We start from the raw sequence: 57671 nt of genomic DNA on the forward strand, positions 1-57671 counted from the left end.
CAGCATGGCCGCGGGCTATGCGGGGCTGGACAACGAGCTGTTCTACATGGACAAGACCATGATGGTCTTCGGGGATGCCAAGAAGGTCGTGGAGGACATGGCCAAGGCGATTGAGTGACCCCCAGCCTCGCCCACTTCGTGTCGCTCTGACACCCCCTTCCAGGGGCGCACCCGGCGGCCCGGCTGAGCCGGTTCCGCGAGTGCCTTGGGCTTGGCCGCGCGGTTTCATTGACACGGGTCGCACACATGGCGCGGCCCGTGCCGCTTGGGTACGTCAAGTTACGATAGCGGCAATTTTTCGTATCGAGATTCTGGAGACTTCAACGTGACCGATCGCCCCTGGCTTTCAAGCTATCCGCAAGGCGTGCCTGCCGACATCGACGCCTCGCACTATCCGTCGCTCGTCGGTCTGATGGAGGAAAGCTTCACCAAGTTTGCCGATCGCACGGCCTACAGCTTCATGGGCAAGGATGTGAGCTATGCGGAGGTCGATCGCCAGAGTCGCGCGTTCGCGGCGTATCTGCAGGGACTCGGACTCGCCAAGGGCGACCGGGTCGCGGTGATGATGCCCAACTGCCCGCAGTACCCCATCGCGGTCGCGGGCCTGCTGCGTGCCGGGCTCATCCTGGTCAACGTCAACCCGCTCTACACGCCGCGCGAACTGGAGCATCAGCTCAAGGACTCGGGCTCGAAGGCCATCGTGCTGATGGAGAACTTCGGCACCACGCTGCAGCAGTGCCTGGCGCATACGCAGGTCAAGCACATCGTGCTGGCCTCGATGGGCGATCGGCTCGGCATGCTGAAAGGCGCGATCGTCAACTACGTCGTGCGCAACGTGAAGAAGATGGTGCCCGCCTACAGTCTGCCGGGCGCGGTGCGCTTCAACGATGCGCTCGAGAAGGGCGCGACGCGCAAGCTGCAGGCGCCGGCGATCGGCCCTGACGACGTCGCGGTGCTGCAGTACACCGGAGGCACGACCGGCGTCTCGAAGGGGGCGGTGCTGCTGCATCGCAATGTGATCGCGAACGTGCTGCAGTCCGAGGCGTGGAACGACCCGGTGATGCAGAAGGTGCCGCAAGGCGAGCAGCCGACGAGCGTCTGCGCGCTGCCGCTCTATCACATCTTCGCGTTCACGGTCGGCATGATGCTCTCCATGCGCACGGGCGGGAAGCTGATCCTCATCCCCAATCCCCGCGACCTCGCGGCGGTGCTCAAGGAGCTGTCGAAGCACACGTTCCACAGCTTCCCGGCCGTCAACACGCTGTTCAACGGCCTGGCGAACCATCCGGACTTCAACACCGTCAACTGGAAGAACCTGAAGGTCTCGGTCGGCGGCGGCATGGCGGTGCAGGGCGCGGTGGCCAAGCTCTGGCTCGAGAAGACCGGCTGCCCGATCTGCGAAGGCTACGGCCTCTCGGAAACCTCGCCTTCGGTGACCTGCAACCCGACGACCAGCATCGCCTACACCGGCACCATCGGCGTTCCTCTGCCGAGCACCTACGTGAAGCTGATCGACGACGACGGCCACGAAGTCGCGCCCGGCCAGTCCGGCGAACTGGCTGTGATGGGCCCGCAGGTAATGGCAGGCTACTGGCAGCGGCCCGACGAGACCGCCAAGGTCATGACCGCCGACGGTTACTTCAAGACCGGCGACATCGCGATCGTCGACGAGCGCGGCTACTTCAAGATCGTCGATCGCAAGAAGGACATGATCCTGGTGTCGGGCTTCAATGTGTATCCGAACGAGGTCGAGGACGTGGTCGCGCAGATCCCGGGTGTGCTCGAATGCGCGGCGGTCGGTATTCCCGACGAGAAGACCGGGGAGGCGGTGAAACTGGTCATCGTCAAGAAGAACCCGGACCTCACCGAAGCCGAGGTGCGCGCGTTCTGCCATGACAACCTCACCGGCTACAAGCGGCCGCGCGTCATCGAATTCCGCACCGACCTGCCCAAGACGCCTGTCGGCAAGATCCTGCGTCGAGAACTGCGCGACAAGAAATAAGGGTTCCGCCGAGGACCGAACCCGGCATCGGTCTTGCATATTGGGGATGAATGTTCCGCTTCATCGTCACGCGTGCGAGCCTGCTCGTGCCGACCTTCATCGGCATGACCCTGCTCGCCTTTTTTCTGATCCGGCTGGTCCCCGGCGACCCCATTGAAACGCTTGCGGGCGAGCGCGGCATCGACCCCGCGCGCCACGCCGTCCTGCTGAAGGAATACGGGCTCGACAAGCCGCTCTTCACGCAATACGGCATCTACATCGAGCGCGTGCTGCACGGCGATCTGGGCAAGTCGGTGATCACGCAGGAGCCCGTGATGAGCGAGTTCCTCGCGCTGTTCCCGGCCACGGTCGAGCTGGCGATCTGCGCGGTGCTGTTCGCGCTGCTGCTGGGCATTCCGGCGGGCATCATTGCGGCGGTGAAGCGCAATTCGCTGTTCGATCACGGCGTGATGGCGACATCGCTCACCGGCTATTCGATGCCGATCTTCTGGTGGGGCCTGCTGCTGATCCTGTTCTTCTCGGTGCAACTCGGCTGGACGCCGGTGTCGGGCCGCATCGCGGTGCAGTACTACATCGAGCCGGTCACCGGCTTCCTGCTCATCGACTCGCTGCTGTCGGACGACAAGGGCGCCTTCCTCTCGGCGGTGCAGCACCTGATCCTGCCGGCGATCGTGCTGGGCACCAACACGCTCGCGGTGATCGCGCGCATGACGCGCTCGGCCATGCTCGAAGTACTGGGCGAGGACTACATCCGCACCGCCCGCGCGAAAGGCCTGGCACCGATCCGGGTGGTCGGCGTGCACGCGCTGCGCAACGCGCTGATCCCGGTGGTGACGGTGATCGGCTTGCAGGTCGGCGTGCTGTTCACCGGCGCGATCCTGACCGAGACCATCTTCTCGTGGCCGGGCGTGGGCAAGTGGCTGATCGAGGCCATCGCGCGCCGCGACTATCCGGTGTTGCAGGGGGGCATGCTGCTGCTCGGCGTGATCGTGATGCTGGTCAACGTGATCGTGGACCTCGCGTATGGCTTGATCAACCCGCGTATCAGGCAGGCCCGATGAGTGCAGTGGCTGTTGCTTCCAAGAAGAGCGCGCCGCCCGGACCGTGGCGTGAGTTCTGGACGTCTTTCTCCGCCAACCGCGGCGCAGTGATCGGGCTCGCGGTCATCGTGCTCCTGTTGCTGGTGGCGCTTCTCGCGCCGTGGATCGCGCCGCATGCGCCCAATCAGACCGACAGCAGTGCCTTTCTGCGGCCTCCGGCCTGGCAGGCCGGCGGTTCCGTGACGCATCTGCTCGGCACCGACGCCATCGGCCGCGACATCCTCTCGCGGCTGATGTACGGCGCGCGGTTGTCGTTGTCGATCGGTGTGGCCGTGGTCGCGATCTCGGTCGCCGTCGGCATTGCACTCGGCATGGTCGCGGGATTCTTCCGCGGCGTGCTCGAGATCGCGATCATGCGGTCCATGGACGTGATCCTCACGCTGCCGAGCCTGCTGCTCGCGATCGTGATCGTCGCGATCCTGGGGCCGGGACTCATCAATGCGATGCTGGCGGTGGCCATCGTGGTGCTGCCGCACTACGTGCGCATCACGCGGGCGGCTGTCATCTCCGAAGTCTCGCGCGACTACGTGACCGCGGCGCGCGTGAGCGGCGCGGGCACGCTGCGCCTGATGTTCAGCGAAGTGCTGCCCAACTGCGCCGCGCCGCTGATCGTGCAGGCCTCGCTCGGCGTCTCGACCGCGATCCTGGATGCGGCGGCGCTGGGCTTCCTCGGCCTCGGCGCGCAGCCGCCTTCGCCCGAGTGGGGAACCATGCTCGCCGATGCGCGCGAATTCGTGCTGCGCGCTTGGTGGGTCGTCACCTTCCCGGGGCTCGCGATCCTTGCGGCCGTGCTCGCGTTCAACCTGCTGGGCGACGGCCTGCGCGACGCGCTCGATCCCAAATTGAAAAGGTGAACTTCATGATCCGAGCACCCGAGCCTGCGCCTGATCCGGAACTGCCGCGGAACCGGGTTTGCCGGGCCGCTGGCAGCGCCCCCGAGGCGGCTACGCGAAGCGAGCAAGCAACGGGGGTGGGCTGATGCTTCTCGATATCCGCGATCTCCACGTGGAGTTCCCATCGCAAGGGGGCACGCTGCACGCGGTCGACGGCGTGAGCCTGCGGCTCGAAGAGGGCGAAGTCCTCGGCATCGTCGGCGAGTCGGGATCGGGCAAGAGCGTCACGATGATGGCGCTGATGGGCCTCATCGGCTGGCCCGGCCGCGTGCGCGCGGAGCATCTGCGCTTCGCGGGGCGCGACCTGCTCGGGATCTCGGACCGGGCGCGGCGCGGCCTCGTCGGCAAGGACATCGCGATGATCTTCCAGGAGCCGACGACCAGCCTCAACCCCTGCTTCACCATTGGCTGGCAGTTGATGGAGACGCTCCGGCTGCATCTGCGCCTCGACAAGCGCGCAGCGAAGAAGCGCGCGATCGATTTGCTGGAGCAGGTCGGTATCCCGGCAGCGTCGACGCGGCTCTCCAGCTATCCGCATCAGCTCTCGGGCGGCATGAACCAGCGCGTGATGATCGCGATGGCGATCGCATGCAACCCGCGCCTGCTGATCGCGGACGAGCCGACTACCGCGCTCGACGTGACGATCCAGGCGCAGATCCTCGACCTGCTGCGCACGTTGCAGAAGGAGCGCGGCATGGGCCTCGTGCTGATCACGCACAACATGGGCGTGGTCAGCGAAATGGCGCAGCGCGTGGCCGTGATGTATGCCGGCCAGTTGATGGAAGAGCGTGGCGTCGACGAGCTCTTCGCGATGCCGCAGCACCCCTATACCGCCGCGCTGCTCGCCGCATTGCCCGAGCGTTCGACCGGCGAGCAGCGCCTCGCCACCATCGCCGGCGTGGTCCCGGGCGTGCACGACCGGCCCGCCGGCTGCCTCTTCGCGCCGCGCTGCGCCTATGCCACGCCGCATTCGCATGCGGTGCGGCCCGAGTTGCGCGAATGGCTCGGCGGGCAGGTGCGCTGCCACTATCCGCTCGGCGACCGCGAACGGGATGCGCACCGCATGCGCGACGGCGGGCAAGTCGTGGAGTTCGTTCGATGAGCGAAGTGGTGGTCGAGGCGAAGGATCTGCAGCGCGTCTACACCGTGCGGCGCGGACTGTTCCGCGCGCCGGCGCATCTGCAGGCGGTCGGCAACATCTCGTTCCAGCTCGAAAAGGGCCGCACGCTCGCGGTGGTCGGTGAATCCGGCTGCGGCAAGTCCACGCTCGCGCGCATGGTCTCGCTGATCGAGAAGCCCACTGCCGGTTCGCTGACATTGGTGGGCACCGATGCGGTCCATCCGCCGGCGGACCGCAAGCGCGAGCTTCGGCGGGCGGTGCAACTCGTGTTCCAGAACCCTTACGGCTCGCTCAATCCGCGCAAGAAGATCGCGACGGTGCTTGAAGACCCGCTCGCGATCAACACCACGCTCGGCAAGTCGGAGCGGGCCGCGAAGGCGCGCGAGATGCTCGCCCGCGTCGGCCTCAGGCCCGAATACGCGAACCGCTATCCGCACATGTTCTCCGGTGGCCAGCGGCAGCGCATCGCGATCGCGCGCGCACTCATGCTCGGGCCGCAGCTCCTGGTGGCCGACGAGCCGGTGTCGGCGCTCGACGTGTCGATCCAGGCGCAGGTGCTCAACCTGCTCGCCGATTTGCAGGCGGAGTTGGGCCTGTCGTACCTCTTCATCTCGCACGACCTCGGCGTGGTGCGGCACATCGCGCACGACGTGCTCGTGATGTATCTCGGCCATGCGGTCGAGCAGGGGCCCAAGGCGCGCATCTTCGCGCGGCCGCTGCATCCCTACACGCAGGCCTTGCTCGCTTCGACGCCGGGGCTGGCCGAGCAGCGCATCGTGCTCAAGGGCGAACTGCCGTCGCCGCTTGCGCCGCCGCCGGGCTGCGTGTTCAACACACGCTGCGCGCATGCCACCGAGCGTTGCCGCGCCGAGCGCCCGCTGCCGCGCCTGCTCGACGAGCGGCTGGTGGCGTGTCATCACGCCGAAAAGTTTCTGGATGGCGCGGCCGAAGGTCGCGTCGACGATGCCCCGTCCGCCGTCGTGCGGGCCCAACCCTGAAGGAGCCGAGCCTCATGTCCCACACCTCCAAACTCTCGCGCCGTCTGCGCGCTGCCTCGCTGCTGGCGCCGACCGCGCTCGCGCTGGCTTGCGGCGCCGCGTCGGCGAAGACGCTGGTCTTTTGCTCCGAGGGCAGTCCCGAGAACTTCTACGCGGCGGTGAACACGACGGGCACCTCGTTCGACGTCACCACGCAGGTCTACAACAACCTCGTCGAGTTCGAGCGGGGCGGCACCAAGGTCGTCCCGGGCCTGGCCGAAAGCTGGACCATCTCGCCCGACGGCACCGAATACACCTTCAAGCTGCGCAAGGGCGTGAAGTGGCACAACACGTCCAAGAGCTTCAAGCCCACGCGCGACTTCAACGCCGACGACGTGGTCTTCATGATGGAGCGGCAGTGGAAGGACAGCGACCCCTACTACAAGGTCACGAGCACGAACCACTCCTACTTCAACGACATGGGGATGCCCAAGCTCTTGAAGTCGGTCGATCGCGTCGACGACTACACGGTGAAGATCGTGCTGAACAAGCCGGAGGCGCCTTTCCTCGCGAACCTCGCGATGCCCTATGCGGGCATCCAGTCGAAGGAATACGCGATCGCGATGCTCAAGGCCGGCACGCCCGAGAAGATCGACCAGGACCCGATCGGCACCGGCCCGTTCTACCTCGTGCAGTACCAGAAGGACGCGATCGTGCGCTTCAAGGCCTTCCCGCAGTACTGGGGCGGCAAGGCGAAGATCGATGACCTCGTCTTCGCGATCACGCCCGATGCCTCGGTGCGCTGGGCCAAGCTGCAGAAGGGCGAGTGCCATGTGATGCCGTACCCGAACCCGGCGGACCTGGACACGATCCGCAAGGACCCGAACGTGCAGGTGCTGGAGCAGCCGGGCCTGAACATCGGCTATCTCGCCTACAACACCCAGAAGAAGCCCTTCGACGACGTGCGGGTGCGCAAGGCGCTCAACATGGCGATCAACAAGAAGGCGATCATCGACGGCGTGTACCTGACCACCGGCGTCGCGGCGAAGAATCCGATCCCGCCGACGATGTGGTCGTACAACGACGCGGTCAAGGACGACCCGTACGACCCCGAAGCCGCGAAGAAGCTGCTCGCACAGGCTGGCTACGCGGACGGCTTCACCACCGACCTCTGGGCCATGCCGGTGCAGCGTCCGTACAACCCGAACGCCAAGCGCATCGCCGAACTGATGCAGGCGGACCTCGCGAAGATCGGCGTCAAGGCCGAGATCAAGTCCTTCGAGTGGGGCGAGTACCGCAAGCGCATGCAGGCCGGCGAACACCAGATGGGGATGCTCGGCTGGACGGGCGACAACGGCGATCCGGACAACTTCCTCTACACGCTGCTCGGTTGCGCATCGGCGCAGTCGAACGGCAGCAACGTCGCGAAGTTCTGCTACCAGCCGTACGAAGACCTGGTGGTGAAGGCAAAGAACGTGCCGAAGCAGGCCGAGCGCGAAGAGCTCTACAAGAAAGCGGAGGTGATCTTCAAGGAGCAGGCGCCGTGGTTCACGATTGCGCATGCGGTGCAGCTCAAGCCGGTGCGCAAGGAAGTGGTCGACTTCAAGCTCAGCCCGTTCGGGCGCCACACCTTCTACGGGGTGGATATCAAGTAAACCCCCAGCCTCGCCCACTTCGTGTGGCTCTGCACCCCCTTGCAGGGGGCCATCCCGGCGGACCGGCGAAGCCGGTTCCGCGGGATTCCTGGCCCCGGGTGTGGGGGCGCTAAGCTTGCGTCCGATGAACGAAGCCACGAACCTTCCGATCGCCATCGTGTCCGCGATGCACGAGGAACTGGGCGCGCTGCTCGCGCAGATGCCGGACGAGCAGCGCATCACGGTCGGCGGACGCGACTTCTGGGTGGGGCACCTGCAGGGGCAGCTCATCGTCGCGGTGCTGTCGCGCATCGGCAAGGTGGCGGCGGCGACGACTGCGACGGTGCTGCTGGAGCGCTTCGGCGCGCGGGCGATCGTCTTCACGGGCGTGGCGGGCGGGCTGGCGCCGGATGTGCGGGTCGGTGACGTGGTCGTGGCGACCAGGCTGCTTCAGCACGACCTCGACGCATCGCCCATCTTCCCCAAGTACGAGGTGCCGCTGACAGGCCACGCCCGCTTCGCTGCCGATACCGAGATCAGCGATGCGCTCGCCGCGGTGGCTGCCGACGTCCTGTCCGATCCGGTGACGCTGCTCGGCGAGAAGGTGGCCGACGACTTTGCATTGGATGCGCCACGGGTTCATCGCGGCCTGCTGATCAGCGGCGATCGGTTCGTGTCGACCGCAGCCGAGAGCGAAGCACTGCGCCACGCGTTGCCAGATGCGCTCGCGGTGGAGATGGAAGGCGCGGCCGTAGCGCAGGTGTGCCACGACTTCGGCGTGCCCTTCGCCGCCGTGCGGACCATCTCGGACCGCGCCGACGACGCCGCCCATGGCGACTTCACGCGTTTCGTCTCGTCGGTCGCGAGCCGCTACAGCCTGGCCTTGGTCAGCGCCTGGCTCGCGATGCTGTCGCAGCAATAGAGAACAGCTGCCCGGCCCCGCTTCGTTCAGGGCACCCGTGGAACCGGCTTCGCCGGGCCACCGGGTGCGCCCCCTTGAGGGGGGAGGCGGCTACACGAAGTGAGCAAGCAACGCGGGTGGTCTACTTCAACCAGCCGCGCCGCCGGAAATACCACATCGGCACGAGCGCGCTCGCGGCCATCAGCACGATTGCGTAGGCGTAGCCGTACGTGAGGTCGAGCTCCGGCATGAACTTGAAGTTCATCCCGTAGACGCTGGCGATCAGCGTCGGCGGCAGGAGCGCCACGCTCGCGACCGAGAAGATCTTGATCGTCTTGTTCTGGTTGATGTTGATGAAACCGACGGTCGCATCCATCAGGAAGTTGATCTTGTCGAAGAGGAAAGCGGTGTGGTTGTCGAGCGATTCGATGTCGCGCAGGATCTGCCGCGCCTCCTCGAACTGCTCGGCATTGAGCATGCGGCTGCGCATCATGAAGCTGACCGCGCGGCGCGTGTCCATCACGTTGCGGCGGATGCGGCCGTTCAGGTCTTCCTGCCGGGCAATGAGGCCGAGCACCTCGCCGGCCAGTTCGTCGCTGACGTTGCCCGAGAGCACCTTCTTGCCCGCGTTCTCGAGTTCGTCGTAGATGTTCTCCAGCGTGTCGGCGGAGTACTCGGCGTCGGCATCGAAGAGCTTCAGCAGCACTTCCTTGGCGTCCTCGATCAGGCCCGGGGCGCGGCGCGCGCGCATGCGCACCAGCCGGAACACCGGCACGTCCTCGTCGTGGATGGAGAACAGCACGCCGCGGCTGCGCAGTTCGGTGTTGTGCTGGTTGAGGATGAAGGCGACGCGGACCGAACGCGGGTTCTCGGCATCGTCGATCAGGAAGTCGCTGCGGATGTGGAGCTCGCCGTTGTCTTCCTCATAGAAGCGCGCGGACTCCTCGATGTCCTCGTCCATCGCGTCTTCGGGAATGGACAGGCCGTAGTACTGCTTGATCCAGCGCTTTTCCTCCAGGGTCGGCGATTCGAGATCGACCCAGATCGGCTGAAACTTGGACAACTCCTCCAGCGCTTCGATCTCTTCCTGGACGAGGCGGCCATTGGCGAGCGTGAAGATGTTGAGCATGGCTCACTCCCTGTGAAAGTCTGGCGGTATGGCGAGTGGTGGGGCGCTTTCAATCCCCTCGCCGGCAGTGCGTCAGAAGAGGAGTGAAAGCTGCCGAGACGGGACGATTTCCATCGAGAAACTCCGGTTTTGCAGCGAGGCGCGATTATGTCATCGGCGGTTGCCGGCGCCCCGTGGCTTCTGGATAAACATCCAGTACAGTTGTGCTCGATGCCGAGCGTTGCGACCTCCCTCCTCAACACCCCCGAAGAGCGGCTTGCCGAGGCGCTCGCGCAACTCAACGACGCGCAGCGCGCGGCGGTGCAGCACGGGCGGGTCGCCGTCGTCGGCAATACCACGCGGGACGAGCGCCCGCTGCTCGTGATCGCCGGCGCCGGTTCGGGCAAGACCAGTACCCTGGCGCACCGGGTCGCCGCGCTGATCGCCCGGGGCGCCGATCCGCAGCGCGTTCTTCTGCTCACCTTCTCCCGCCGCGCGGCGCAGGAAATGGAGCGCCGCGCCGGTCAGGTGCTGGTGCGAGTCCTGGGCCTGTCCTCGCAATCGCCGCCGGCGCTGCCCTGGGCCGGCACCTTCCATGGCGTGGGCGCACGGCTCTTGCGTGAGTACGCCGCGCAGATCGGTCTGGACGAGAACTTCACCATCCACGACCGGGGGGACGCCGAAGACCTGATGGGGCTCGTCCGCAACGACCTGGGGCTGTCGACCTCCGCCCGGCGATTCCCGCTGAAGGGAACCTGCGTCTCGATCTATTCGCGCACCGTGAACACGCGCGCGCCGCTGGCCGGTGTGCTCAAGCACGCATTCCCGTGGTGCGCCGACTGGGAGGCCGAGTTGAAAAGGCTCTTCGGCGCGTATGTGGAGGCCAAGCAGCAGCAGCATGTGCTCGACTACGACGACCTGTTGCTGTACTGGACCGAGATGATGGCCGAGCCGACCCTCGCGCGGCAGGTCGGCGAGCGTTTCGACCATGTGCTGGTCGACGAATACCAGGACACCAACCTCCTGCAGGCGGCCATCCTGCGTTCGCTCAAGCCCGACGGACGCGGCGTCACGGTGGTAGGCGACGATGCGCAGTCGATCTACTCGTTCCGGGGGGCGACGGTGCGGAACATCCTCGATTTTCCGGCGCACTTCAGTCAACCGGCGCGCATTGTCACGCTCGAGCGCAACTACCGGTCGACGCAGCCGATCCTCGACGTGTCGAATGCGGTCATCGCCGCGGCGGCGGAGCGGCACGCCAAGACGCTGTGGACCGACAAGCCGTCGGCGGGGCAACCCCAGCTCGTGCTGGTGGCGGACGAGGCGGCGCAGGCGACGTGGGTCGCCGATCGGGTGCTGGCGCACCGGGAGGGCGGGTTGGCGTTGAAGTCGCAGGCGGTGCTGTTCCGCACCTCGACCCACAGCGCGGCGCTGGAGCTGGAACTGGCCCGGCGCAACATCCCGTTCGTCAAGTACGGCGGCCTCAAATTCCTCGAGGCAGCACATGTGAAGGACATGCTCGCGGTGCTGCGCTTCGCGCAAAACCCGCGGGGGCGCATGGCCGGTTTCCGGGTGACTCAGCTGATTCCAGGCATCGGCCCCGTCACGTCCGCGCGGCTGCTCGACGCGATGGACACCGCGGTCGACCCAGGAGCGGTGGTGCGCTCCTTCGTGCCGCCTTCCCAGGCGCAGGCCGAATGGGCGCGCTTTGCCGATGCCTACGCCGCGCTGCGCCAGCCCTCACTGTCGTGGCCGGCCGACATGGACATCGTGCTGTCGTGGTATCTGCCGCACCTGGAGCGGCTCTACGACGATTCGGGCGTCCGGCGCGGCGATGTGGAGCAGCTCGCCCGCCTGGCGGCCGGGTACGGCTCGCGCGAGCGTTTCCTGACCGAGCTGACGCTCGACCCGCCCGAGGCCACCAGCGACCGGCCTGGCCCGCCGCTGCTCGACGAGGACTACCTGATCCTCTCCACCATCCATTCCGCCAAAGGGCAGGAGTGGACCTCGGTGCACGTGCTGAACGTGGTCGACGGATGCATACCGGCCGACGTGGCGCAGGGCGCGCAAGAGCTCGAAGAAGAGCGGCGGCTCCTGTATGTGGCGATGACGCGGGCGCGCGATCACCTGCATCTCCTGGTGCCGCAACGCTTTTACGTCACGCAACAGGCCGTTCGCGGCGATCGCCACCTGTACGCCGGGCGCACGCGCTTCATCACGGCGGCCGACGCGCAGCGCTTCGAGCAGCAGACCTGGCCGCCGCCGCCGCCGCGCGCGCCGCACGTTCCGCCGCCCGCGGCAACGATCGATCTCCTGAGCCGCATGCGCGCCGCCTGGCGCTGAGGCAGAGTGCCCCGGCCCTTGGGCCGGCGTGGTCGTATTTCCCCCGTCTTGACACCTTTGCAGGCCTTTCGGATGAGTTGCGGCTGCCTGTGCCGCCGCCATCTGTTGCTATCGATTTCATAGCGATTTCATGCCGTGAATTCGATCTGGATCAAGGCTATGTGTCGAAGGCATTGCAATTCGATGACACCCTGTGCATAGTGAACCGACCTTCCCGCATTTCCTTGTCTTCCCTCTCTCCTCTCCCCGAACTCCCCTTGAATTTCCCCGGTCGCGTCTCCCAACTGGAGGCACGGCCATTTCACCAACCGTCAATTTCCAGGAGGTCATTCATGAATTTGACGATCAGCGGTCATCACCTCGACGTCACCCCCGCGCTGGACAACTACGTTAGGAGCAAGCTGAGCCGGATCAACCGCCATTTCGACCAGGTCGTCGACGTGAAGGTGATCCTTACGGTGGAAAAGCAAAAGGAAAAGGAACGCCGGCAACGTGCCGAATGCAATATTCACGTCAAGGGCAATGACATGTTCGCGGAAGCGAGCCACGCTGATCTCTACGCTGCCGTCGACGAACTGGTCGACAAGCTCGACAGACAGGTCGTCCGTCACAAGGATCGCCTGCAGGATCACCACCACGCCGCACCCAAGCGCGTGATGTAGTTGCACTCTTCGGGCAAATACTCTTGCGGGCCGCTTTCGAGCGGCCCTTTGCTTTTTGCGGGGTGGGTGCATAATCGCCCCCGCCCCGCATCAACATGAACCGACTCGCGTCCATCCTGCCACCCGCTCAAGTGCTTGTGAGCGTCGACGCCACCAGCAAGAAGCGTGCTTTTGAAGAAGCCGGCCTGCTGTTCGAAAACCTGCATGGCCTCGGCCGCGCCCTCATCACCGACAGCCTGTTCGCGCGCGAACGCCTGGGCTCCACCGGTCTGGGCCACGGCGTTGCCATCCCGCACGGCCGCATCAAGGGGCTCAAGTCGCCGATGGCGGCCGTGTTCCAGCTCGCCAACCCCATCGGGTTCGACGCGCCGGACGAGCAGCCCGTCGTCCTGCTCATCTTTCTGCTGGTGCCGGAAGCGGCCACGCAGAAACATCTTGAAATACTCTCCGAGATTGCCGAGCTGCTCAGCGACGCGAACCTGCGCGAGCAGATCAAGTCGAGCAACGACGCGGCGGCGCTGCATGCGCTGATCGCCGGCTGGCAATCCGCCCAGGTCGCCTGAAGCGGTGATGCCTCGCCGGCTCGCCGCTTCGTCCTCCTCGCTCCACCGGCATCCGGCGCCCTGGCGGGCAAGCCCGGATGTTCCGCCGCTCGCCCGCGCGCGCTAGTGGCCCATACTCTGCGCCATCATGAAGCCCACCGTCATCAGCGCCGACGCCATGTTCGAGGAGTTCCGCGGTTCGCTCCGCTGGGAATGGCTGGCGGGCCTGGGGGCCTCGGAGCGCCAGTTCGATCCCGACGTGATCAGCCGGGCCCAGTCCGCGGCGGATCTGGTGGGGTATCTCAATTACATCCATCCCTACCGGGTACAGATCCTCGGTGCCCGCGAGGTGGCCTATCTCACGCGCGGCACGCACGAGGATTGCGTGCGGCGCATTGCCCGCATCGTCACGCTCGAACCGCCGATGCTGGTGCTGGCCGACGGTCAGCCGGCGCCTGACGAGCTGCTCTCGATCTGCGAACGGGCCCAGTTGCCGCTCTTCGCGACGCGCGAGTCGTCGGCCTTCGTGATCGACCTGCTGCGCGCCTACCTGTCGAAGCACTTCGCCGAGCGCACGTCGATGCACGGCGTGTTCATGGACATCCTGGGCCTGGGCGTGATGATCACGGGCGAATCCGGCCTCGGAAAGAGCGAACTCGGCCTGGAGCTGATTTCACGCGGCAACGGCCTCGTGGCCGACGACGCGGTCGACCTCTACCGCATCAATCAGACCACGCTGGAAGGCCGCTGCCCTGAACTGCTGCAGAACCTGCTCGAGGTGCGCGGCATCGGTCTCCTGGACATCCGCGCGATCTTCGGCGAGACGGCGGTGCGCCGGAAGATGCGGCTCAAGCTCATCGTGCACCTGGTGCGCCGCGACAGCTTCGAGCGCGACTACGAGCGCATGCCCTCTGCGCCGCTCACGCAGGACGTGCTGGGCATTCCCGTGCGGAAGGTGATCATCCAGGTGGTGGCCGGTCGCAACATCGCCGTGCTGGTCGAGGCGGCAGTGCGCAATTCGATCCTGCAACTGCGCGGCATCGACACCTACGCGGACTTCGTCGCCCGCCATCACAAGGCGATGGAAGCGGCCCGCGACGACGACTAGCCCGGAATCAGCGCTTGCTGACGCAGTCGGCGCACAGGCCGTAGAGGGACATCGCGTGGTCCTGAAGGATCCAGCCCTTGTCTTTCGCGATCATTTGCTGGCGACGCTCGATCTCGGCGTCGTAGAACTCCTCCACCTTGCCGCAGGACGTGCAGATCAGGTGGTCGTGGTGCTTGCCCTCGTTCAGTTCGTAGACGGCCTTGCCGCTCTCGAAATGGCTGCGCTCCAGGATGCCGGCCTGTTCGAACTGCGTGAGGACGCGGTAGACGGTGGCCAGGCCGATGTCGGAGTGGTCGTTGAGCAGCACGCGGAACACGTCTTCGGCCGTCATGTGCCGTTGGCCGCCGTTCTGGAATATCTCGAGGATCTTGAGGCGCGGCAGCGTGGCCTTGAGGCCAGTGTTCTTGAGTTCGTCGATGTTGCTCATGGGTCTTCCCTGCGGGCAGCGCGGAAAAGGGCTCCAGAGGGCCAACCGCTACAATGACTTGATCATATCGTCCAACCCGTTTCCCATGCCTGCCATTCCCCAACGCCGTCACTGGCTGCTTGCTGCAGCCGTTGCGGCAAGCCTGGGCCTCGGCGCTTGCAGCAGTGTCAACGACAGCGCTCGCAACGCCCTGTACGCGGTCACTCCCTACAAGATCGAAGTGGTCCAGGGCAACTTCGTGTCCAAGGAGCAGGTCGAGGCGCTCAAGCCCGGCATGACGCGCCAGCAGGTGCGCGAGATCCTCGGTACCTCGCTGCTGACCGACGTCTTCCATTCCAATCGCTGGGACTACGTTTTCACGATCCGTCGCCAGGGCGTCGAGCCGCAGCAACGCCGGCTGACGCTGTACTTCAACGGCGACGTCCTCGACCGCTTCGAGGGCGATGCGATGCCGAGCGAAGAAGAGTTCGTCGCCACGCTCGACACCCGCCGCCGCAGCGGCAAGGTGCCCCAGCTCGAAGCATCGGAAGACCAGCTCAAGAAATTCGAGCCCAAGGACAGCGACAAGGCAAAGGACAAACCGACCGAAGGCGAGCCCGCCTCGTCTACCGCGCCGCTGCCGGCTGCGTATCCTCCGCTCGAATCGCGCTGATGAGCGCACGCCGGTCCAGCGGCTGGCGTGATTCCTTCCCGAATCTGCATTTCCGAGGACGAGACTCGTGACTGCCCATCCCACTTCCTCTTCCTCCCTCCGCCGCGTCGCCGTTGCCGGCGCCTCCGGGCGCATGGGCCATATGCTGATCGAAGCCGTCCGGCAATCCGGCGACTGCCAACTGGCGGGCGCGCTCGACATGGCGGGCAGCAGCGCAATCGGCGCCGACGCCAGCGCGTTCCTGGGCGCCCCGAGCGGCGTTCCGATCGTTTCCGACCTGCGCGAGGGCCTCAAGAACGCGCAGGTCCTGATCGACTTCACCCGCCCCGAAGGGACGATGGCGCACCTCGCCGTCTGCCGCGAGCTGGGCGTGCAGCTCGTGATCGGCACGACCGGCTTCAGCGATGCGCAAAAGGCCGAGATCGCCGCCGCCGCCAAGGACGTCGCGATCCTGTTCGCGCCCAACATGAGCGTCGGCGTCAACGTGACCCTGAAGCTGCTCGAAATGGCTGCCAAGGCGATGTCGACCGGCTACGACATCGAGATCATCGAAGCGCACCACCGACACAAGGTCGATGCGCCTTCGGGCACCGCGCTGAAGATGGGCGAGGTGATCGCCGACGCGCTCGGCCGCGACCTCAAGCAATGCGCGGTGTACGGCCGCGAGGGCGTGACCGGCGAGCGAGATCCCTCGACGATCGGCTTCGCGACCATCCGCGGCGGCGACATCGTGGGCGACCATACCGTGCTGTTCGCCGGCACCGGCGAGCGCATCGAGATCTCGCACAAGTCCTCCAGCCGCGCCGGCTACGCGCAGGGCAGCCTGCGGGCGGTGCGGTTCCTGGCCGACAAGCGCGCGGGTCTCTTCGACATGTTCGACGTGCTCGACCTGCGCTGACCGAGAACGCCTGATGAGCGTCATCGAACTGCTCGCGCATGGCGATGGCGTCAGCCGTTCGGTGGCGATCCTCCTGGTGCTCATGTCCGTATCGAGCTGGGTCGTGATCCTCTGGAAGGCCTGGCTGCTGCGCGGCGGTACGCGCGATGTCGCGCGCAGCATCGCGGCCTTCTGGCAGTCGCCGTCGCTCGGCGAGGCCGAATCCAGTCTCAAGTCCTTCGATCGCGCGGAGCTGGTGCTGCCGGCGGTGAGCGCGGTTCGCCACCTCGCAGTGGAGGCCGACGGTGCAACGCTCGGCGGCGCGGTAAACCGCACCCAGCGCGTGACGCGCGTTCTGCGCGATGCACTGCACGCGGCGCTGCGGCGCCTGCAATCCGGGCAGATCCTGCTCGCGACCGTGGGCGCCACCGCGCCGTTCGTCGGCCTCCTGGGCACGGTCTGGGGCATCTACCGTGCGCTGGTCGGCATTGCCGGCGAAACCGGTGGCTTCACCATCGACAAGGTCGCGGGCCCGGTCGGCGAGGCGCTGATCATGACCGCCTTCGGCCTCGCGGTCGCGATTCCCGCCGTGCTGGCCTACAACGTGTTCGGCCGCGTCGTCGGCCGCATCGAAGCCGAGCTCGAAGGCTTTGCGCACGACCTGCTCGGCATGCTGGGCGAGCCGGTGCCCCGCGAAACGCCGCCGCCTCCAGCGCGGGCGATGCCGGTCTGAGGCCGGTCTGAGGCATGGCCTTCGGTCGCACCTCGCTCGGCAGCACGCCCACGGGCGGGCGCTCGATCGGCGCGGGCGGCCAGCGTCCGCTGTCGGACATCAACGTCACGCCGCTGGTGGACGTGATGCTGGTGCTGCTGGTGATCTTCATCATCACCGCGCCGCTGATGGCCAGCTCGATCAAGCTCGACCTGCCGCGCACCGATGCCGGCAAGCCCAACGAGACGCCGAAGTTCGTCAGCCTCGTCGTCGACGCGTCGGGCAAGGTGTTCCTCAACGACCGGGCGGTCACGAGCGATGAACTCGCGGCCGGGCTCGCCAAGGCGGCAGCCGACAGCCGCGATACCGAAGTCCAGCTTCGCGCCGACCAGGCCGTGCCCTACGGCAAGGTCGTTGAATTGATGGGCATCGCGAACAAGGCGGGCCTGAGCCGCATCGGCTTCGTCACCGAAGCGCCCCCGCCCCAGCCGCCCAAGTGAGCGCGGGGTCAGATCAAGGCCACCGGCCTTGTCTTCCAGATCTGGTGGGCGTACTCGGCGATGGTCCGGTCCGATGAAAACGCCCCCATACCCGCCACGTTGAGGATCGCCATGCGCGTCCACGCATCCGCATCGCGGTAGAGCGCATCGACCCGGCCCTGCGCCTCGATATAGCTCGCGTAGTCCGCCAGCAGCAGGTAGTGGTCGCCCCAGCTCACCAGCGCGTCGAAGATCTCGTGGTAGCGCGACGGCTCGCTGGGCGAGAACATGCCGTCGCGAATGCTGTCCAGCACGCGCTGCAACTCCGGATTGGATTCGTAGTAGTCGCGCGGCTGATAGCCGCTCGCGCGGATCGCGGCCACCTGTGGCGTGGTGTTGCCGAAGATGAAGAAGTTGTCCGCGCCGACGTTGTCGCGCATCTCGACATTGGCGCCGTCGAGCGTGCCGATGGTCAGCGCGCCGTTGAGCGCGAATTTCATGTTGCCGGTACCCGACGCTTCGGTGCCGGCCGTCGAAATCTGCTCCGACAGATCGGCGGCCGGCATGATCATCTCGGCCAGGCTCACGCTGTAGTTGGGAATGAACACCACCTTCAGCAGCCGGCCGACGCGCTCGTCGTTGTTGATCGTGTGGGCCACGTCGTTGATGAGCCGGATCACCAGCTTGGCCATGTGATACGCCGACGCCGCCTTGCCCGCGAACACCACCACGCGCGGCACATGGTTGGCTTCGGGCGCTTCGAGGATGCGGTGATAGCGCGTCACGACGTGCAGCACGTTGAGGAGCTGCCGCTTGTACTCGTGAATGCGCTTGACCTGCACGTCGAACATCGCATCGGTGTCGATGTCGATGCGCAGGTGCTCGTCGATCCAGTTGGCCAGGCGCAGCTTGTTCTCGCGCTTGGCGTGCCGAAAGGCGCGCACGAAGGCCGGCTGCTGCGCCATCGGCCGCAGCACTTCGAGCTGCGTCAGATCGCGCCGCCAGCCGCGGCCGATGCGCGTGTCGAGCAGCCCCGCGAGCGGCGGGTTGGCCTGCGCCAGCCAGCGCCGAGGCGTGACGCCGTTGGTCTTGTTGTTGAAGCGCTGCGGAAACAGCTTCGCGAAGTCGGCGAAGATCGACTGCTTCATCAGCTCGGAATGCAAGCCCGACACGCCGTTGACCGAATGGCTCGCGAGCACCGCCACGTAGGCCATGCGCACGCGCCGCTCGCCGGCCTCGTCGATGAGCGAGAGCCGACGCATCAGCTCGACGTCGTGGCCATGGGTCTGCGTCACGCGCGCGAGGAAGCGCGCGTTGATGTCGAAGAGGATCTGCAGGTGCCGCGGCAGCACGCGGCCGAACATCTCGACGGGCCAGGTTTCCAGCGCCTCGTGCATCAGCGTGTGATTGGTGTAGCTGAACACTTTCTGCGTGTGGTCCCAGGCGACATCCCACGGCAGGTCGTGTTCGTCGATCAGGAGGCGCATCAGCTCCGGCACTGCGAGTACCGGGTGCGTGTCGTTGAGGTGGATGCTGACCTGGTCCGGCAGGTCGTCGAAGTTCGTGTGGTTGCGCAGATAGCGGCGCACGAGGTCCTGCACGCTCGCGCTCACGAAGAAGTACTCCTGGTGCAGCCGCAGTTCGCGGCCCGACGGCGTGGAGTCGTCGGGGTAGAGCACGCGCGAGACGTTCTCCGAGTGGTTCTTGCTCTCCACCGCCTCCATGTAGTTGCCGCGGTTGAAGGCCGAGAGATCGATCTCTTCCGTGGCGCGTGCCGACCACAGCCGCAGCGTGTTGGTCGCCTGCGTGCCGTAGCCGGGGATGATGGTGTCGTAGGCCACGGCCAGCACGTCATGGGTGTCGACCCACCTCGCCGCGCCGCCTTCGCCGCGTTGCACATGGCCGCCGAAGCGCACGCGGTAGGTCACTTCCGGCCGCTGGAACTCCCAGGGGTTTCCGCGCGTGAGCCAGTAGTCGGGCGTCTCGATCTGCTGGCCGTCGACGATACGCTGGCGGAACATGCCGTATTCGTAGCGGATGCCATAGCCGATGCCTGGCACGCCGAGCGTGGCCATCGAGTCGAGGAAGCACGCGGCGAGCCGCCCCAGGCCGCCGTTGCCGAGCGCCGCATCGGGCTCGCGCTCCGCGATGGCCTGGATGTCGACGCCGAAATCGGCCAGCGCCTGCTTGACCGTACCCTGTAGTTCCAGCGCGAGCAGCGCGTTGGTGAAGGTGCGGCCGATCAGGAATTCCATCGACAGGTAGTAGACGCGCTTGAGGCGCTGCGCATAGATCTGGCGCGTGGTGGTCATCCAGCGCTCGACGATCTGGTCGCGCACCGCGAGCGCGGTGGCGTGCAGCCAGTCGTCCTGGCTCGCGGCGACCGGGTCCTTGCCGACCGCATAGATGAGCTTGTTGGCGACCGCGCGCTTGAAGGCCGCGACGTCGCGGTCGGGATGGTCGTACTTGAAGTCTTCGATGGTCATGGTGGGGAGGTTTGAATTCGCCGGCGGGGCTCAGCTCAAGGCTTCGGCGTAGACATCGAGATAGCGTGCGGCGGCCGTGCCCCAGTCCGCGGGGCGGCGCATTGCATTGGCGCGCACCGCCCGCCAGTCGGTGGAGCGCCGGTAGAGCGCGAAGGCGCGGCGGACCGCGCGGGCGTAGCCGGCGGCGTCGAAGGCATCGAAGCTCAAGCCGGTGGCGTCGCCGCTCGCCATGTCTTCGAGCGTGGCGTCGACCACCGTGTCGGCCAGTCCGCCAACGCGATGCACCAGCGGCAGGCTGCCGTACTTGAGCCCGTACATCTGCGTGAGACCGCAGGGTTCGAACAGCGATGGCACCAGCGTCACGTCGCCCGCGCCGAACAGGCGATGCGCGAGCGGCTCGCTGTAGCCGAGCGTGACGCTGACCGAGCGCGGCGCATCGGTGGCGCGCTGGCGGAACGCGGCTTCGAGGTCGGCATCACCACTGCCCAGCAGCGCGAGCTGACCCCCCTGGGCGACGAGCGCGTCGAGCCCTTCGAGGACGAGGTGCAGGCCCTTCTGCTCGGTCAGGCGGCTCACCACCACGAAGAGCGGGGCGTCGGCCTGCGGCGCAAGGCCCAATTCATCCTGCAGCGCGGCCTTGCAGCGCGCCTTGCCGGGCATGCGCCGGCTGTCGTAGCGATGCGGGATCAGCGTATCGGTCGCCGGATTCCAGACCTGGTCGTCGACCGCATTCAGGATGCCGCTGAGCACATGCGAGCGGCTGCGCAGCAGGCCGTCCAGTCCGAAGCCCTGCTCGGGCGTCTGGATCTCGTGCGCGTAGGTCGGGCTCACCGTGGTGATGCGGTCGGCGAAGCAGAGACCGCCTTTCATGAACGACAACTGCCCATGGAACTCGAGCCCGTTGACGCTGAAGGCGGCCGGCGGCAGCCCCAGTTCGGAGAAGTGCCACGGCGCGAACAGGCCCTGGTAGGCCAAGTTGTGCACGGTGAACACGCTGCCCACGCGCGGACGGCCGTCGGGTTGCGCGAAAGCCAGATAGGCCGGCGCAAGCCCGGCATGCCAGTCGTGGGCATGGACGATTTCGGGGCGCCAATCGGGGTCGAGGTCGCGCGCCAGTTGCGCGGCAGCCCAGCCCAGCAGGGCGAAGCGCCGGTGGTTGTCGCCATAGGGCTGGCGGCTCGGGTCTTCGTAGGGATTGCCGGGCCGGTCGTAGAGCCACGGCGCATCGATCACATAGGCCGGAATGGCTGGCGCGCCGCCGATCGGAATGCGGCCGAAGCGCAGCCGGACCCGCTCGCCCCAAGGCGCGGCGAACTCGGCGACAGGCTCGGAATCGGCGACCCCCGCGACGATCGCCGGAAAGCCCGGAAGCAACACGCGCACGTCCTGCCCGGCCGCCAGCAGCGCGAGCGGCAGTGCGCCTGCGACGTCGGCCAGCCCTCCGGTCTTCAGCAGGGGAAAGAGTTCGGCGCTGACCTGAAGGATCCGCATGCGTCGTTACTGGGGAAAGCCGAGACGCTTGAGCATCTCGCGCGTGACGAGCACCACGCCGCCCTCGGTGCGCTCGAAGCGCGCCGCGTCGGCCTCGGCGTCTTCGCCGACCACGGTGTTGTCGGGCAGGATGCAGGCGCGGTCGATCACCACCTTGTTGAGCCGGCAGCCTTGGCCGATCTGCACGTCCGGCAGCAGCACCGCCTCGTTGATGGTGCAGAAGGAATGCACGCGCACGCCCGAGAACAGCACCGAGCTGCTCAGCTGCGAGCCCGAGACGATGCATCCGCCGGAGACGATGGTGTTGACGGTCATGCCGTGCTTGCCTTCGCGGTCGAGCACGAACTTGGCCGGCGGAAGCTGCCGCTGGTAGGTCCAGATGGGCCAGTCGGTGTCATAGATGTCCAACTCGGGGGTGATCGAGGCCAGGTCCAGGTTGGCTGCCCAGAATGCATCGATCGTGCCAACGTCGCGCCAGTAGGCCTGGGCGTTGCCGCCGCGCTGGGCGCGGGTCACGCACGACATGCCGAAAGGATGTGCCACCGCGCGTCCTTCCGCCACGGCGCGGGGAATGATGTCCTTGCCGAAGTCATGGTCCGAATCGGGGTCTTCGCTGTCTTCTTCGAGCATCCGGTAGAGGTACTCGGCGTCGAAGATGTAAATGCCCATGCTCGCGAGCGCCACCTCGGGCTTGCCGGGCATGGGGGGCGGATCGGCGGGTTTTTCGAGGAAGTCGGTGATGTTGCGATCCTTGTCCACGTCCATCACGCCGAAGGCCACCGCCTCCGCGCGCGGCACTTCGATGCAGCCGACCGTGCAGCCGCGGCCGTGTGCGACATGGTCGGTGAGCATGATCGAGTAGTCCATCTTGTAGACGTGGTCGCCGGCCAGCACCACCACGTAATCGTGCGGCGTGGAGCGTGTCCGGAAGATGTCGAGGTTCTGGTAGACCGCATCGGCCGTGCCGCGATACCAGTGCTCGTCGCCGACGCGCTGCTGGGCGGGCAGCACGTCGACCATCTCGTTGAGCTCCGCGCGCAGGAAGCTCCAGCCGCGCTGCAGGTGGCGCATCAGCGAGTGCGACTTGTACTGCGTGACCACCGCCATGCGCCGGATGCCCGAGTTGAGGCAGTTCGACAGCGCGAAATCGATGATGCGGAACTTGCCGCCGAAGTACACCGCCGGCTTGGCCCGCCGGTCGGTCAACTGCTTGAGCCGGGACCCCCGGCCGCCGGCCAGCACCAGCGCGATGGTGCGGCGAACGAGTTGATGGGCCTGCAGGTTCGGTTGCTCGATGTCGTTCATCTGTTGCCTCCGTTTGTTGTTTCCCGGTGATTCCAGCCTAGCATTCCCGCGGACGCTTGGCTCCTATGTTTTTGCGACCCAGAGGCTGCCGGGCTCGAGCGTGACGGTCGAGCCGAGCGGCCATGCCTCGGCGCTGTCCTTGTCGCTGGCGAGCCGGCGGACCCAGGGGCCGCCATCCAGGTGGAAGGCGACTTCCGCAGCCTCCGCGTTCACGAGGATCAGCCAGTTCGTTGCAGGCGATGGGGCTGCGAACAGGATCGCGAGCGCATGGCGGTCGCGGCGCTCCCAGTCGGCGGGGGTCATCGCCTGGCCTTCGGGCGTGCGCCAACGCAGCGCCGTGGTGTCGGGCATGGCGTACGCGGGCCACCACTGCGTGCTGCGCAGGGGCGCGGCCTCGCGGCGCAGTGCCAGCAGGCGCGACACGTAGTCGACAAGGCTGGCGTCGGCCCGGTCCCAGTGGAGCCAGGTCGTCTCGTTGTCCTGGCAATAGGCGTTGTTGTTGCCGCGTTGCGTGTGGCCGAGTTCGTCGCCGGCCAGCATCATCGGCGTGCCTTGCGAAAGCAGCAGCACCGCCAGCAGCACCCGGGCGAGGCGCTTGCGCTCGGCCAGCACCAGCGGATCGTCCGTCTCGCCCTCCACGCCGCAGTTGCGGCTCAGGTTGTGCGCATGGCCGTCGCGGTTGTGCTCGCCGTTGGCGAGGTTGTGGCGCTCGCTGTAGCTCAGCAGGTCGCGCAGGGTGAAGCCGTCGTGCGCGGTGATGAAATTGACGCTCGCGGTGGGCGCGCGGCCGTCGTGCCTGAAGGCATCGCTCGATGCGGTGAAGCGCTGCGCGAACTCTCCGAGCCCGACGCCGCGGTGCAGCCAGAAGCCGCGCTGCGTGTCTCGGAAGCGGTCGTTCCATTCGAGCCAGCCCGGGGGGAACTGGCCGAGGCCATAGCCGCCCGGCCCGATGTCCCAGGGCTCGGCGATGAGCAGCGTGCGGGCGAGCACCGGGTCCTGCGCTGCGGCGGCGAGGAACGGGGCGCGCGGATCGAAATCGCCACCCTCGCGGCGCGCGAGGATCGGCGCGAGATCGAAGCGGAAACCGTCGACGCCGAGTTGAGTGACCCAGTGGCGCAGCGCGTCCATCACCAGTTGCACCACGCGCGGCTCCGAGAGGTGCAGGCAGTTGCCGCAGCCGGTCCAGTTCTGGTAGAGCGCCCGGTCGTCCGGGCGCAGGTGGTAGTACAGCAGGTTGTCGATGCCGCGCAGGCTCAGCGTCGGGCCGAGCTCGTCGGTCTCGGCGCTGTGGTTGAACACCACGTCGATCACCACTTCCATGCCGCGCGCATGGATCGCATCGGTCATCACGCGGAACTCGCTCGCCGGCGAGGTGCCGGGGCGGCCGGTCCAGTAGCGTGCCTCGGGCGCGAACCAGCCGATCGGGCTGTAGCCCCAGTAGTTGCTGAGGCCGAGCTTGAACAGACGCTCCTCGTCGGCACGGAACTGCACCGGCATGAGGTTCAGCGTGGTGACGCCGAGGCGCTGCAGATGGTCGAGCACCGCCGGTTCCGCGAGGCCCGCATAGGTGCCGCGCAGATCGGGCGGAACCCCGGGATGCAGCCGCGTCTGGCCGCGAACGTGGAGCTCGTAGATGACGCGGTCGCCGTCGGCGATGCGCGGCGCGGGTCCCGCAGGCGGCAACGGATCGACCACGCGCGCCTTGAGCGCGATCGATGCGTTGTCGCGCGCGTCGCGCCGGTTCGGATCGGCCGGGTGGTGTCCGAGGAACAGGTCCTCGCCGCCGTAGTTGCCCACCACCTCGCGCGCGTAGGGGTCGAGCAGCACCTTGGCCGGATTGAAGCGCAAGCCCTCGTGCGGTACCCATGGCCCGTGAACGCGCCAGCCATAGACCAACCCCGTGCGCGCATGCGGCAGCGCGGCGTGCCAGACGCCGTTGGTCTGGGCGGTGACCTTCAGGCGCTGCTGCTCATGGCGGCCCGTGGCATCGAAGAGGCACAGCTCCACCACCGTCGCGCGGGGCGCGGCCAACGCGAAGTTGACGCCGTGCGGCCCCGGCGTCGCGCCGAGCGGATAGGGCGTGCCCGGGTGCAAGCCGGTCACGCCAGCACCCACATCAAGGTGCACAGCGCAGGCAGCGTCAGCGTCATGGACTGCGGCCTTCCATGCCAGGGCGTCGCCTGCGTTTCGATGACGCCGTTGCCGAGTCCGCTTCCACCGTAGATCTGGTTGTCCGTATTGATGATCTCGCGGTACCTGCCAGCAAGCGGCATGCCCAGCCGATAGCCATCCCGCACCATCGGCGTGAAGTTGCACACCGCGACGACGAAGCTGCCGTCGCCGGCGCGGCGCACGAAGGCGAACACCGACTGGTCCGCGTCGTCATGGCAGATCCACTCGAAGCCCTGAGGCTCGCAGTCCAGCGCGTGCAGCGCGGGGAAATGCCGGTAGACGTTGTTCAGGTCGCGCACGAGCCTGCGGATGCCCTGGTGCGAGGGCTGTTCGAGCAGATGCCAGTCGAGGCTGCGGTCCGCGCTCCATTCGGCCCACTGCGCGAATTCGCCGCCCATGAAGAGCAGCTTCTTTCCGGGGTAGGCCCAGAGGTAGCCGTACAGGTTGCGCAAGCCCGCGAACTGCTGCCAGTGATCGCCCGGCATGCGGCCGATCATCGATCCCTTGCCGTGCACCACCTCGTCGTGCGACAGGGGCAGCACGAAGTTCTCGCTGTGCGCGTACATCAGCCCGAAGGTGATCTGCCGGTGGTGGTGCTTGCGGTAGACCGGATCGATGCCCGCATAGCGCAGCGTGTCGTTCATCCAGCCCATGTTCCACTTGAAGTGGAAGCCCAGGCCGCCCTGCTCCGGCGGGCGGGTCACGCCGGGGAAGCTGGTCGATTCCTCGGCGATCGTGACGGCACCGGGCCGCTCGACGCCGACGACGTGGTTCATCCGGCGCAGGAAGTCGATCGCTTCGAGGTTCTCGCGGCCGCCGTGCGCGTTGGGAATCCACTCGCCCGGCTGGCGGCTGTAGTCGCGGTAGAGCATCGAGGCCACCGCATCGACCCGCAGGCCGTCGACGCCGTAGCGCTCCAGCCAGTACAGCGCATTGCCGACGAGGTAGTTGCGCACCTCGGTGCGGGCGTAGTTGAAGATCAGCGTCTGCCAGTCGTTGTGGAAGCCTTCGCGCGGATCGGCGTACTCGTAGAGCGCGGTGCCGTCGAAGTCCGCGAGCCCGTGCGCATCGGTCGGGAAATGCGCGGGCACCCAGTCGAGGATCACGCCGAGCCCGGCCGCGTGCGCCGCTTCGACGAAGGCGCGGAAATCGCCCGGCGTGCCGAAGCGCGAGGTGGGCGCGTAGAGGCCGATCGGCTGGTAGCCCCACGAGCCGTCGAAGGGGTGCTCGCTGATCGGCAGCAGCTCGATGTGCGTGAAGCCCATGTCGCGCGCGTAGGGCACCAGCGTGTCGGCGAGCTCGCGGTAGTCGAGCCACTCGTGGCCGTTCTTGCGCCGCCAGGAGCCCAGGTGCACTTCGTAGATGCTGAGGGGCGCGCCGCGGGCGTTGGCCTGCGCGCGGCCGGGCGGCATCTTGCTCGGGGGCGGCAGGGGCTGGACGACGCAGGCAGTGTCCGGCCGCAGCCGCGCCGAGAAGCCGAAGGGGTCCGCCTTGCGCAGCACATGGCCCTCTGCCGAGAGGATCTCGAATTCGTAGCTGTCGCCCGGCGCGACGTGCGGCGCGAAGATCTCCCACACGCCGCACTCGCGGCGCAGCCGCATCATGTGGCGGCGGCCGTCCCACTGGTTGAAGTCGCCGACCACCGAGACGCGGCGCGCATTGGGCGCCCACACCGCGAAGGCGCATCCGCGCACGCCGTCGATCTCGCGCAGGTGCGCGCCCAGTTGCTCGAAGGGCCGCAGGTGCGTGCCCTCGGCCAGCAGCCAGACGTCGGTGGCGCCGAGCACCAGAGGGAAGCGGTACGGATCGTCGAGCTGCGAGGTGTGCGTGCCCCAGTCGACATGAAAGTGGTAGCCGAGCCGGGCTTCCGATGCCGGGACGAGTCCGGCGAAGAGGTCGCTGTCGCCCTGCCGGTCGAGTTCCGCCAGCGGCCAGCCCGAGCCCGATTGCATGACCGTCACCGCTTTCGCGCCCGGCAGCAGGGCGCGGACATGAAGGCCTTCGTCCGTCTCGTGCGGGCCGAGCACGGCGAAAGGATCGCCATGTTCTGCGCGCATCAGGGCACGTATTTCGGCCTCAGGCAGCATCGAGCGGTACTCCGAAGAAAACGCCGTATGGCGGCAGGACGAGCCTGCCGCCTTCGATGCCAGTGTCCGCGAAAGGCGCGCCTTCTGCCGGCGCGAGCGCCCGGGGCAGTTCGAGGGATACCGGCTCGTCTGCGAGATTGAACACGCCGTGCAGCGAGCGTTCGGCGTCGTGGCGCTCGAACCAGAGCACCGTGTCCGGCACGCCGGGCGCGTCGATGAAGCGCATCTCGCCGCTGCGAAGCAGCGGCTGGCGGCGTCGCCAGCGCAGCAGCGCGCGACTGAAATTCAGCATCGAGGCCGGGTCGTCCGTCTGGCGGTCGATGGCCAGCGGCAGGTGCATCTCCGACACCGGCAGCCAGGGAGTTCCGCTGGTGAAGCCGGCGTGGTGTGCATCCGTGACCCACGGGATCGGCGTGCGGGCGCCGTCGCGGCCCTTGAATTCGGGCCAGAAGGCGCGCCCGTAGGGGTCCTGGAGCAACTCGAACGGCACCTCGGCCTCGGGCAGGCCGAGTTCCTCGCCCTGGTAGACGCTGGCGCTTCCGCGCAGCGAAAGCAGCAGCGCGAGCCACATCCTGTCTCGGCGGGTGTCCTCGGTGCCATTGGCGTTCCAGCGGGAGGCGACCCGCGGCACGTCGTGGTTCGACACCGCCCAGCAGCCCCAGCCGCCGGTCTTCGCGAGTTCGCGGTCGAGCGCCTCGACCTGCGTGCGCAGGTGGGCCGCGCTGTGCTCGCTGGTCAGCAGGCTGAAGCTGTAGGCGAGGTGCAGGCGCTTGCCGCGCTCGGTGTACCGGGCCATCACGGGGGGCGCGTTTTCGTCGCCGACTTCGCCGAGGCCCACCGCGCCGTAGTCGTCGAGCAGGGCGCGCAGTCGTTCGAGGAAGCGCAGGTTCTCCGGCTGGCTCTTGTCGTGCAGATGCTTCTGCATCGCGTACGGGTTGTCGGCCCGCACCGTGCTGACCATGCCGCCGTCGGCCGGCGGGTTGTCGCGAAGCCGCGCGTCGTGGAACTGGTGGTTGCAGGCGTCGAAGCGGAAGCCATCCACCCCGCGCTCGCACCAGAAGCGGACTTCGTCCAGAAGCGTGTCCTGAACCGCCGGGCAATGGAAGTTCAGGTCCGGCTGCTCGACCAGGAAGCTGTGCAGGTAGTACTGGCGCCGGCGCGAATCCCACTGCCACGCGGATCCGCCGAAGACCGACAGCCAGTTGGTGGGCGGCGTGCCGTCCGGCCGTGGGTCGGCCCAGACGTACCAGTCGGCCTGCGGGTTGTCGCGGCTGGCGCGGCTCGCGGCGAACCACGCGTGCTGGTCGGAGGTGTGGGAGAGCACCTGGTCGATGATGACCTTGATGCCCAGCGCGTGGGCGCGGGCCAGCATCGCGTCGAAGTCTTCCAGGGTGCCGAACATCGGGTCGACCGCCCGGTAGTCGGCCACGTCGTAGCCGAAGTCCTTCATCGGCGAGCGGAAGAAGGGCGACACCCAGATCGCATCCACCCCCAGCGCGGCGACGTGATCGAGCCGGGCCGTGATGCCCGGCAGGTCGCCGATGCCGTCGCCGTTGCTGTCCATGAAGCTGCGCGGGTAGATCTGGTAGATCACCGCGCCGCGCCACCAGTCCTTGTCCATGCAGGAGCCCCCCAGGTCCAAAAATCATTGTGCATGCAAAAAGCCGGCCTCCGGGGATCGCGCACCATCGAGGTGCTTCGGGGCGTCGTCCCCTCGGAAGACGAGTCCGAACGCCATGAAAGGGACGGGGCGGGGGGTGATAATCACGATCCCCCGGCCGCCTGGCGCCGGGCCGTTGCCGAAGCCGAGCCCGAATGAATCCCAGCTACAAACCCGCCGACGTCGAGTCCGCCGCCCAGGCCTATTGGACGGCCGCCGACGCCTACCGCGTGACCGAGGACGCGCGCAAGAAGAAGTACTACGCCTGCTCGATGCTGCCGTACCCCAGCGGCAAGCTGCACATGGGCCACGTGCGCAACTACACGATCAACGACATGCTCACGCGCTACCTGCGCATGAGCGGCTACAACGTGCTGATGCCCATGGGCTGGGACGCCTTCGGCCTGCCGGCCGAGAACGCGGCGCTCAAGAACGGCGTGCCGCCGGCCGCGTGGACCTACGAGAACATCAGCTACATGAAGGGCCAGCTCCAGGCGATGGGCCTGGCCATCGACTGGAGCCGCGAGATCGCGACCTGCGATCCGGGCTACTACAAGTGGAACCAGTGGCTGTTCCTCAAGATGCTCGAGAAGGGCATCGCCTACCGCAAGACGCAGGTGGTCAACTGGGACCCGGTCGACCAGACCGTGCTCGCCAACGAGCAGGTGATCGACGGCAAGGGATGGCGCACCGGCGCGCCTGTGGAGCGCCGCGAGATCCCGGGCTACTACCTCAAGATCAGCGACTACGCCGAGGAACTCCTCGAGCACACCCAGCACAAGCTGCCGGGCTGGCCCGAGCGCGTGAAGCTGATGCAGGAGAACTGGATCGGCAGGAGCGAAGGCGTTCGCTTCGCCTTCACCCACAACATCCGGGACGACAAGGGCGCGCTGATCCAGGGCGGCCGCATGTACGTCTTCACGACGCGCGCCGACACGATCATGGGCGTGACCTTCTGCGCCGTGGCGCCGGAGCACCCGCTGGCGCTGCATGCCGCGAAGTCCGACCCGAAGGTCGCGGCCTTCATCGAGGAATGCAAGAGCGGCGGGACCACCGAGGCCGAGCTCGCCACGCAGGAGAAGAAGGGCCTGCGCACCAGCCTGACGGTAACGCACCCGATCACCGAGGAACAGGTGCCGGTCTGGGTCGGCAACTATGTGCTCATGAGCTACGGCGACGGCGCCGTGATGGGCGTGCCGGCGCACGACGAGCGCGACTTCGCGTTCGCGAACAAGTACGGCATCGAGATCATCCAGGTGGTGCTGGTCGATGACGAGCCGCATTTCAACTACCACCGCTGGCAGGACTGGTACGCCGACAAGGAGCGCGGCGTCACCATCAACTCCGACAACTTCAGCGGCATGTCGTACGCCGAGGCGGTCAAGGCGGTGGCCCACGCGCTGGAGCAGAAGGGCCTGGGCGAGATGAAGACCACCTGGCGCCTGCGCGACTGGGGCATCAGCCGCCAGCGCTACTGGGGAACGCCGATCCCGATCATCCATTGCGAGCAGCACGGCGCGGTGCCGGTGCCCGAGAAGGACCTCCCGGTGGTGCTGCCCACCGATTGCGTGCCCGACGGGTCCGGCAATCCGCTGCACAAGCACGAAGGCTTCCATGCCGGCGTCGTCTGCCCGGTTTGCGGCAAGCCGGCCCGCCGCGAGACCGACACCATGGACACCTTCGTGGACAGCTCGTGGTACTTCATGCGCTATTGCGACCCGAAGAACGACGAGGCGATGGTCGCGGGCGGCGCGGACTACTGGATGCCGATGGACCAGTACATCGGCGGCATCGAGCACGCGATCCTGCACCTGCTCTATGCGCGCTTCTGGACCAAGGTGATGCGCGACCTGGGCCTCGTGAAGTGCGACGAGCCCTTCAGCAAGCTGCTCACGCAGGGCATGGTGCTCAACCACATCTTCTATACGCGCAACGAGAAGGGCGGCAAGGACTACCACCCACCGTCGGAAGTCACGCAGGTGCTCGATACGCAGGGCCGCATCACCGGCGGCACGCTGGCGGACGGCACGAAGGTCGAGTACGGCGGTGTCGGCAAGATGGGCAAGAGCGAGCGCAACGGCGTCGACCCGCAGGACCTGATCGAGAAGTACGGCGCGGACACCGCGCGTCTCTACACCATGTTCACCGCGCCGCCCGAAGCCACGCTCGAGTGGAACGATGCGGCGGTCGAGGGCAGCTATCGCTTCCTGCGCCGGGTCTGGAATTTCGGCGTGGCGCTCGACGGCGCCGGCGCCAACTCCGCCGTCGAAGGCAAGCCCGTCTTCGGCAAGGAGGCCAAGGCCCTGCGCCGCGAAGTGCACACCGTGCTGCGCCAGATCGACTACGACTACCAGCGCATGCAATACAACACGGTGGTGTCGGGCGCGATGAAGCTGCTCAACGCGCTGGAAGGCTTCAAGCCGGCCGAGCCGGACGGCGGCGACCGCGCGGCGGTGCGCGAGGCGATGGGCATCCTGCTGCGCTGCCTGTATCCGGCGACGCCGCACATCGCGCACCAGCTCTGGCATCAGCTCGGCTACGACAAGGAGATCGGCGAACTGCTCGACGCGCCCTGGCCCGTGGTCGACGTCGGTGCGCTGGAGCAGGACGAGATCGAATTGATGCTGCAGATCAACGGCAAGCTGCGCGGCTCGTTGCATGTGCCGGCGACCGCTTCCAAGCAGGAAATCGAGAAGATCGCCCTCGCCAGCGAGGCGTTCGTCAAGCACGCGGAAGGCGTGACGGCAAAGCGCGTCATCGTGGTGCCCGGGCGTCTCGTCAACGTGGTGGTTTGAAGGCGATGGCGGTGAGTTCGCTTCGGTCGCGGCGCGGCCTTCTCATCGGCTTGTCCGGTGCGCTCGTGCTCTCGGGCTGCGGCTTCCAGTTGCGCAAGGCGCCGGAGTTCCAGTTCAAGAGCATCGCGGTCCCGGCCACTTCGTCGTTCGCGAACCAGGTCAAGCGCAATCTGCGCGCCGCCGGAACGGTCGAGGTGGTGCCCACGGAGCAGGTGGCGAACGCCGAGGCGGTGCTCGAGATCCTTGCCGAGAAACGCGACGCCGTGGTGATCTCGACCAATGCCGCCGGACAGGTGCGAGAGCTTCAGCTGCGGCTGACGGTGCGTTTCCGGGTCCGCAGCAAGGATGGCAGGGAATTGCTGGCGCCGACCGAGATCAGCCAGTCGCGCGACATCACCTACAACGAAACGGCCGCCCTCGCGAAGGAAGGCGAAACCGCGCTGCTGTACCGCGACATGGAAAGCGACATCGCGCAGCAGATCCTTCGTCGCCTGGCGGCGGCAAAACCGGCGTGACCCCCAGCCTCGCCCACTGCGTGTGGCTCTGCACCCCCTTACAGGGGGCGCACCCGGCGGCCCGGCAGAGCCGGTTCCGCGGGTGCCCGCGATCTGGGTCGGCGGGGCGGTGAACCACTGATGCAACTGGCGTCCAATCAATTGGCTGCGCACCTCGCCAAGCGGGTGGCGCCGCTGTACGTCATCCACGGCGACGAAGCGTTGCTGGCGCAGGAGGCGGCGGATGCGATCCGTGCTGCGGCGCGTGCGCAGGGCTACACCGAGCGCAGCGCCTACACGGTGGCCGGCGCGCACTTTGACTGGAGCGCGGTGCTCGCGGCGGGCGGGTCGCTGAGCCTCTTCGCCGACCGCCAGATCGTGGAAATCCGCATCCCGTCCGGCAAGCCGGGCAAGGATGGCAGCGTGGCGCTCCAGCAGATAGCCGAAGCCGCGCAGGGCAACGACAGCACGCTCACGCTGGTGATGCTGCCGCGCCTGGACAAGGCCACGCGCACCGGCGCGTGGTTCGGCGCGCTCGAAGGCAACGGCGTGAGCATCCAGGTCGACACGGTCGAGCGTGCCGCCCTGCCGCCATGGATCGCCCAGCGGCTCGCGCAGCAGGGCCAGCGCGTGAAGCCCGGCGAGGAGGGCCAGCGCACGCTGCAGTTCTTTGCCGACCGGGTCGAGGGCAACTTGCTCGCGGCGCATCAGGAGATCCAGAAGCTCGCGCTGCTGCACCCCGAGGGCGAACTGAGCTGGGAGCAGGTCGAGGCCGCAGTGAACAACGTCGCGCGCTACGACGTCTTCAAGCTGTCCGAGGCCATCCTTGCGGGCAATCCGCAGCGGGTCTCGCGCATGCTCGACGGCCTGCAGGCGGAGGGCGAAGCCGAGGTGCTCGTGCACTACACGATCGCCGAGGACATCCGCGCCCTGAAGCGGGTCAAGGACGCGATGGCGGCCGGCCGGCCGCTGCCGATGGCACTGCGCGAGAACCGGATCTGGGGCCCGCGCGAACGGGCTTTCGAACGGGTACTGCCCCGGCTCGACGACCGTGCGCTGGCCCGCATGCTGCGCGCCGCGCATGTGGTCGACGGCATCGTCAAGGGCCTGAAGCAGCCCGACTGGCCGGCCGACAGTTGGCAGGCGCTGCAGCGGTTGGCGCTGATGCTTTGCAGAAGTTGTAGATAACCCCAGGCTCGGCCTCACCCCCAGCCTCGCCCACTTCGTGTGGCTCTGCACCCCCTTCCAGGGGATTCTTGGCCTCACCCCCAGGCTCGCGCACTTCGTGTCGCTCTCCACCCCCTTCCAGGGGGCAATCCCAGCGGCCCGGCCAAGCCGGCTCCGCGGGATTTCTGGGCTTTCGCTGTGCCAGATTTGGGGGCGGGTGACAATCGGGGGTTATGAACATGTTCAATGTCTCCGAATACATGCAGACGCTCGGTCTGCAGGCCAAGACGGCGTCGGCCCTGATGGCCCGGGCGGATGCGGCCACCAAGAACAAGGCGCTGAAGGCGCTCGCGCGCCGGTTGCGCGAGGCGGGCAGCACGCTGGCTGACGCCAATGCACAGGATTTGGCCCGCGCGACCGCCGCCGGGCTGTCGGCGCCGATGGTCGACCGACTCAAGCTCACCCCCAAGGTCATCGAAACCGTCGCCCAGGGCTGCGAGCAGCTCGCCGCCATGCCGGACGTCATCGGCGAAGTCATCGGCATGAAGCAGCAGCCCAGCGGCATCCGGGTCGGCCAGATGCGGGTGCCGATCGGCGTCTTCGGCATGATCTACGAGAGCCGGCCCAACGTCACGATCGAGGCGGCGAGCCTGGCGATCAAGAGCGGCAATGCCGCGATTCTGCGCGGCGGCTCGGAAGCCATCGAGTCGAACAAGGCGCTCGCCCAGCTGGTGGCGGATTCGCTTTCCGAAGCCGGGCTGCCGGCCGCAGCCGTCCAGCTCGTCCAGACGACCGACCGCGAAGCCGTGGGCCAGCTCATCGCGATGCCGGCCTTCGTCGACGTCATCATTCCGCGCGGCGGCAAGGGGCTGATCGAGCGCATCAGCCGCGAAGCCAAGGTGCCGGTCATCAAGCACCTCGACGGCAACTGCCACGTCTACGTGGACGACACGGCGGAGCTGGACATGGCGCTGCGCATCGTCGACAACGCCAAGACCCAGAAATACAGCCCCTGCAATGCCGCCGAAGGGCTGCTGGTGGCGGCATCGATCGCCGAGACCTTCCTGCCCGAGATCGGCGCGATCTTCGCGGGCAAGGGCGTGGAGATGCGCTGCGATCCGGCGGCCGGGCGCATCCTGCGCGAAGCGCTGCACGGCAGCGGCCGGGTGGTGGACGCGGTCGAGTCCGACTGGTCGGAGGAGTACCTCGCCGCGGTCATCAGCATCAAGGTGGTCGAAGGCGTGGACGAGGCCATCACGCACATCAACCACTATTCGAGCCATCACACCGACGCGATCGTCACGCGCGATCACATGAACGCCCAGCGCTTCCTGCGCGAGGTGGACTCGGCCAGCGTGATGGTCAACGCGAGCACGCGTTTTGCGGATGGGTTCGAGTTCGGGCTGGGCGCCGAGATCGGCATCAGCACGGACAAGTTCCATGCGCGTGGGCCGGTCGGCATCGAAGGTCTGACTTCGTTGAAGTACGTGGTCCTCGGTCAGGGCGAAGTCAGGACCTGAGCGCGCTGGGGCGTCTTGCCCCTAGCACGTCTTCTCCGGCGCGCATCGGAGCGCAGTGTTTCCATTTGAAGAACAAAACTGCGTCTACAGTGGCTTGTCATCAGGGGCGGTACCCCAAAATCTACAATTCCGCCTTAGCACAAGCCACAAATCCAAGAAGGCCGCCGCATGGTCCCGCATCTCGTCACCGCCCTCACCGGCCCGATCAATGAGCTCGAGCAGCGCGTGCTCGACTCCACGCCGGCCATCGAGCGCTGGTTCCGGCTCGAATGGATGGAGCACACGCCGCCGTTCTACAGCTCGGCGGACATCCGGAATGCGGGCTTCAAGCTGGCCCCGGTCGACACCAACCTCTATCCCCGCGGCTGGAATCACCTCACCCACGAGATGCTGCCGCTGGCGGTGCAGGCCGCACAAGCCGCGATCGAGAAGATCTGCCCCGAGGCGCGCAACCTGCTGGTGATCCCCGAGAACCATTCGCGCAACACCTTCTACCTGGCCAACGTCGCTCAGCTGGTGCGCATCTTCCACATGGCCGGGCTCAACGTGCGGGTGGGGTCCATCGATCCGGCGATCAAGTCCCCCAAGAAGATCGAGCTGCCCAACGGCGACACCGTGTGTCTGGAGCCGGTGGTGCGCAGCAAGCGCCGGCTGGGGCTCAAGCATTTCGACCCGTGCACCATCCTGCTCAACACCGACCTCTCGGCCGGCGTGCCGGGCATCCTGGAAGAGCTGTACGAGCAGTATCTGCTGCCGCCCCTGCATGCGGGCTGGCCGATGCGGCGCAAGAGCAACCACCTGCACAGCTACGAGGAAGTCTCCAAGCGCTTCGGCAAGCTGCTGGGCATCGATCCTTGGCTCATCAATCCCATGTATGCCAAGGTCGGCGAGGTCAACTTCGGGAGCGGCGACGGCGTCGACGTGCTGACCAGCCATGCGGACGCACTGCTGACCAGGATCCGCCGCAAGTACAAGGAATACGGCATCAACGAGAAGCCGTTCGTGGTGGTCAAGTCCGACAACGGCCGCAGCGAGATGGGTGTGGTCACCGTGCGCGACGCCAAGGAGATCGAGGCGCTGGCCCGCAAGCACAAGCCGCGCTCGGGCGCCGCCAAGAGCCCTGCCGAGCGGCTTGAACTCATCGTGCAGGAAGGCGTGCTCACCAAGGAGAGGGTGCACGACGGCGTTGCAGAGCCGGTGGTCTACATGATGGACCGCTACGTGGTGGGCGGCTTCTATCGGGTGCATGCCGATCGCAACCCGGACGAAGACCTCAAGATCCCCGGCGCGAGCTTCGTGCCGCTGGCTTTTTCCGAGAGTGCGCACTTGCCCCAGCCGGGCGCCAAGCCGGGCGCGAGCGCCCCGAACCGGTTCTACATGTACGGCGTGATCGGCCGTCTTGCCATGGTCGCGGCCAGCTACGAGCTGGAGGCGACCAACCCCGACGCCGAAATCTACGAATGATTGGCCCGGCCATCTTGCTTGCCGTGCCGGCGGCGGCAAAATAGCGACCCCATACCAACGCAAATCAACCAGGGCGGAGGCGATGCGGCGGCTGCGAGGCTGGCGACGCGCCGGAACGTGCCGCACGTTCCAGGGCCCTTTGCATCGACCCCGTGTCAGCCCCTAAATCCTTCTCCCCTGCGTTGATCCTCGCGGCGATCGGCGTCGTCTATGGCGACATCGGCACCAGCGTGCTGTATGCGGTCAAGGAAGTGTTCGGGCACGGCCACGTGCCTTTCACGATCGAGAACGTCTACGGCATCCTGTCGATGTTCTTCTGGACGCTCACGATCATCGTGTCGATCAAGTACGTCGTGCTGGTGCTGCGGGCCGACAACGAAGGCGAAGGCGGGCTGGTCGCCATGCTCGCGCTGGCTTCGCAGGCGGTCGTCGACAAGCCGCGGCTGCGCCACGTGCTGCTGGTGGTCGGTGTCTTCGGCACCTCGCTCTTCTATGGTGACGGCGTCATCACGCCGGCGATCTCGGTGCTCTCTGCCGTCGAAGGTCTCGAGGTGGTTTCGCCCCACTTCGGGCACTACGTCATTCCGATCACGCTGGTCGTCCTGTTCTGCCTGTTCGCGCTCCAGAAGCATGGCACCGCCGGGATCGGCCGCTTCTTCGGCCCGATCACGCTGACCTGGTTCCTGGTCATCGCGCTGCTGGGCGTCTCGCAGATCCTGACGCATCCCGAGATCCTGAAGGCGGTCAGCCCGTACTACGCGCTGCGGTTCATCTGGCTCAATCCGGGCACCAGCTTCATCATCCTCGGCGCCACCGTGCTGTGCGTGACCGGCGCCGAGGCGCTTTACGCCGACCTCGGGCATTTCGGCAAGAGGCCGATCCGGGTCGCATGGTTCTCGGTCGTGATGCCGGCGCTGACGCTCAACTACTTCGGGCAGGGCGCGCTGCTGCTGGAGAACCCCGAGGCCGTGAAGAACCCGTTCTTCATGATGGCGCCGGACTGGGCGCTGCTGCCGCTGGTGTTCCTCGCGACCGCCGCGACGGTGATCGCCTCGCAGGCCCTGATCACCGGTGCGTTCAGCGTGACGCGGCAGGTCATCCAACTGGGCTACCTGCCTCGCCTGAACATCGAGCACACCAGCGTGCGCACTGCCGGCCAGATCTACATTCCCTTCGTCAACTGGGGCCTGTTCGTCGCGATCGTGCTCGCGGTGGTGATGTTCCGCTCGTCGAGCAACCTGGCCGCGGCCTATGGCATCGCGGTCACCACCGACATGCTGATCACCACGGTGCTGACCTTCTTCGTGATCCGCTATGCCTGGAAGTACCCGCTGGCGCTGTGCATCGCCGCCACCGGTGCGTTCTTCATCGTCGACTTCATGTTCTTCGCGTCGAACCTGCTGAAGCTCTTCGAAGGCGGTTGGTTCCCGCTGCTGATCGGCGGCTCCGTCTTCCTGCTCATGCTGACCTGGAAAGAGGGGCGCCGCCTCATGGGCGAGGCCCAGTTGGCGGAGGCCATCGACCTGCGCAGCTTCCTGGACTCCGTCTTCGTCAACCCGCCGGCCCGCGTCGACGGCACCGCAGTCTTCATGACGGCCGAGCCGGGCATGGTGCCCAATGCGCTGCTGCACAACCTCAAGCACAACAAGGTGATGCACGACCAGAACCTGTTCGTCACCGTGCGCAATCACGAGGTGCCCTGGATCCCGATGGACAAGCGCATCGAGATGGAGCCGCTGGGCCACCATTGCTGGCAGGTCGTGGTGCACTACGGCTTCAAGAACGACGTCGACATCCCCCGTGCGCTCGAGAATGCACGGCTGCGCGGCTGCCAGCTCGAGACGATGACGACCAGCTACTTCCTGTCGCGCGACGTCGTGATCCCGACGCTCGGCAGCGGCATGGCGCCCTGGCGCGAGAAGCTCTTCGCGCAGATGCACCATAGCGCGAGCGGCGCGGCGGACTTCCTCGGGCTGCCCAACAACGCGGTAGTGGAGCTCGGCTCGAAGATAGAGATTTAGCTCGCCCCCCAGCCTTGCCCACCCCGTGTGGCTCGGGCACCCCCCTGCCGGGGGGCAACATCGGCGGCCCGGCGGAGCCGGTTCCGCGGTGTTCCTGGAAGGGGTCCGACACGCCGGCACAATCCGGGGATGCGGTTCTTCAAGGATTTGAGTCTGTCGGCGTTCACCGCCGGTTTCGTGGCGGTGCTCGTGGGCTTCACGAGTTCGGTGGCGATCGTGTTCCAGGCCGCACAGGCCTTCGGGGCCACGCCGGAGCTGATTTCCTCGTGGATGTGGGCGCTGGGCCTCGGCATGGGGCTCGCGTCGGCGCTGCCTTCCCTGTGGTGGCGCAAGCCGGTGATGATCGCCTGGAGCACGCCGGGCGCGGCGGTGCTCGCGGTCGCCGGCGCGGGCTATTCGATGCACGAGGCGGTGGGCGCCTTCATCGTCTGCGCGCTGCTCATGACGATCGCGGGCGCCACCGGCTGGTTCGAGCGCGTGATGAACCGGATTCCGATGGCGCTGGCGTCGGCGCTCCTGGCGGGCGTGCTGGCGCGCTTCGGCCTGCAGGCGTTCATCGCGGCCCAGACGGCGCTGCCGCTGGTGCTGTTGATGCTCGGCACCTACCTGGTCGGCAAGCGTGCCCTGCCGCGCTATGCGGTGCCGCTGACCTTGCTGGTGGCGATCGCCTTCGTGGCGGCGCGCGGCGAACTCGCCTGGAGTGCGGTGCATTTCAGCGTCGCGATGCCTGTGTTCACGATGCCTGTGTTCAGCTGGCAGGCCGTGGTGAGCCTCGCATTGCCGCTTTTCGTGGTGACCATGGCTTCGCAGAATCTCCCCGGCGTCGCGGCCATCCGCGCGGCGGGCTACGAGCTGCCGGTGTCGAAGCTCATCACGGTCAGCGGGCTGGCCACGCTGGTGCTCGCGCCTTTCGGCGCCTTCGCGCTCAACCTCAGCGCGATCACCGCCGCGATCTGCATGGGCCGCGAGGCGCACGAAGATCCGGGGCGCCGCTATACCGCGGCGGTGAGCTGCGGCGCGATCTACGTGGTGATCGGCCTGTTCGGCGCGGCGGTCACGGGGCTGCTGACGGCCTTCCCCAAGGAACTGGTCGCCGCGATCGCCGGGCTGGCCCTGCTCGGCACCATCGGCGGCGGGCTGGCTGCGGCGGTGCGCGACGAATCGCATCGCGAGGCCGCGCTCATCACCTTCCTGGTCACGCTCTCGGGCGTGACGCTGCTGGGCATTGGCTCCGCTTTCTGGGGCGTGGTGGCGGGCGCCGCCGCGCTGGGCATCCAGCAGATCGGGCGCAGACCCTTCGCCGGCAAGGACATCGCGGCTGCCTGCAAGATCAGAAAATGAAGCTCACCCCCAGCCTCGCCCACTGCGTGTGGCTCGGACACCCCCTTCCAGGGGGCAACCCCGGTGGCCCGGCCAAGCCGGTTCCACGGGGTTCCTGGTTCGAGATGCGTTTGATTCATACGCCCGTGGCGGCGTGCAACACCATAGACAACTGACATGCACTTCCTCTTCGTCGCCGATCCGATCGAGCACTTCAAGATCTACAAGGACACCACCTTCTCGATGATGCGGGAGGCCCAGCGGCGCGGCCATGCGATCTCGGTGTGCGAGCCGCGCCACATGGGCTGGCAGCGCGGCCGGCCGGTCACCGCCAAGGTCCGCAGGATCACGCTGACCGGTTCGGCGGACGCATGGTTCCGCGAAGAGGCCGCCGAAGAGCTTCCGTTGCATTCGTTCGACGCGGTGCTGATGCGCAAGGACCCGCCCTTCGACGCCGAATACATCTACGCCACGCATCTTCTCGAGCAGGCCGAGCGTGAAGGCGCCCGCGTCGTCAACAAGCCGGGCGCGCTGCGAGACCATCCCGAGAAGCTCGCGATCATGGAGTTCTCGGAGTTCACCACGCCGACGCTGGTCACACGTGATCCGGCCGCGGTGCGCGCCTTTCATGCCGAGCACCAGGACATCATCCTCAAGCCGCTCGATGGGATGGGCGGCATGGGCATCTTCCGCGTCAAGGCCGACGGGCTGAACCTCGGCTCGATCACCGAGACCCTCAACAAGGACGGCGTGCAGACAATCATGGTGCAGCGCTTCGTGCCCGAGATCGTGCAGGGCGACAAGCGGGTGCTGGTGATCGGCGGCAAGCCGGTGCCCTACAGCCTGGCGCGCATTCCGCAGGGGTCGGAGGTGCGAGGCAACCTCGCTGCCGGCGGCAAGGGCGTGGCGCAGCCGCTGACCGAGGACGATCGCCGCATCGCCGAAGCGATCGGCCCGGTGCTCGCCCAGCGCGGGCTGCTGCTGATCGGGCTCGACGTGATCGGCGGCTCGCTGACCGAGATCAACGTGACCAGCCCGACCTGCTTCCAGGAAATCACCGAGCAGACCGGCTTCGACGTGCCGGCGATGTTCATCGACGCTCTCGAAGCGGCCGTGAAGAAGGCCTGAAGGCACCCGCGACGGGAAGCCCGTGCCAGGGCACCCACGGAACCGGCTATGCCGGGCTGCCGGACGCGCCCCCTCGAGGGAATGCAGAGCCACACGCAGTGGACGAGGCGGGGGGTGGGTCAGCCACCCTCCGGCCGTCCACGAACACCATCAGCTCCTGCGGCGCGAAGGCCGTCCAGGTCTCGTTGGTGGTCAGCGGAGAGGTCACGACGACCGCGACCCGATCGGTCGGCGTGGTGTGGTGGGCGAAATCGATGCTCAGGTCTTCGTCGGCCAGCTGCGCGGTGAGGAAGGGATGCTTGCGCTCGATGTACCAGAGGTTCGTCGAGGCGTGCGCCCACAGTGCCTGCCCGTTCGACAGCATGAAGTTGAAGGTGCCGTGCGCGGCCAGACGGGGCGCCAGTTCGCGCAGCGTGAGCGTGAGCTCCTCGACGCTCGGGACGTCCGCGTGCGACTTGGCCAGCTCCTGCATGATCCAGCAGAAGGCGTGCTCGCTGTCGGTGTTGCCCACCGGGTGGAAATTGCCGTGCAGGCGCGGCCGGAAATCCTTCAGGTCCCCGTTGTGGGCGAACACCCAGTAGCGCCCCCACAGCTCACGCACGAAGGGATGGCAGTTCTGCAGGTTCACCGCACCCTGCGTCGCCTTGCGGATGTGGGCGATGACGTTGCGGCTCTGGATGGGGTAGCGGCGGATCAGCTCCGCCACCGGCGATTCGCAGGCGGGCTGGTGGTCGACGAAATGCCTGAGCCCGCGGTCCTCGAAGAAAGCGATGCCCCAGCCGTCGGCGTGGTGGTCGGTGCGCCCGCCGCGCTGCGCGAACCCCGTGAAGCTGAAGGTCACGTCGGTTGGCGTGTTGCAGTTCATCCCAAGTAGCTGGCACATCTGGATAGCTTACCCCCAGGCTCGCGCACTTCGTGTCGCTCTCCACCCCCTTTCAGGGGGCGCTCCCGGCAGCCCGGCGAAGCCGGTTCCGCGGGAGCCCGCGAACGCGGCGCGCCGAGCGCGGCCGTCGGATCAGCTGGCGGCTTGCTCGTCAAGTTTGCGCGGCGACTTTTCGCGCAACTGCCAGGCGGCGCAGATCGCGAGCGCGCAGAGCGCGGCGAGCAAGACGAAGACCTCGTCGAAAGCCGCGAGCCGTGCCGGGCTGCTGGCGGCGGCGGCCAGCGAATCGCCATGCGCGGCCAGACGCCATTCGAGAATGACCGCACAGAGGCTGACGCCTGCCGCCCCGCCGAGCATGCGCAGGAAATTGATGGAGCTCGCGCCCTGCGGAATCATGGGCTTCGGGAGCGGCCGCATCGCGCCGAGATTGAGCGACGGCAGGATGAAGCCGAGTCCGATGCGGCCGATGACCGCAAAGGCGACCAGGAGCCAGATCCCGCTGTCCAGGTGGAGCACGATCATCAGCGCGAAGGATGCGGCGAGCAGCAGCAGGCCGGTGCACACCAGCAGATAGGTCGGGTGCCTGTCCGCGAGCCGCCCGACACCCGCAATGGTGAAGGCCAGGACGATCCCCGCCGGCAGCAGGATGGTGCCCACGTGCGACGCCGAAAGCTGGAGCCCGACTTGCATGTACACCGGCAGCAGGTAGGTCGAGCCGAACAGCGCGGTGCCGTAGATGAAGGCCACGATGCTGCCCATGGCGAATTGACGGTGCTTGAAGAGCGCGAGATTCATCAGCGGCTCGCCGCCGGCCGCCGCGAACCGCCGCTCCCAGGCCAGGAAGGCGCCGAACGCCACGCCGGCCGCGGCGAGCAGGACGGTGGATTCCGCCGCCGAGTCGCCCCGCAGTTCGACCAGCCCGTTCAGCAGGCAGAGCGTGCCGATGGTGCCGAGCGTCAGCCCGCGCCAGTCGAGTCCGCTGCTGCGCGAAGCCGCGACACCGCCCGGCGCGGTGGTCGGAACGAACTTGTAGGCCAGCCAGATCGAGGTGACGCAGAACGGCACCACCATGAAGAAGATCGAGCGCCAGCCGAACAGATCGACCAGCACGCCCCCGATGCTCGGCCCCACCGCCGGCGCGAGCACCACGCCCATGCCGAAGATGCCGCTCGCACGCCCCTGCTCGTGCGGCTCGAAGGCGCGCAGGATGATGATCGCCGGGATCGGCTGCACCACCCCGGCGGCGAGCCCCTCCGCCACGCGCGCGATCAGCACCAGCGAGAAATTCGTCGCCAGCCCGCCGCTCAGGCCGCCGGCCAGCAGCAGCACCATCGTTCCCACATAGGTGCGCCGGTATCCGTATCGGGCGAGCAGCCACGGCGTGGTGAGCATCGACACCGTCATCGCCACCATGAAGCCCGAACTGACCCACTGTGCGCGCTCCTGGCCGAGCGAGAAATGGTGGCTCATGCCCGGTATCGCCACATTGACGATGGTGGAAGACATGATCGAAGCCATCACCCCCACCATGACCGAAAACAGCAGAAGCCAGCGGTAGCGCTCGCCGTAGCGGGCGCTCAGGGATTGCACGGAAGGATTGTTCATGAGGGCGAAGCCGGGTCGGGCCGTCCTACAAGCATATCGGCGTTTGGGCCGCGGCCGCCGTAAGTCGACGGCCCACAATGGGCCCGCTCCGATCGCGACGAAAGATCACGCCATGGAAGCCCTGAACGACAACAGCAACGAACGCAACGACGACGTCACGCAGTCGCTCGCCGCCGAATTCAAGGCGCCGACCGTCACGCGCGCCTACCAGTGCCAGTGCGGACGGCCGGTCTTCCTCGCCAACAGCCGCTGCCTCGCCTGCCAGACGCCGCTCGGCTATGTCATCGAGCAACTCGGCGTCGTGCCGCTCGCGCCGGCCAGGCACGAGGGCGCGGAGCCCGACACCTTCACCGTATTCGGCGACGCGGGCGGCAGGGCCTACCGGCACTGCGCGAACCTGATGTCGCCTTCGGCCTGCAACTGGATGGTGCCGGCGCCGCGCGAGGGCGACGATCCTTCGTTCAACACCGACGGGCTGACCGCTGGCATGTGCCTCGCGTGCAGCGTGACGCGCACCATTCCGGACCTTGCCGTCGAAGGCAACGGCGACCGCTGGCGGAGCCTGGAGCTGGCGAAGCGGCGGCTGCTGTCGCAGCTTCTTGCGCTGGAGCTGCCGGTGGTCACGCGGCTGAGCGATCCGGCGCATGGCCTTGTTTTCGACTTCCTGAGCAGCACGCCCGGCGCGCCGCATGTGCTGACCGGCCACGACACGGGCATCATCACGCTCAACGCCGAAGAGGCGCAGGACGATGTGCGCGAACGCATCCGAGCCGAGATGCGCGAACCCTATCGCACGCTACTCGGCCACTTCCGCCACGAGATCGGCCACTACTACTGGGATCTGCTGGTGCATCCGACGCCATGGATCGACGCCTTCCGGACGCTCTTCGGCGATGAACGCGAGGACTATGCCGCCGCGCTGCGCAAGCACTACGACACCGGGGCGCCGGCGGACTGGGCCGATCGCTTCGTCACCAGCTATGCCAGCGCGCATCCATGGGAAGACTGGGCAGAAACCTGGGCGCACTACCTGCACATGGCCGATACGGCAGACACGGCGATGAGCTTCGGCGTCGACGCGCGGAACGTCGAATTGGCGAGCGACCTCTTCGAGGCGGCGGATCTCTGGCAGCCGGACCATCCGGAGGCGGGGCAGTTCCTCGACTTCATCAATGGCTGGGTGCGCCTCACGAACGTGCTCAACGAGCTGTCGCGCAGCATGGGTCAGCCGGACTACTACCCGTTCGTGCTGCCGCGCGCGGCGGTGGGCAAGCTGCAATTCATCCACCAGGTGATCGCGCAGCAGCGCGAGCGGGGAGCGCAGCCTGCCGCGCCGGCGCCCCAGGACAACCCCGAGCCCCAGCCCGAACCTCAGGCCTGAACCACCGCCAGCGCCGCGCATCGCGCGCAGATGCACGCGATGCCCCGCTTCTCCTGCGGCACCTTCGCCAGCAGTTCGGGGCTGAAGCTGAACTCGGCAGCCATGCACCAGCACGGCGGCTGCTTCTGGCCGGTTTCGCGCTCGACCTCCATCGCGCAGCGATTGGCTTCGCCGCACAGCGGGCAGCGCGATGCGTCGACGCTTGGAGATTCGCTCATCACGCCGTCTCGAAAGCAGGCAGCTTCTTCGGCACCGGATGGTTCTCGAGCGTCACGTAGACCGGCAGGCCGTTGCTGTAGGCCGGATAGTCCTCGCCCTGGATCAAGGGCAGCAGATAGCGCCGGCACTTGTCGGTGATGCTCCATCCGTCCTCGGAGATGAAATCGCGCGGCATGAACTTCTCGGTGTTCGCGACCGCGTCGAGCGGCGCGGTGCCGATGCGGTACTGGTATGGCTCATCGGCGATGCGCTCGATGGTCGGCATCACCGCGTTCCTGCCTTCGAGCGCCAGCTCGACCGCGCGCTGGCCGAGTTCATAAGCCTGCTTCACGTCGGTGGCCGAGGCGATGTGCCTCGCCGCGCGTTGCAGGTAGTCGGCCACGGCCCAGTGGAACTTGTGGCCCAGCGCTTCCTTGACCATCTGCGCGACCACCGGCGCCGCACCGCCGAGCTGCGCGTGGCCGAAGGCGTCCTTCGTGCCCTGCTCGGCGATGAAGGTGCCGTCGGGGTGATGGCAGCCTTCGGACACCACCACGGTGCAATAGCCGTGGTACTTCACGAGCGCGTCCACGCGCGCGAGGAACGCCGGGGGGTCGAAGGGGATTTCCGGAAACAGGATCACGACAGGAATGCCCTGGTCGGCGACCAATCCACCGGCCGCCGCGATCCATCCCGCATGCCGGCCCATCACCTCGATCACGAACACCTTGGTCGACGTGGCCGCCATCGAGCGCACGTCCATCGATGCTTCGAGCGTCGACACCGCCACGTACTTCGCGACCGAGCCGAAGCCCGGGCAGCAGTCGGTGATCGGCAGGTCGTTGTCGATGGTCTTCGGCACGTGGATCGCCTGCAGCGGGTAGCCCATCGATTGCGACAGCTGGCTCATCTTGAAGCAGGTGTCGGCCGAGTCGCCGCCGCCGTTGTAGAAGAAGTAGCCGATGTCGTGCGCCTTGAAGACCTCGATCAGGCGCTCGTACTCGCGCCGGTTCTTCTCGAGCGACTTGAGCTTGTAGCGGCACGAGCCGAACGCACCGGAAGGCGTCGTCCGCAGCGCGGCGATCGCTTCCGCCGATTCGCGGCCTGTGTCGATGAGATCCTCCGCAAGCGCGCCGAGGATGCCGTTGCGGCCCGCATAGACGGTGCCGATGCGGTCGGGGTGCCGGCGTGCCGTTTCGATCACGCCGCAGGCCGACGCATTGATCACGGACGTCACGCCGCCGGACTGGGCGTAGAAGGCGTTGAGGGTGGGCATGCGGCATTCTCCCGCGTCGCCCAAGGCAACGCCAGTACCGGATTCGCGCCGGCTCAGCGTCCGGGCAGGCCCATTGCGCGCGTGATCACTTCTTTCATGATCTCGTTCGTGCCGCCGTAGATCCGCTGCACCCGCGCATCGGCGTAGGCGCGCGTCACGGGGTACTCCCACATGAAGCCGTAGCCGCCGTGCAGCTGCACGCACTCGTCCATGACCTTGCATTGCAGGTCGCTGGTCCAGTACTTGGCCATGCTCGCGGTCGCGGTGTCGAGCTTCTCCTGCATGAGCAGTTCGATGCACTTGTCGACGAACACCCGTGCGACCTGCACTTCCGTCTGCAATTCGGCGAGCGTGTAGCGCGTGTTCTGGTAGGCCGCGACCGGCTGGCCGAACACCTTGCGGTCCTTCACGTAGGCCACCGTCTGGTCGATCGCCGACTGCGACGCCGCCACCGCGCCGATCGCGATCTGAAGCCGCTCCCAAGGCAGTTGCTCCATCAGGCAGACGAAGCCGCGATTCTCCTGCGCAGCGCCTCCGAGCAGCGCATCCGCCGGCACATGCACGTCGTTGAAGAACAGCTCCGAGGTGTCCTGCGCCTTCAGCCCCAGTTTCTTCAGCCGCTTGCCCTTCTCGAAGCCGGGCATGCCGCGCTCGACCAGGAAGAGGCTGGTGCCTTTGGCGCCGCCGGCCGGATCGGTCTTCGCGACCACGATCACGAGGTCCGCATGCCAGCCGTTGGTGATGAAGGTCTTGCTGCCGTTGAGCACGTAGCTGCCGTCCGCCTGCCGGATCGCGGTGGTGCGCACCGCCTGCAGGTCGCTGCCGGCGGAAGGCTCGCTCATCGCGATCGCGCCGATCATCTCGCCGCTCGCGAGCCTGGGCAGGTACTGCTTCTTCTGCGCCTCGGTGCCGTAGCGGAGGATGTACGGCGCGACGATCTCGCTGTGCAGCCCGAAGCCGATGCCGGTGAAGCCGCGCGCCCAGAGCTCCTCGAACTGGATCACCGAATAGAGCAGGTCGGCGCCGGAGCCGCCGTATTCCTCCGGCAGCGCCGTGCAGAGAAAGCCGTTCTCGCCGGCCTTGTTCCAGACGGCGCGATCGACGTAGCCCTGGTCTTCCCAGGCTTCGTGGAAGGGGGCGATCTCCTTGTCCATGAAGCGGCGGAAGCTGTCGCGGAAGGCCTCGTGGTCGGGCGTGAAGAGGGTGCGTTCGATCATCGGTTTCAACGGGGAGGAAAGACGGGGGCGCGCTTCTGCAGGAAGGCCATCACGCCCTCGGCGAAGCTCGGCTTGTCGAGCAGTTCGCGCTGGCGCTCGCTCTCGTAGTGCAGTTGCTCGGAGAGCGAATGCCCCTCCGACACTTCGATGGCCTTGCGCGCTTCGAGCACCGCGTGCGCCGGCAGGCGTGCGAGGCGCTGCGCGATCTTCTGGGCTTCGAGCAGCAGCAGATCGTCCTCGATGCAGGCCCAGATCAGGCCCCATTGCGCCGCCATCTCCGCGCCGAGCTTTTCGTCGAGCAGCGCCATGCCCATCATGCGCGCCGGGCCGACGCGGCGCGGAATGAACCAAGTGCAGCCGAGGTCCGGCACGATCCCCAGCTTGGGCAGGAAGGGCAGGTAGAAGTACGCGCTGCGCGCCGCCACCACGATGTCGCACGCCAGCGCCACACCCACGCCCGCGCCCGCCGCAGGCCCGTTGACCGCGCAGACCACCGGCACCGGCAGCGCGCGGATTGCCTCGATCAGCGGATGGCTCATCGACTGCATCCACTCGGCGGTGCGGTTGCCGAGCGTCTTGCCGTCGTCGGGCGGATTCATCGAACTCAGGTCCGCGCCGACGCAGAACGCCTTGCCCGCGCCGGTGAGCACCACCGCGCGCACTTCGGGGTGCATGCGCACCCGCGCGAGGGTGTCGCGCAGCGCCTGCTGGAGTTCGAGCGCGATCGGGTTCAGCTTGGCCGGAAGATTCAGCGTGATCGTCGCGATGCCGTCGTTGACCTCGTAGAGAACCGTGTCGTTCATCCTCACAGCCTTTCCACAATGGTGACGTTGGCCATGCCGCCGCCTTCGCACATGGTCTGCAGGCCGTAGCGCTTGCCGCGCTGGCCGAGCGCATTGACGAGTGTGGTCATGAGCTTGGTGCCCGATGCGCCCAACGGATGGCCGAGCGCGATCGCGCCGCCGTTGACATTGAGCCGCGCCGGATCGGCGCCGAGCTTCTGCAACCATGCAAGCGGCACCGGCGCAAAGGCTTCGTTGACTTCGAAGAGGTCGATGTCGTCGATCTTCATGCCGGCCTTCTGCAACGCGCGAGCCGTCGCGGGAATCGGCGCCTCCAGCATGATCACCGGGTCGTGCCCCATCACGCTCATGTGGTGGATGCGCGCGAGCGGTTTCACGCCGAGCGCCTTCAGGCCGCGTTCGTTGACCACCAGCACGCCGCTGGCGCCGTCGCAGATCTGGCTCGCGGTCGCGGCGGTGCAGCGACCGCCTTCGGCGATCAGCTTCACGCTGGCGATGGACTCCAGCGTGGCATCGAAGCGGATGCCTTCGTCGATCGTGTGCATCTCGCCGCTTGCGGAGCCGTCGGCGAGGCGGATCTCCACCGGCACGATCTCGTGCTTGAACGCGCCCTCGCGCGTGGCCGCGATCGCGCGCTGGTGGCTTTCGAGCGCATAGCGGTCGAGCACGTCCTTCTCGATGCCGTAGTTCCGCGCGATCATTTCCGCGCCGGTGAACTGGCTGAATTCGACGCCGGGATAGCGTTTCTGCATCGCGGGGCTCATGTAGATGCCGAGCCCGGCCTTCGCCGGCAGCGCGTTGGGCGTGAACATCGGCACGCGCGTCATGCTCTCGACACCCGCGGCGATCACTGCATCCATCGCGCCCGACATCACCGCCTGCGCCGCGAAATGCAGCGCCTGCTGCGACGAGCCGCATTGCCGGTCGACCGACGTGCCCGGCACCGACTCGGGCAGCTTCGATGCGAGCACCGCGTTGCGCGCGACGTTGGTCGCCTGTTCGCCGACCTGGCTCACGCAGCCGAGGATCACGTCGTCGACGGCGGCCGGGTCGATGCCGCTGCGCGTCACCAACGCGTCGATGACCTGCGCCGCGAGATCGACCGGGTGCCGGCCCGCGAGCTTGCCGCCGCGGCGGCCGCCGGCGGTGCGGCCGGTGGCCACGATGAATGCTTCTGCCATGGGGAGTCCTTCGTCCGAGTGATGAAACCCGGCGCGAAAGGGCTCTCCTGTACCGGGCAAACGTCGATGGTTCGACGCCCGGCGGGCGAGGTCAAGCCGGGGACATCCCGTGGAGCCAGAGTCGCCAAGGCGACGCGGCCGGCCGCGGGGCTTCCTGCGCGACCGCGACCGACAGCCGCTTCGCGGAGAACCGCACGCAGGAGGGCTCCAGCGCCGCGACCAGCGCTCGCTCGTGCGAATCGCTTCGGAAGTGCTCGCCGGGGTTCAGCACGATGTCGCGCCGGTCATGGTCGATGGTGATCCACACCGCGCCGCTCTGGCACTCGATGTCGACCTCGTGCGCATCGGGCAGCGTGAAGATCGCCTTCTTCGGCAGGCTCAGCGAGAGGCGTTGTGGACGGGCGTTCATGGCGGCTCCTTGCATTCATTCTGCGAATGAATATAGTCAGCGCACCTCTCGCTGTCATACGGTCATTTGGAACTCGTTGCATGCGTCCAGAGAATGCCAAACCCCTTCCGCCGCCGCTGGCCGAGCTGCCCCCGCTCGAGCTCCTGCGCAGCTTCGAGGCGGCCGCGCGCACCCTGAGCTTCACCGAGGCGGCGGGCGAACTCTTCGTCACCCAGTCGGCGGTCAGCCGTCAGATCCAGCAGCTCGAAGCCAGCCTGGGCGTGATGCTCTTCGAGCGCCGCCATCGCGCGCTCGCGCTGACCGAGCCGGGCCGCATCTACCAGCGCGCCGTCGTCGAAAGTCTGGAGCGGCTGCGCGATGCCTCGGCCCGCGTGCGCGCCGTGCCCGCGCCGCGCCAGGTCGCGCTCACCACCACGCCGGGCTTCGCATCGCTCTGGCTCATCCCGCGCCTGGCGCGCTTCACGGCGGACCATCCGCTGGTCGATGTGCGGGTCTCGGCCACGCTCGAAGTGATGGACCTCGAACGCAGCCGCATCGACGTCGCCGTGCGCTTCGTGCCGATCGGGCGCGGCACCGGGCCGACGCTGTTCGAGGAATCGGTGATGCCGCTGTGCGCGCCGCAGGTCGCCGCCGCCCTGCATGCGCCGGGCGATCTCGTCGATCAGACCCTGCTCACCGTCGACCTCCCGAACCACGCCGAAGCGCCCACTGCCGATTGGGAACCGTGGCTGGAAGTGATGCGGCTCACGGACCTGCGCATGAAGAACACCATGCGCTTCACCCAGTACGCGGACGCGGTCGCCGCTGCCGTGGCGGGGCAGGGCGTGGTCATCGGGCGGCTGCCGCTCCTTCGCGAGCTGGTGCGTTCGGGCCAGCTCGTGGCGCCCTTCGGCGAGGGGGCGGCATCGCGCCGGGGCTATTTCATCGAGACATCGCGCCGCGCGGCCACCAATGCCGATGCGCAGGATTTCGTCCGCTGGCTGCGTGCCGAGGCCGAGGCGGCGCAGCGCGGCTGAGCAAGCGCATTAAAGTGGAGGGCTTGGCCGCCTCGCGCGGCCGTGCATCCACCGACCAGATATTCCGATGACCTCGACGATCGATAACGACGCTGCCGCGCCCGCGGCACCGGTTGAATCCACGGCGCCCGCCGCCCCTCGAAAGCGCCGCCGCCGTGGTGGGCAGAAATCCCGGCCTGCCGAGGCAAGTGCCGGCCAGCAGCCTGCGGCGCAGCCACCCGCCCAGAAGGCCCAGAAGCCCGAGAAGCCCCGGAAAGGCCAACAGAAGCCGGCGCGCAAGGTGCATCCGGTGCTCGAGCGGCTGTTCGAGCTCTATCCGAAGATGTTCGGCGCGCGCTTCCTGCCGCTCAAGCTCGGCGCCTACCAGGACCTGCTTGCGGCGCATCCGGACGAGTTCAAGAAGGAAGACCTGAAGATCGCGCTCGGCCTGCATGCGCGCTCCACGCGCTACCTGGAAGCGGTCGCCGCTGGCGAACAGCGCCATGACCTGAATGGCGTCCCGGTCGAGCCGGTCGCTCCGGAGCATGTGCACCACGCGATCCTCGAAGTCTTCAAGCGCCGGCAGGCGCGCACCGGGGAGGACCTGCGTCCCAAGCTGCGCGAGCGGCTGGTCGCGGCGATCGAAGCTTCGGGCCTTTCGCGCGAGGACTACGTGCTCGCGATGCGCGGCGGCGACGAGACGACCAATGCGGTGCTCGACGAGGCCTTCGCCGAAGTCGGCGCGCGCACCGCGAAGCGTGAGGCGCTGCGCCGCGCTTTCGAGGCCAGCGGCAAGTCCCTCGCGGAGTTCGCCGAGATGTATGGCATGCAGCCCGAGGAAGTCGAGCGGACGTTGCAGCATGCTGCGGCCGGCAAGCCAGCCTGACGTTCCGGCGCCCCAAAGAAAAACGGCACCCCGAGGTGCCGTTTTTTCATCGCCGGGACGAATCAGGCCCCAGCCTTCACCTTCAGCCGCCAAGCATGCAGCAGCGGTTCGGTGTAGCCGCTCGGCTGCTCGACGCCCTTGAACACGAGGTCCTGCGCCGCCTTGTACGCCGCCGAGGTGCCGAAGTTGCCGGCCATGTTCTTGTAGAGCGGATCGCCGGCGTTCTGCTGGTCGACCACGGCGGCCATGCGCTGGAAGGTCGCATCGACCTGGGCCTTCGTCACCACGCCGTGCAGCAGCCAGTTGGCGATGTGCTGGCTGGAGATGCGCAGCGTCGCGCGGTCTTCCATCAGGCCGACGTTGTGGATGTCGGGCACCTTGGAGCAACCCACACCCTGGTCGATCCAGCGCACCACGTAGCCGAGGATGCCCTGCACGTTGTTGTCCAGTTCCTGCTGGCGCTCGGCGTCGGTCCAATCGACCTTCGGCGCGACCGGCACCTTCAGCAGGTCGTTCAGGATGTTGTCGCGCTCGGCCTCGGCGTCGATCTTTTCGAGCTGCTTCTGCACGTCCGCCACGCTGACCTGGTGGTAGTGCAGCGCATGCAGCGTCGCGGCGGTGGGCGAGGGCACCCAGGCGGTGTTCGCGCCGGCCTTCGGGTGGCCGATCTTCTGTTCGAGCATCGCGGCCATCAGGTCCGGCATGGCCCACATGCCCTTGCCGATCTGCGCCTTGCCGCGCAGGCCGCACGAGAGGCCGACCAGCACGTTGTTCTTCTCGTAGGCCTGGATCCACGGCGTGGTCTTCATGTCGCCCTTGCGCAGCATCGGGCCGGCATGCATCGCCGTGTGCATCTCGTCGCCGGTGCGGTCGAGGAAGCCGGTGTTGATGAAGGCCACGCGCGCAGCGGCCTCGGCGATGCAGGCCTGCAGGTTCACGCTGGTGCGGCGCTCCTCGTCCATGATGCCGAGCTTCACGGTGTTGGGCGCGAGGCCGAGCACCTTCTCGACGGCGCCGAACAGCGCGCTTGCGAAAGCGACTTCCGCCGGGCCGTGCATCTTCGGCTTGACGATGTAGACGCTGCCGGTGCGCGAGTTGCCCTTGCGCTGGAGGTCGACGGTGGCGATGGTCGTGGTGATGACCGCGTCCATGATGCCTTCCGGAATCTCCTTGCCGTCGGCGTAGAGGATCGCCGGGTTGGTCATCAGGTGGCCGACGTTGCGCACGAACATGAGCGAGCGGCCGTGCAGCTTGACCGGCTTGCCGTCCGCGCCGGTGTATTCGCGGTCAGGGTTCAGGCCGCGCGTGAAGGTCTTGCCGCCCTTGGAGACTTCTTCCGTCAGCGTGCCTTGCAGGATGCCGAGCCAGTTCGAATAGGCCAGCACCTTGTCTTCGGCATCGACCACCGCCACCGAGTCTTCGAGGTCGAGGATGGTCGAGAGCGCCGCTTCGAGCACCACGTCGCTCACGCCGGCCGCATCGCTCTTGCCGATCGGCGTGCTGCGGTCGATCTGGATGTCCAGGTGGATGCCGTTGTGCTTGATCAGCACCGACTTCGGCGCGGCCGCATCGCCCTGGTAGCCGACGAACTGCTCCGGGTTCTTGAGGCCCGTGCTGCTGCTTTGCAGCGCGACGACCAGCTTGCCGTTCTCGACCTTGTAGCCGGTCGCGTTCTTGTGCGAGCCGTTCTCCAGCGGGGCGGCCTGGTCGAGCACGTTGCGCGCGAACTCGATGACCTTCGCGCCGCGCGCCGGGTTGTAGCCCTTGCCCTTCTCGGCGCCGCCCGTTTCGGGAATGGCATCGGTGCCGTACAGCGCGTCGTACAGCGAGCCCCAGCGTGCATTGGCGGCGTTGAGCGCATAGCGCGCGTTGAGGATCGGCACCACGAGCTGCGGGCCGGCCTGCAGCGCGAGCTCGGCATCGACGTTGGCGGTGGTCGCCTTCACGCCCTTGGGCTGCGGCAGCAGGTAGCCGATCGATTCGAGGAAGGCGCGGTAGGCCGGCATGTCGGCGATCGGGCCGGGATGCGCCTTGTGCCACTTGTCCATCTCGGACTGAAGGCGATCCCGCTCGGCCAGCAGCGCGATGTTCTTGGGCGCGAACTCGCTGACGATAGCGTCGAAGCCCTTCCAGAAGGTCGCGCTGTCCACTCCGGTGGCGGGCAGCACGGTGTCTTCGATGAAGCGGTGAAGCTCGGTGGCGACCTGGAGGCCGTGGACGTTGGTGCGGGCGGTCATGGTTCTTTCTCCTGGGGGAATACGGGGATTCAGTCAGAGACTTTATTCGATACCTGACTGGCGAGTAATAGCCGAAATCGGGTTTTATCGATGACAAAAATGAGGGTAATCGAAGCAGCGCTCCGTCAAACGTGAGCGTACGCCGGGTGAACGCATGCTTCCAGCGTCCGGGGCTAAACGGTCCCGCTCAGCCTCTGCGCCGCCGCGCGCACCGGTTCGATGTAGCCCTCGTCGTAGCGATGCGCCGGCATCGTCAGCGTGACGGCGGCCGCCAGGCTGCCGTCCGCTCGGAACACCGGCGCGGAGATGCCGCCGAGTTCGGCGGTGCGGTCGCCGACCGCCGCGTAGTAGCCCTGCGCGCGGATCGACTGACAGAGCTTGCGGTCCTTCGCGCCCCGTGGCCACTCGGTTTCGGGCCCGAACGCGATGAGGACCCGCGCACCCGCGCCGCGATCGGCCGGCAGCAGCTCGCCGGCCCGCACGTGATCGCGCACCGGATGCGGCGAATCGACCCTGTAGAGGCACAGCCTCGCCCAGCCGTCGCCCTGCGGCTGCCGGACGTGGTACGCCGCGCTTTCGCCGGTGGCGGCGACGAGGTCGCGCAACACCGGCATCACGATGCCTTCAAGCGAGAACGACGCGGCGTACAGGCCGTGCAGCCGCGCGATTTCCGCGCCGAGCGCGTACCGGCCGTCCTCCTGCCGGTGGATCAGGCGCGCATGCTCCAGCGATGCGAGCAACCGCAGCACCGTGCTCTTGTAAAGCTGCGTGCGCTCGGCAAGCTGGGTGAGCGTCAGCGCGCCATCCCCGGCCTGGAATGACGCGAGAAGGCTCAGCGCGCGGTCCACTGCGGCCGCGCCGCCGGGCGCCGCGTTGAGGTCGGACGCCGATTCGGTCTGGGCTTTGCGTGGCATGGGCTTCCTTGACAGCGGGGACGATCGCCGGTTTAATTCTGTTCAACGGAATTTAGTTCTGCAAGATAGAACTGTCAATTCCATCCGAACCTTAGGAGACAGTTCCAGTGAATCCCCCCGACATCCTCATCAGCGAGGTCGGTCCGCGCGACGGCCTGCAATCGGTCAAGGCCACCATGCCCACCGCGGACAAGCTGCGCTGGATCGACGCGCTCTACGCGGCCGGCGTGCGCGAGATCGAAGTGGCCTCGTTCGTGCCGGCGCGCTTGCTGCCGCAGATGGCCGACGCCGCCGAGGTCGTGCGCCACGCGGTGACGCTGCCCGGCCTGACCGTGATGGCGCTCGTCCCCAACCGCAAGGGCGCCGAAGCGGCGCTCGCGGCCGGCGTGCACAAGCTGACGATGCCGGTGTCCGCGAGCGCGGCGCATTCGCTAGCGAACGTGCGCAAGACGCGCGAGGAGATGGTGCAGGAGGTCCGCGCGATTTCCGACCTGCGCCGCGAGATCGCGCCGCACGTCAAGCTCGAGGCCGGCATTTCCACCGCCTTCGGGTGCACCTTGCAGGGCGAGGTGCCGGAGGACGAAGTGATCCGGCTCGCGGCGCAATGCGTCGCCGCAGGCGCGGACGAGTCGGGGCTTTCGGACACCGTGGGCTATGCCAATCCCGCGCAGGTGCGCCGGCTGTTCCGCCGCCTGCGCGCGGAGATCGGCGACAAGGCCGGCGCCGCGCACATGCACAACACCCGCGGCCTCGGGCTCGCGAACTGCCTTGCGGCTTATGAAGAGGGGGTTCGCACCTTCGATGCATCGCTCGGTGGCCTCGGCGGCTGTCCCTATGCACCCGGGGCCTCGGGCAATGTCGTCACCGAAGACCTCGTCTTCATGTTCGAGGCCATGGGCTTGCGCACCGGCATCGACATCCAGAAACTCATCGCGGCGCGCGCGCCGCTCATCGCCGGCCTGCCGGGCGAACCGGTCTACGGGATGACGCCCGAGGCCGGCCTGCCCAAGGGCTTCACGCAAGGAGCCGTTCATGTCTGAGTCCACTCCGCTGCCTTACGCCGGCGTCCGCGTCGTCGAGTTCACCCACATGGTCATGGGCCCGACCTGCGGCATGCTGCTGGGCGATCTCGGCGCCGAGGTCATCAAGGTCGAACCGATCGAAGGCGACAGCACCCGTCGCCTGCTCGGTTCGGGCGCGGGCTTCTTTCCGACCTTCAACCGCAACAAGAAGAGCATCGCGCTCGACCTCAAGCAGCCCGAAGGCGTGGAGGCTGCGCTGCGTCTCATCGCGACCGCCGACATCGTGAGCGAGAACTTCAAGCCCGGCACGATGAAGAAGCTGGGGCTCGACTACGAGAGCCTGAAGAAGCTCAAGCCGCGCCTCATCTACGTGAGCCACAAGGGCTTCCTGCCCGGCCCTTACGACCACCGCACCGCGCTCGACGAAGTGGTGCAGATGATGGGCGGCCTCGCCTACATGACCGGCCGCGTGGGCGACCCGCTGCGCGCCGGCACCAGCGTCAACGACATCATGGGCGGCATGTTCGGTGCCATCGGCGCGATGGCCGCGCTGCGCCAGCGCGAGCAGACCGGCCAGGGCTGCGAGGTGCAGTCGGCGCTGTTCGAGAACAACATCTTCCTCGTCGCGCAGCACATGATGCAGTTCGCCGCGACAGGCAAGGCGGCGGACCCGATGCCGAGCCGCATCTCGGCCTGGGGGATCTACGACGTCTTCACGGTGAAGGACGGCGAGCAGATCTTCCTCGCGGTGGTCAGCGACAAGCAGTGGGCGATCTTCTGCAAGGCCTTCGGGCTCGACGAGATGTTTGCGGACCCGCGCCTCAGGACCAACAACGACCGCGTGCTCGCGCGCGAATGGATGATGCCGATCCTGCGCTCGCAGCTTGCGAATCGCAGCGCGGCGGAGCTCAGCGCGGTGTTCGAGGAGAACGAGCTGCCCTTTGCGCCGATCACCAAGCCGCAGGACCTGTTCGACGATCCGCACCTCAACGCCACCGGCGGCCTCGCGCCGGTGCGCATGAACGACGGCAGCGAGTCGAAGGTGCCGCTGATGCCGTTCACCATCGGCGGCGAGCGCCTCGGCATCCACCAGCAGCCGCCGCTGATCGGCGAGCACACGGACGAACTGCTGCGCGAGGTCGGCTATAGCGACGCGCAGATCGCCACGCTCAAGACGAGCGCCGTCACCCGCGGCGTCTGACCCCAAAGCCAGGAACCCCGCGGAACCGGCTTCGCCGGGCCGCCGGGGTTGCCCCCTGGAGGGGGGAGGCGGCTACACGAAGTGAGCAAGCAACCGGGGTCGCTCAAATATCTTCGTGAAGGCAGAGGATGTTGCCTTCGGGGTCCTCGAACCACGCCGCCTTTTCCGAGCCGAGCACGCAGACGTGTTCGACGGTCTTCAGCCCGGGCAGGTCGTAGTCGGCGAACCGCACGCCCCGCTTCTCCAGCGCGGCCACCGAATCTGAAATGTTCTCGACGCGAAAGCTCACCGCCGTGTGCTCCGCCTTCGTGCCTTCGGGCCTCGGAAAAAGCGCCAGCTCGGTGCCGCCGCAGCGGTAGATGAATTTGCCGTCCGGCTTGGCGCCGAGCGGCTCCAGGCCGAGCGCGTCTTCGTAGAACCTGCGCGCGCGGTCCAGGTCCTTCACGGGCAACATGCACGTGACGCTGCTTGCGGAAAGTGGGTTCATGGCGTGCTCCGGCGGGTTTCCGAAGTCTCGTGTTCTAGGCCGATCGGGCCTCCAGCGCAATGCCGCCGGCGCCATCGACTGGCGGCCGGCGCGTGCAAGCAGGCATCATTGGCGCCGCCATGGACCGACTCAAGCAACTCGAATCCTTCGTCTCGATCGCCACCCGCGGCAGCCTCACCGCGGCGGCAAAGGCGGAAGGCGTCGCGCCCGCCATCATCGGGCGGCGCATCGACGGGCTCGAGGAGCGGCTCGGGGTCAAGCTGCTGGTGCGCACCACGCGCCGCATCGCGCTCACGCACGAGGGCAGCGCGTTCCTGGAGGATTGCCAG

At 67.2% G+C, this 57671-nt stretch carries 49 protein-coding genes (1 of these 49 running past the window's edge); 30 read left to right on the forward strand and 19 right to left on the reverse strand.

Annotated features, from left to right (window positions below; all coding sequences use genetic code 11):
• The 8 genes from WKW77_RS27890 to WKW77_RS27925 form a co-directional block, all read left to right on the forward strand.
• Window positions 1-118: NAD(P)(+) transhydrogenase (Re/Si-specific) subunit beta (locus WKW77_RS27890; protein ID WP_340360277.1), on the forward strand; the 118-nt coding region annotated here is incomplete at its 5' end.
• A gap of 207 nt (window positions 119-325) precedes the next feature.
• Window positions 326-2002: a long-chain-fatty-acid--CoA ligase gene (locus WKW77_RS27895; protein ID WP_340360154.1), complete on the forward strand. Its 1677-nt coding sequence runs from the start codon at window positions 326-328 to the stop codon at window positions 2000-2002.
• Window positions 2003-2052: 50 nt separating this feature from the next.
• Entirely contained in the window at window positions 2053-3063 is a 1011-nt protein-coding gene (locus WKW77_RS27900) for an ABC transporter permease subunit (protein WP_340360155.1), read from the forward strand.
• Window positions 3060-3956, forward strand: a complete 897-nt coding sequence (locus WKW77_RS27905) for an ABC transporter permease subunit (protein WP_340360156.1) — start codon at window positions 3060-3062, stop codon at window positions 3954-3956. Before WKW77_RS27900 ends, WKW77_RS27905 begins: the two co-directional genes overlap by 4 nt.
• Before the next feature lie 121 nt (window positions 3957-4077).
• Window positions 4078-5097 carry an ABC transporter ATP-binding protein gene (locus WKW77_RS27910; protein WP_340360278.1) on the forward strand — a complete coding sequence of 340 codons (1020 nt, stop codon included), beginning with the start codon at window positions 4078-4080 and terminating at the stop codon, window positions 5095-5097.
• Window positions 5094-6113 (forward strand): dipeptide ABC transporter ATP-binding protein, encoded by a 1020-nt coding sequence (locus WKW77_RS27915; RefSeq protein ID WP_340360157.1) that lies wholly within the window; start codon window positions 5094-5096, stop codon window positions 6111-6113. The genes WKW77_RS27910 and WKW77_RS27915 overlap by 4 nt, the downstream gene beginning before the upstream one ends.
• A gap of 14 nt (window positions 6114-6127) precedes the next feature.
• Entirely contained in the window at window positions 6128-7747 is a 1620-nt protein-coding gene (locus tag WKW77_RS27920; protein WP_340360158.1) for an ABC transporter substrate-binding protein, read from the forward strand.
• Window positions 7748-7871: 124 nt separating this feature from the next.
• A complete protein-coding gene (locus WKW77_RS27925; RefSeq protein WP_340360159.1) occupies window positions 7872-8648 on the forward strand; it encodes a 5'-methylthioadenosine/adenosylhomocysteine nucleosidase in 777 nt (258 codons plus the stop codon).
• Window positions 8649-8769: 121 nt separating this feature from the next.
• Here WKW77_RS27925 and corA read toward each other — a convergent pair whose 3' ends face one another.
• A complete protein-coding gene (corA, locus tag WKW77_RS27930) occupies window positions 8770-9756 on the reverse strand; it encodes a magnesium/cobalt transporter CorA (RefSeq protein ID WP_340360160.1) in 987 nt (328 codons plus the stop codon).
• Between the two features lie 210 nt (window positions 9757-9966).
• Here corA and WKW77_RS27935 point away from each other — a divergent pair, with 210 nt between their 5' ends.
• The 4 genes from WKW77_RS27935 (at window position 9967) to hprK (ending at window position 14390) form a co-directional block, all read left to right on the forward strand.
• Window positions 9967-12078, forward strand: a complete 2112-nt coding sequence (locus tag WKW77_RS27935; protein ID WP_340360279.1) for an ATP-dependent helicase — start codon at window positions 9967-9969, stop codon at window positions 12076-12078.
• Window positions 12079-12410: 332 nt separating this feature from the next.
• Entirely contained in the window at window positions 12411-12740 is a 330-nt protein-coding gene (hpf, locus tag WKW77_RS27940; RefSeq protein ID WP_088958293.1) for a ribosome hibernation-promoting factor, HPF/YfiA family, read from the forward strand.
• A gap of 95 nt (window positions 12741-12835) precedes the next feature.
• Window positions 12836-13303, forward strand: a complete 468-nt coding sequence (locus WKW77_RS27945; RefSeq protein ID WP_340360161.1) for a PTS sugar transporter subunit IIA — start codon at window positions 12836-12838, stop codon at window positions 13301-13303.
• Window positions 13304-13430: 127 nt separating this feature from the next.
• Window positions 13431-14390: an HPr(Ser) kinase/phosphatase gene (gene hprK / locus WKW77_RS27950; RefSeq protein WP_093166495.1), complete on the forward strand. Its 960-nt coding sequence runs from the start codon at window positions 13431-13433 to the stop codon at window positions 14388-14390.
• A gap of 7 nt (window positions 14391-14397) precedes the next feature.
• Here hprK and fur read toward each other — a convergent pair whose 3' ends face one another.
• Window positions 14398-14817 carry a ferric iron uptake transcriptional regulator gene (gene fur, locus WKW77_RS27955; protein ID WP_093166496.1) on the reverse strand — a complete coding sequence of 140 codons (420 nt, stop codon included), beginning with the start codon at window positions 14815-14817 and terminating at the stop codon, window positions 14398-14400.
• An 85-nt stretch (window positions 14818-14902) separates the two neighbouring features.
• Here fur and WKW77_RS27960 point away from each other — a divergent pair, with 85 nt between their 5' ends.
• From WKW77_RS27960 to WKW77_RS27975, 4 genes are all read left to right on the forward strand, one after another.
• On the forward strand, window positions 14903-15469 hold the full coding sequence (locus WKW77_RS27960; RefSeq protein ID WP_340360162.1) for an outer membrane protein assembly factor BamE: 567 nt from the start codon (window positions 14903-14905) through the stop codon (window positions 15467-15469).
• A gap of 67 nt (window positions 15470-15536) precedes the next feature.
• A complete protein-coding gene (dapB, locus tag WKW77_RS27965; protein WP_340360163.1) occupies window positions 15537-16367 on the forward strand; it encodes a 4-hydroxy-tetrahydrodipicolinate reductase in 831 nt (276 codons plus the stop codon).
• Window positions 16368-16380: 13 nt separating this feature from the next.
• Window positions 16381-17079, forward strand: coding sequence for a MotA/TolQ/ExbB proton channel family protein (locus WKW77_RS27970; RefSeq protein WP_340360164.1), 699 nt, complete (start codon window positions 16381-16383; stop codon window positions 17077-17079).
• Window positions 17080-17093: 14 nt separating this feature from the next.
• Entirely contained in the window at window positions 17094-17558 is a 465-nt protein-coding gene (locus tag WKW77_RS27975; RefSeq protein ID WP_340360165.1) for an ExbD/TolR family protein, read from the forward strand.
• Between the two features lie 8 nt (window positions 17559-17566).
• On the opposite strand, the gene WKW77_RS27980 is transcribed toward WKW77_RS27975, so the two are convergent.
• From WKW77_RS27980 to WKW77_RS28005, 6 genes are all read right to left on the reverse strand, one after another.
• Entirely contained in the window at window positions 17567-20023 is a 2457-nt protein-coding gene (locus WKW77_RS27980; RefSeq protein WP_340360166.1) for a glycogen/starch/alpha-glucan phosphorylase, read from the reverse strand.
• A 30-nt stretch (window positions 20024-20053) separates the two neighbouring features.
• Window positions 20054-21514: a glycogen synthase GlgA gene (gene glgA / locus WKW77_RS27985; RefSeq protein ID WP_340360167.1), complete on the reverse strand. Its 1461-nt coding sequence runs from the start codon at window positions 21512-21514 to the stop codon at window positions 20054-20056.
• 6 nt (window positions 21515-21520) lie between these two features.
• Window positions 21521-22819, reverse strand: a complete 1299-nt coding sequence (gene glgC / locus WKW77_RS27990) for a glucose-1-phosphate adenylyltransferase (RefSeq protein ID WP_340360168.1) — start codon at window positions 22817-22819, stop codon at window positions 21521-21523.
• Between the two features lie 63 nt (window positions 22820-22882).
• On the reverse strand, window positions 22883-24922 hold the full coding sequence (gene glgX, locus WKW77_RS27995) for a glycogen debranching protein GlgX (RefSeq protein WP_340360169.1): 2040 nt from the start codon (window positions 24920-24922) through the stop codon (window positions 22883-22885).
• The gene (glgB, locus tag WKW77_RS28000) at window positions 24919-27078 is read right to left on the reverse strand and encodes a 1,4-alpha-glucan branching protein GlgB (RefSeq protein ID WP_340360170.1); all 2160 of its coding nucleotides are present in this window, start codon (window positions 27076-27078) and stop codon (window positions 24919-24921) included. Before glgB ends, glgX begins: the two co-directional genes overlap by 4 nt.
• The gene (locus tag WKW77_RS28005) at window positions 27068-28699 is read right to left on the reverse strand and encodes an alpha-glucosidase (RefSeq protein WP_340360171.1); all 1632 of its coding nucleotides are present in this window, start codon (window positions 28697-28699) and stop codon (window positions 27068-27070) included. Before WKW77_RS28005 ends, glgB begins: the two co-directional genes overlap by 11 nt.
• 194 nt (window positions 28700-28893) lie before the next feature.
• Here WKW77_RS28005 and leuS point away from each other — a divergent pair, with 194 nt between their 5' ends.
• The 8 genes from leuS to gshB all read left to right on the forward strand — a co-directional run bounded on the left by leuS (window position 28894) and on the right by gshB (window position 40647).
• On the forward strand, window positions 28894-31533 hold the full coding sequence (gene leuS / locus WKW77_RS28010) for a leucine--tRNA ligase (RefSeq protein ID WP_340360172.1): 2640 nt from the start codon (window positions 28894-28896) through the stop codon (window positions 31531-31533).
• Between the two features lie 11 nt (window positions 31534-31544).
• Complete coding sequence (locus WKW77_RS28015) at window positions 31545-32048, forward strand: LPS-assembly lipoprotein LptE (protein WP_340360173.1); 504 nt, start codon at window positions 31545-31547, stop codon at window positions 32046-32048.
• 120 nt (window positions 32049-32168) lie between these two features.
• A complete protein-coding gene (holA, locus tag WKW77_RS28020) occupies window positions 32169-33215 on the forward strand; it encodes a DNA polymerase III subunit delta (RefSeq protein ID WP_340360174.1) in 1047 nt (348 codons plus the stop codon).
• A gap of 212 nt (window positions 33216-33427) precedes the next feature.
• Complete coding sequence (locus WKW77_RS28025; protein ID WP_340360175.1) at window positions 33428-34714, forward strand: glutamate-5-semialdehyde dehydrogenase; 1287 nt, start codon at window positions 33428-33430, stop codon at window positions 34712-34714.
• 168 nt (window positions 34715-34882) lie between these two features.
• On the forward strand, window positions 34883-36178 hold the full coding sequence (gshA, locus tag WKW77_RS28030) for a glutamate--cysteine ligase (protein WP_340360176.1): 1296 nt from the start codon (window positions 34883-34885) through the stop codon (window positions 36176-36178).
• Window positions 36179-36330: 152 nt separating this feature from the next.
• Window positions 36331-38199, forward strand: coding sequence for a potassium transporter Kup (locus tag WKW77_RS28035; RefSeq protein WP_340360177.1), 1869 nt, complete (start codon window positions 36331-36333; stop codon window positions 38197-38199).
• 129 nt (window positions 38200-38328) lie between these two features.
• Complete coding sequence (locus tag WKW77_RS28040; RefSeq protein WP_340360178.1) at window positions 38329-39540, forward strand: benzoate/H(+) symporter BenE family transporter; 1212 nt, start codon at window positions 38329-38331, stop codon at window positions 39538-39540.
• A gap of 156 nt (window positions 39541-39696) precedes the next feature.
• Window positions 39697-40647 (forward strand): glutathione synthase, encoded by a 951-nt coding sequence (gene gshB / locus WKW77_RS28045; RefSeq protein WP_340360179.1) that lies wholly within the window; start codon window positions 39697-39699, stop codon window positions 40645-40647.
• Between the two features lie 46 nt (window positions 40648-40693).
• On the opposite strand, the gene WKW77_RS28050 is transcribed toward gshB, so the two are convergent.
• Both WKW77_RS28050 and WKW77_RS28055 read right to left on the reverse strand, forming a co-directional pair.
• Window positions 40694-41530, reverse strand: coding sequence for a class II glutamine amidotransferase (locus WKW77_RS28050; protein ID WP_340360180.1), 837 nt, complete (start codon window positions 41528-41530; stop codon window positions 40694-40696).
• 132 nt (window positions 41531-41662) lie between these two features.
• Window positions 41663-43135 (reverse strand): DHA2 family efflux MFS transporter permease subunit, encoded by a 1473-nt coding sequence (locus WKW77_RS28055; protein ID WP_340360181.1) that lies wholly within the window; start codon window positions 43133-43135, stop codon window positions 41663-41665.
• A gap of 112 nt (window positions 43136-43247) precedes the next feature.
• Here WKW77_RS28055 and WKW77_RS28060 point away from each other — a divergent pair, with 112 nt between their 5' ends.
• A complete protein-coding gene (locus tag WKW77_RS28060) occupies window positions 43248-44516 on the forward strand; it encodes a zinc-binding metallopeptidase family protein (RefSeq protein ID WP_340360182.1) in 1269 nt (422 codons plus the stop codon).
• Here WKW77_RS28060 and WKW77_RS28065 read toward each other — a convergent pair.
• From WKW77_RS28065 to WKW77_RS28090, 6 genes are all read right to left on the reverse strand, one after another.
• Window positions 44507-44734, reverse strand: a complete 228-nt coding sequence (locus WKW77_RS28065) for a cysteine-rich CWC family protein (protein ID WP_340360183.1) — start codon at window positions 44732-44734, stop codon at window positions 44507-44509. The two genes, WKW77_RS28060 and WKW77_RS28065, sit on opposite strands and share 10 nt — an antisense overlap.
• On the reverse strand, window positions 44734-45990 hold the full coding sequence (locus tag WKW77_RS28070) for a 6-phosphofructokinase (RefSeq protein WP_340360184.1): 1257 nt from the start codon (window positions 45988-45990) through the stop codon (window positions 44734-44736). The genes WKW77_RS28065 and WKW77_RS28070 overlap by 1 nt, the downstream gene beginning before the upstream one ends.
• Window positions 45991-46043: 53 nt before the next feature.
• Window positions 46044-47207 (reverse strand): acyl-CoA dehydrogenase family protein, encoded by a 1164-nt coding sequence (locus WKW77_RS28075; protein WP_340360185.1) that lies wholly within the window; start codon window positions 47205-47207, stop codon window positions 46044-46046.
• 5 nt (window positions 47208-47212) lie between these two features.
• Complete coding sequence (locus WKW77_RS28080; protein ID WP_340360186.1) at window positions 47213-48010, reverse strand: enoyl-CoA hydratase-related protein; 798 nt, start codon at window positions 48008-48010, stop codon at window positions 47213-47215.
• A 2-nt stretch (window positions 48011-48012) separates the two neighbouring features.
• On the reverse strand, window positions 48013-49191 hold the full coding sequence (locus tag WKW77_RS28085; RefSeq protein ID WP_340360187.1) for an acetyl-CoA C-acetyltransferase: 1179 nt from the start codon (window positions 49189-49191) through the stop codon (window positions 48013-48015).
• 91 nt (window positions 49192-49282) lie between these two features.
• Entirely contained in the window at window positions 49283-49600 is a 318-nt protein-coding gene (locus tag WKW77_RS28090; protein ID WP_340360188.1) for a DUF2917 domain-containing protein, read from the reverse strand.
• Window positions 49601-49680: 80 nt separating this feature from the next.
• On the opposite strand from WKW77_RS28090, the gene WKW77_RS28095 reads away from it, so the two are divergent.
• Together WKW77_RS28095 and WKW77_RS28100 are read left to right on the forward strand one after the other, a co-directional pair.
• Window positions 49681-50616, forward strand: coding sequence for a LysR substrate-binding domain-containing protein (locus tag WKW77_RS28095; protein ID WP_340360189.1), 936 nt, complete (start codon window positions 49681-49683; stop codon window positions 50614-50616).
• Between the two features lie 67 nt (window positions 50617-50683).
• Entirely contained in the window at window positions 50684-51481 is a 798-nt protein-coding gene (locus WKW77_RS28100; protein ID WP_340360190.1) for a ProQ/FINO family protein, read from the forward strand.
• A 62-nt stretch (window positions 51482-51543) separates the two neighbouring features.
• On the opposite strand, the gene WKW77_RS28105 is transcribed toward WKW77_RS28100, so the two are convergent.
• Together WKW77_RS28105 and WKW77_RS28110 are read right to left on the reverse strand one after the other, a co-directional pair.
• A complete protein-coding gene (locus WKW77_RS28105; protein ID WP_340360191.1) occupies window positions 51544-53718 on the reverse strand; it encodes a malate synthase G in 2175 nt (724 codons plus the stop codon).
• Between the two features lie 173 nt (window positions 53719-53891).
• Complete coding sequence (locus tag WKW77_RS28110; RefSeq protein WP_340360192.1) at window positions 53892-54632, reverse strand: IclR family transcriptional regulator; 741 nt, start codon at window positions 54630-54632, stop codon at window positions 53892-53894.
• A 107-nt stretch (window positions 54633-54739) separates the two neighbouring features.
• On the opposite strand from WKW77_RS28110, the gene WKW77_RS28115 reads away from it, so the two are divergent.
• Entirely contained in the window at window positions 54740-55672 is a 933-nt protein-coding gene (locus WKW77_RS28115; protein WP_340360193.1) for a hydroxymethylglutaryl-CoA lyase, read from the forward strand.
• Window positions 55665-56855, forward strand: coding sequence for a CaiB/BaiF CoA transferase family protein (locus WKW77_RS28120; protein ID WP_340360194.1), 1191 nt, complete (start codon window positions 55665-55667; stop codon window positions 56853-56855). The genes WKW77_RS28115 and WKW77_RS28120 overlap by 8 nt, the downstream gene beginning before the upstream one ends.
• A gap of 103 nt (window positions 56856-56958) precedes the next feature.
• On the opposite strand, the gene WKW77_RS28125 is transcribed toward WKW77_RS28120, so the two are convergent.
• Window positions 56959-57342 (reverse strand): VOC family protein, encoded by a 384-nt coding sequence (locus WKW77_RS28125; RefSeq protein ID WP_340360195.1) that lies wholly within the window; start codon window positions 57340-57342, stop codon window positions 56959-56961.
• 119 nt (window positions 57343-57461) lie between these two features.
• Here WKW77_RS28125 and WKW77_RS28130 point away from each other — a divergent pair, with 119 nt between their 5' ends.
• A protein-coding gene (locus WKW77_RS28130) for a LysR family transcriptional regulator (protein WP_340360196.1) crosses the window boundary here: on the forward strand, window positions 57462-57671 show its start. The gene runs 750 nt beyond the window's last position; the window shows 210 of its 960 coding nt (coding positions 1-210); it begins with the start codon at window positions 57462-57464; the stop codon falls past the right edge of the window.

This window comes from Variovorax ureilyticus, assembly GCF_037889935.1.
GTDB classification, from domain to species: Bacteria; Pseudomonadota; Gammaproteobacteria; order Burkholderiales; family Burkholderiaceae_C; genus Variovorax; species Variovorax ureilyticus.

Bases quoted from the DNA above. Each gene is read 5' to 3' on its own strand.
- WKW77_RS28085 (WP_340360187.1), bottom strand. From the start codon at position 49,191: ATGGCAGAAGCATTCATCGTGGCCACCGGCCGCACCGCCGGCGGCCGC.
- WKW77_RS27975 (WP_340360165.1), top strand. From the start codon at position 17,094: ATGGCCTTCGGTCGCACCTCGCTCGGCAGCACGCCCACGGGCGGGCGC.
- WKW77_RS27945 (WP_340360161.1), top strand. From the start codon at position 12,836: ATGAACCGACTCGCGTCCATCCTGCCACCCGCTCAAGTGCTTGTGAGC.
- glgA (WP_340360167.1), bottom strand. From the start codon at position 21,514: ATGCGGATCCTTCAGGTCAGCGCCGAACTCTTTCCCCTGCTGAAGACC.
- WKW77_RS27935 (WP_340360279.1), top strand. From the start codon at position 9,967: ATGCCGAGCGTTGCGACCTCCCTCCTCAACACCCCCGAAGAGCGGCTT.
- WKW77_RS27960 (WP_340360162.1), top strand. From the start codon at position 14,903: ATGCCTGCCATTCCCCAACGCCGTCACTGGCTGCTTGCTGCAGCCGTT.
- WKW77_RS28060 (WP_340360182.1), top strand. From the start codon at position 43,248: ATGGAAGCCCTGAACGACAACAGCAACGAACGCAACGACGACGTCACG.
- WKW77_RS28040 (WP_340360178.1), top strand. From the start codon at position 38,329: ATGCGGTTCTTCAAGGATTTGAGTCTGTCGGCGTTCACCGCCGGTTTC.
- leuS (WP_340360172.1), top strand. From the start codon at position 28,894: ATGAATCCCAGCTACAAACCCGCCGACGTCGAGTCCGCCGCCCAGGCC.
- WKW77_RS28080 (WP_340360186.1), bottom strand. From the start codon at position 48,010: ATGAACGACACGGTTCTCTACGAGGTCAACGACGGCATCGCGACGATC.
- WKW77_RS28095 (WP_340360189.1), top strand. From the start codon at position 49,681: ATGCGTCCAGAGAATGCCAAACCCCTTCCGCCGCCGCTGGCCGAGCTG.
- WKW77_RS28105 (WP_340360191.1), bottom strand. From the start codon at position 53,718: ATGACCGCCCGCACCAACGTCCACGGCCTCCAGGTCGCCACCGAGCTT.
- WKW77_RS28110 (WP_340360192.1), bottom strand. From the start codon at position 54,632: ATGCCACGCAAAGCCCAGACCGAATCGGCGTCCGACCTCAACGCGGCG.
- WKW77_RS27900 (WP_340360155.1), top strand. From the start codon at position 2,053: ATGTTCCGCTTCATCGTCACGCGTGCGAGCCTGCTCGTGCCGACCTTC.
- WKW77_RS28025 (WP_340360175.1), top strand. From the start codon at position 33,428: ATGAACATGTTCAATGTCTCCGAATACATGCAGACGCTCGGTCTGCAG.
- gshA (WP_340360176.1), top strand. From the start codon at position 34,883: ATGGTCCCGCATCTCGTCACCGCCCTCACCGGCCCGATCAATGAGCTC.
- WKW77_RS27925 (WP_340360159.1), top strand. From the start codon at position 7,872: ATGAACGAAGCCACGAACCTTCCGATCGCCATCGTGTCCGCGATGCAC.
- WKW77_RS27980 (WP_340360166.1), bottom strand. From the start codon at position 20,023: ATGACCATCGAAGACTTCAAGTACGACCATCCCGACCGCGACGTCGCG.
- glgC (WP_340360168.1), bottom strand. From the start codon at position 22,819: ATGAACGACATCGAGCAACCGAACCTGCAGGCCCATCAACTCGTTCGC.
- gshB (WP_340360179.1), top strand. From the start codon at position 39,697: ATGCACTTCCTCTTCGTCGCCGATCCGATCGAGCACTTCAAGATCTAC.
- WKW77_RS28090 (WP_340360188.1), bottom strand. From the start codon at position 49,600: ATGAACGCCCGTCCACAACGCCTCTCGCTGAGCCTGCCGAAGAAGGCG.
- WKW77_RS28055 (WP_340360181.1), bottom strand. From the start codon at position 43,135: ATGAACAATCCTTCCGTGCAATCCCTGAGCGCCCGCTACGGCGAGCGC.
- hprK (WP_093166495.1), top strand. From the start codon at position 13,431: ATGAAGCCCACCGTCATCAGCGCCGACGCCATGTTCGAGGAGTTCCGC.
- corA (WP_340360160.1), bottom strand. From the start codon at position 9,756: ATGCTCAACATCTTCACGCTCGCCAATGGCCGCCTCGTCCAGGAAGAG.
- WKW77_RS28100 (WP_340360190.1), top strand. From the start codon at position 50,684: ATGACCTCGACGATCGATAACGACGCTGCCGCGCCCGCGGCACCGGTT.
- WKW77_RS27915 (WP_340360157.1), top strand. From the start codon at position 5,094: ATGAGCGAAGTGGTGGTCGAGGCGAAGGATCTGCAGCGCGTCTACACC.
- hpf (WP_088958293.1), top strand. From the start codon at position 12,411: ATGAATTTGACGATCAGCGGTCATCACCTCGACGTCACCCCCGCGCTG.
- WKW77_RS28120 (WP_340360194.1), top strand. From the start codon at position 55,665: ATGTCTGAGTCCACTCCGCTGCCTTACGCCGGCGTCCGCGTCGTCGAG.
- holA (WP_340360174.1), top strand. From the start codon at position 32,169: ATGCAACTGGCGTCCAATCAATTGGCTGCGCACCTCGCCAAGCGGGTG.
- WKW77_RS28125 (WP_340360195.1), bottom strand. From the start codon at position 57,342: ATGAACCCACTTTCCGCAAGCAGCGTCACGTGCATGTTGCCCGTGAAG.
- WKW77_RS27905 (WP_340360156.1), top strand. From the start codon at position 3,060: ATGAGTGCAGTGGCTGTTGCTTCCAAGAAGAGCGCGCCGCCCGGACCG.
- WKW77_RS28075 (WP_340360185.1), bottom strand. From the start codon at position 47,207: ATGATCGAACGCACCCTCTTCACGCCCGACCACGAGGCCTTCCGCGAC.
- WKW77_RS28070 (WP_340360184.1), bottom strand. From the start codon at position 45,990: ATGCCCACCCTCAACGCCTTCTACGCCCAGTCCGGCGGCGTGACGTCC.
- WKW77_RS27920 (WP_340360158.1), top strand. From the start codon at position 6,128: ATGTCCCACACCTCCAAACTCTCGCGCCGTCTGCGCGCTGCCTCGCTG.
- WKW77_RS28050 (WP_340360180.1), bottom strand. From the start codon at position 41,530: ATGTGCCAGCTACTTGGGATGAACTGCAACACGCCAACCGACGTGACC.
- WKW77_RS28065 (WP_340360183.1), bottom strand. From the start codon at position 44,734: ATGAGCGAATCTCCAAGCGTCGACGCATCGCGCTGCCCGCTGTGCGGC.
- glgB (WP_340360170.1), bottom strand. From the start codon at position 27,078: ATGCTGCCTGAGGCCGAAATACGTGCCCTGATGCGCGCAGAACATGGC.
- WKW77_RS27970 (WP_340360164.1), top strand. From the start codon at position 16,381: ATGAGCGTCATCGAACTGCTCGCGCATGGCGATGGCGTCAGCCGTTCG.
- WKW77_RS28005 (WP_340360171.1), bottom strand. From the start codon at position 28,699: ATGGACAAGGACTGGTGGCGCGGCGCGGTGATCTACCAGATCTACCCG.
- fur (WP_093166496.1), bottom strand. From the start codon at position 14,817: ATGAGCAACATCGACGAACTCAAGAACACTGGCCTCAAGGCCACGCTG.